Below are 44683 nucleotides of genomic sequence, written 5' to 3' on the forward strand. Positions count from 1 at the left end.
GTTCCCAAACCCTCAAAAACTTTTGCAACCTTAAGCCGGCTTGGCGTCGTCCTCCTCCATGTCGCTCTGGTCGGTCTCGAACAGATCCTGCAACTCTTTCGCCGCCTCCTGCGCGGTCTGGATCAGCCGGCCCTCGTCATTCCCGTAAGCGTAGGTCTCGTGCAGAATCTGGTCGTCATGCCGCCGGAACAGCTCAATCGCGCGTTTCGCCTGCGCCTCCGGCACATCCAGCGCCTCCAGCACAATCTCGGTCAGCCGCAGCGAGGAAAAGAACGTCTCACGCACGAAATGGTCCACCCCGGCGCCCATCAGCGCATGCACATGGTTGCGGTTGCGCGCCCTGGCGACGACACGCAGCTGCGGGAATTTCCGCCGCACCATCTCCGCCACCCGCACGCTGGCTTCCATATCGTCCAGAGCGATCACCAGCACTTTCGCGCTCTCCGCCCCGGCGGCGCGCATCACCTCCTCACGCGTCGGGTCGCCGTAGAACACCCGCACCCCGAAGCGCCGCACGAAATCCACCTGGGTCGAGCTGCGATCCAAAGCGGTGTAGCGGATCTTCTGCATCGCCAGCACGCGCCCGATAATCTGCCCGACGCGCCCGAACCCGCAAATGATCACCGGCGAGGCCTGCATGTCTTCCAGCTTGTCGTAAGGCCGCGCCTTCTTGGCTTCCAGCTTCGGCTGCACGAAGCGCTCGGAGAGGGTGAACAGAATCGGCGCCGCCAGCATCGAGAGCGCGATGACGAGATTGGCCTCCGCCGCCAGCTCCTTCGCCAGCGTCCCCTGCGCCACCGCGGCGGCGAACAGCACGAAGCCGAACTCACTGCCCTCCGGCAGCACGGTGGCAAAGCGCAGCGCCGCCCCCTTGATGCCGCGCCGCAGATAGGACACCCCGTAACCGATGCCGGTTTTCACCGCGACCAGGCCGATCACCAGCCCGGCAATCTCCAGCGGCTTATGCAGCAGCAGCCCGAGATCGGCCGACATGCCGACGGACATGAAGAAGAACCCCAGCAGCAGCCCCTCGAACGGTTCCACATCCGCCTGCAACTCATGCCGGTAATCTGAATCAGAGACCACGACCCCGGCCAGAAACGCGCCGAGCGAGGCCGAAAGCCCGGCCCATTCCGCCAGTGCCGCGGTGCCCACCACCAGCAGCAAGGCGGTGGCGGTGAACACTTCCGGCACCTTGGCGGACGCGACCATCCTGAACAGATAGGGCACCAGCAGATAGCCGCCGGCGAGAATCCCCGCCACCGCCGCCGCCCCGCGCGCCACCGCGATCCAGGAGAAATGCGCCGAGCCGCCGCCGGCCAGGATCGGCAGCAAGGCCAGCACCGGAATCGCCGCCATATCCTGGAACAGCAGCACGGCGAAGGCGTCGCGGCCGGGAATGGTGGGCAGCAGATTGCGCTCGGAGAGCAAAGGCAGGGCGATGGCGGTGGAGGAGAGGGCGAGGCCGATGCCGAGCACCAGCGCATCCAGCGCCGGCACGCCAAAGGCCATCGCCGCCCCGGCCAGCACGGCGGAGGTCGGCAGCATCTGCGCCGCGCCCAGCCCGAACACCGCCTTGCGCAGCACCCAGAGCCGATGCGGGCGCAGCTCCAGCCCGATCAGGAAGAGCAGCATGGTCACGCCGAGTTCGGAGACATTGCTGATCTGATCGACATTATAGACCAGCCCAAGCACCGAGGGGCCGATGATGACGCCGGCGGCCAGATAGCCGAGAATGCTGCCCAGCCCCGCATAGCGCGAGAGCGGCACGGCGAGGACGATGGCGGCGAGCAGGATCAGCAGGGTCGTGAACATCGTCTGTTCTTTAGAGGAAAAGCTCGGCCTGCGTGTTAAAAATCAAACATTATAAGCATTTAGCTTTCACGCTCAGGAAGGCTTTGGCTTGTGGCGTCCGGGCGGGCACGATAACGTCATATTCAATTGGCGTTATCGCAGTAGGGCCGAGCGGCAAATGAGTACGACAGAACCAGATCAACCGCGTGACCGCAGGACCTATCCGGACGCGAAGACGCTCAAGCGTATCGGCGCGGGCTTCGGTTTTTCTCTTCTATCCTCAATTGCCTTCACTTCAACGCTGCTCGGTGTCGTCTCTGAGAAAGACTGGGATCATTATATGTTTCCCTATGGTCTAGTGGCCACGGTGATCATATTCTGGCCGCTGGTCAAATATCCGCGTGGCTGGTTGGCCAATGCCACGCTGCAAAATTTGCGGCGCTTCAATATCGCAGCGCGCGGCCTCGCATGGTTTTATATCGCCAACTTTCTCGTCGATGTCCTGCTCAGCCTCCTCTATACCGTTCCCTACAATGCGACTTTCGTCGCTGTTGCCGGGGTTTTGGCGGTTTTCCTGTACTTTCCCATCAGCCTTCTCTGGTCTCTGCATCATTATAAATGGTTCGACCCCAACTCCCGACCCAGCGAATGGCAGTCCGGAACCTGAACGCGCACCGAAGCCGTGGAAAATAAAAGCCGCTTTTTGGCGCGCTCTTCGTAAGTCCAAAAAACGGCGAACCCCCAAAAACTTTTGAAACTTAAGCTATCGCCCCATCGCCGCCAGCATGAAGCGCTGCTTCAGCCGGGGCAGGCGTTCCACCGCCGCCAGGCCGAGGTCGCGCGCCAGCCGCACCGGCGGGAAATTGGTCGAGAACAGCCGGTCCAGCGCATCCATGCCCAGCAGCATCGCCATGTTCACCGGCCGCTGCTTCGCCTGATAGGCGCGCAGCACCGATGAAGCCCCCGGATCCTGGGCCGCCGAAGCCAGCGCCAGCAGTGCCGCCGCATCCCGCAGGCCGAGATTGAGCCCCTGGCCGGCGATCGGGTGTACGCCATGCGCCGCATCCCCCACCAAAGCCAGCCTTGTATCGTAATAGCGCGAGGCGTACATCGCATAGAGCGGATAGAGCCAGCGCCGCCCGGCCGGGCGCAGCGCCCCCAGCCGGTTGCCCAGCCTCGCACGCACCTGCGCCAGCAGCGCCGCATCCTCCATGCCATAGAGCAGCTTGGCGTTGGCGTCGCTCTCGGTGAAGACGATGGCGGAGACGTTCGGGTGCTCATCCGTGCCGGTCATCGGCAGCACCGCCAGCGGCCCCGCCGGCAGGAAATGCTCCAGCGCCACATTGTCATGCGGCTTTTCATGCGCCACCGCGAACACCACGGCGGTCTGATGATAAGGCAGCCGGGTCACGCTGATCCCGGCCTGCTGGCGCAGCGGCGATTGCCGCCCCTCCGCCGCCACCACCAGCCGCGCGGTGAAATGCTCATCGCCGACGCTGATCTCCACCCCCTCCTCATGCCGGGTCACCCGCGCCTGCGCCGGGGCGCGGACGATCACCTCGGACTCCGCCAGCGCCGCATTCAGCGCCACCCGCACCGAGCGCGCCTCGACGATCCAGCCGAACGGTTCGTCCCCCACGGCGCGATGGTCGAAATGCAGCTTCAAAGGGGAGGGGGCGCGGCCGGGCTTGCCGTCCGTCACGTCGATATCCTTGATCGGGCAGGGCGCGAAGGGCAGGCGGTCCCACAGCCCGGCCTCCTGCAGCAAGGGCCGGCAGCCCTGGGCGATGGCATAGGCCCGGCCATCGAAATCCGGGTGCTCCATCGGTTTCAGATCGGCCGTATCGACCAGTAACACCTTGCGGCCCCGTGCCGCCAAGGCCAGGGCCAGCGTGCCGCCCACCGGGCCGGCGCCAATGACCGCGATCTCGCATGTTTGCGTCATGACCCGATCTTGCCAGAAAATCCGGCGCCGGGAAACCGGCCGCGCCGGTGGAAATATTGCGGCCTCAACATAACGCGCCGTTCATCCATTTCGTGCAGTGAAGAAAATTTGAACAAATTATTGCCGCTAAATTAGGCAGTCTCATTTCACTCAATTGCCTCTCCGCCGCCTCGCACAGCGTCCGCCGCCATGAATTGCCCGGCCCCCTGGCCCCATATCCGCGCCGCCTGGTCTGGCACGCTCCTTGCTCAGCAGTGATTTGCCTATCGCACTGAGCTGTCATGATCACGCGCTACCGGCCTGTTGGGCTCCAGGCCACAAGGTAGCGCCATGAGGAACGAGGACTTGATGACGAAAAGATCTCTTTTGGGCGTGCCCGCGGGCCTTGGCCTGGCAGCGTTTGGCTGCGCCCCCGCCCTGGCGCAGACGGCCGCTCCGACCCCGACCCTGAATTCGGGCGACACCGCCTGGATGCTGACCTCTTCGGCCATCGTGCTGATGATGACCATCCCGGGCCTGGCGCTGTATTATGCCGGCCTGCTGCGCAAGAAGAACATGCTCGCGATGCTGATGCAGATGTTCTTCACCACCGCTCTGGTCACCGTTCTGTGGTGCATCGTCGGCTACAGCCTGGCCTTCACCGCCGGCTCCGGCCCGCTCGCCGGCGTGTTTGGCGGCTTCTCCCGCGTGATGCTGCAGGGCACCGGGCTCAACGGCCTCTCCGGCACCATTCCTGAGACCGTGTTCGCGTTCTTCCAGTGCACCTTCGCCATCATCACCCCGGCGCTGATGCTGGGTGGCCCGGCTGACCGTCTGAAATTCTCTTCCTCCATGGTCTTCGTCGGCGTCTGGCTGCTGCTGGTCTACTGCCCGATCGCCCACATGGTCTGGGGCCCCGGCGGCTTCCTCGGCAATCTCGGCGTGCTCGACTTCGCCGGCGGTACCGTCGTGCATATCGACAGCGCCGTCCCCGGCCTGATCGCCGCCATCATGGTCGGCAAGCGCTCCGGCTATGGCCGCGACAACATGGCCCCTGCCAATCTGGGCTATGCGATGGTCGGCGCCGCGCTGCTGTGGGTGGGCTGGTTCGGCTTCAATGCCGGCTCCGCGCTCACCGCTGGCGGTCAGGCTGGCATGGCCGCGATCAACACCCAGCTCGCCACCGCCGCCGCGGTGCTCTCCTGGGTCATCGTGGAATGGATGGTCAAGGGCAAGCCGAGCCTGCTGGGCGCCATCTCCGGCGCGGTCGCCGGCCTCGTCGCCATCACCCCGGCCTGCGGCTTCGTGCCGGTCGGCGGCGCGCTGGTCATCGGCCTGGCGGCTGGCGTGGTCTGCTTCTGGGGCGTCACCGGCTTCAAGAACATGTTCGGCTATGACGACGCGCTGGATGTCTGGGGCGTGCATGGCCTCGGCGGCATCCTCGGCGCGCTGCTCACCGGCGTGTTCGCGGTGGCGGCTGTCGGCGGCACCGGCCATTCCGGCCTGATCGACGGCAACCCGAAGCAGATCCTGATCCAGGCCGAGGGCATCATCGTCACCATCGTCTACGATGCCGTCATCTCTTACATCATCCTGAAGCTGATCGACCTGACCATGGGTCTGCGCGTCTCCAAGGAGGACGAGATCGAGGGGCTGGATATCACCCAGCATGGCGAGGTCATCCAGCACGGCTAAACCGCCTTGGATTACCGCGTAAAAGCAGCCCTCCCGGCGCGAGCCGGGAGGGTTTTTCTTTGCCCGCGATGATCTGGATCAAGGGAGAGGCGGATTTTATTTGCTCTCACAGTGCTTTTTGGGTGGGCAGGGCATGAGCGAGGCAACACAGCTTGATTATTACGAACGCGCCGGGGGCGCTGACGGGGTGCGCGCCCTGGTCGAACATTTCTATGCGGTGATGGAGAGCAACCCCGCTTACAAGAAACTGCGCGACATGCACGCGCCGGATCTGGGGCCGGTCTGCGAGGATTTCATCGGCTTTCTCACCCTCTGGCTCGGCGGCCCGCGCGACTGGCTGGCCCAGCGCGGCGGCTTCTGCGTGATGAGCCGGCATGCGCCGATGGGCATCACCCCGGAGACCGCGCGGCAATGGCTGGCGGCGATGGATGAGGCGCTGGCGGCGCGGTTGACCGACACCGCCCTGCGCGCGAAAATGGCCGAGGCGTTCGCCCGTCTGGCCGATGGCATGCTCCGCATGGCGCAGGCCCGGCGCGCGTGACCGCCATGCCGCGTTGATCAGCCCTCTGCCGGGGGCGAAAGCAGGCGGTTTGGGAACAGGCGCGTTATTCTTCCCGTCCCTCGCCGGGTTGCTGCCGGGGACGTGAAGTATTATGCACGCGCCCATCATCGAGGATTGGCAGAGTATGGCGAGCATTGCGGGTAATTCGGGCAACGAGGCGGCGCTGGCCCGCCAGGCGGCGCTGCTGGCGCAGGAGCCGGGCGAGGACCGGGCGATGGCCAACGCCATCCGCGCTCTGGCGATCGACGCCGTGGAAGCCGCCAAATCCGGCCATCCCGGCATGCCGATGGGCATGGCCGACGCCGCCACCGCGCTCTACCGCAAATTCCTGAAATTCGACGCCGCCGCGCCGGACTGGTTCGACCGCGACCGGTTCGTGCTCTCCGCCGGCCACGGCTCCATGCTGCTCTACGCGCTGCTGCACCTCACCGGCCATGAGGGCATGGGCATCGAGCAGCTCAAATCCTTCCGCCAGCTGCATTCCCCCGCCGCTGGCCATCCGGAATATGGCGAGCATCCCGGCATCGAGATGACCACCGGCCCGCTCGGCCAGGGCTTCGCCACTTCGGTCGGCATGGCGCTGGCGGAGCGCATGCTCGCCGCCAAATTCGGCAAATCTCTGGTCGATCACCGCACCTGGGTGATCGCTGGCGATGGCTGCCTGCAGGAAGGCGTCTCGCACGAGGCCGCGGCGCTCGCCGGGCATCTGAAGCTGAACAAGCTGACCGTGCTGTGGGACGATAATTCCATCTCCATCGACGGCGCCACCAGCATGTCCACCTCCGAGGACACGCTGAAGCGCTTTGCCGCCTATGGCTGGGCGACCAAGCGCATCGACGGCCATAATGTCGAGGAGCTGACGGCGGCCCTGGCCTTCGCGCAGAAATCCTCGAAGCCGACCATCATCGCCTGCAAGACCATCATCGGCTTCGGCGCCCCGACCAAGGCCGGCACCGCCGGCGTGCATGGTTCCGCCCTGGGCGGCGCCGAGGCGGAAGGGGCGAAGAAGGCGCTGGGCTGGAACCATCTGCCCTTCGTGGTGCCCGAGGAGATCTACACACCCTGGCGCGAGGCCGGTGCGCGCGGCGGCGCTGCCCGCCGCGCCTGGCTGAAGCGCCTGGCCAAGCATCCGATGCGCGCCGAGTTCGAGCGGGTGATGGCCGGCAAGCTGCCCGAGGGCTGGGCCGAAGCCATGTCCGCCTACAAGGCCAGCCTGGCCGAGAGCAAGCCTAAGCTCGCCACCCGCCAATCCAGCCAGAAGGCGCTGGAAGTGCTGGTGAACGCGCTGCCGGAGCTGGTCGGCGGCTCCGCCGATCTCACCGGCTCCAACCTGACCCTGATCAAGGGTATGGGCGATGTGCTGCCCGGCGAATATGGCGGCCGCTATATCTATTATGGCATCCGCGAATTCGGCATGGCGGCGGCGATGAACGGCATCGCGCTGCATGGCGGGCTGATCCCTTATGGCGGCACCTTCTTCGTCTTCTCCGACTATATGCGCCCGGCCATCCGCCTCGCGGCATTGATGCACACCCGCGCCATCCATGTGCTCACGCATGATTCCATCGGGCTGGGCGAGGACGGCCCGACTCACCAGCCGATCGAGCATCTGGCTTCCTTGCGCGCCATGCCGAACGTGCTGGTGCTGCGCCCGGCCGATGCGATGGAAACCGCCGAGGCCTGGGAAATCGCCATCAAGAACGCCAAGGGGCCGAGCCTGCTGGTGCTCTCCCGCCAGGCCGTGCCCGCCTTGCGCGACGCCGCCAACGGCAACAAGACGGCCCGCGGCGCCTATGTGATCGCCGAGGCCAATGGCAAGCGCGCCGCCACCATCATCGCCACCGGCACCGAAGTCTCGCTGGCCATCGCGGCGAAGAAGACGCTGGCGGCGCAGGGCATCGAGGTCGCGGTGGTCTCCGCTCCCTGCTTCGAGCTGTTTGCCCAGCAAAGCGCCGAGTACCAGAAAGAGGTGCTGGGCGATGCCCCGCGCATCGGCGTGGAAGCGGCAAGCGGCTTCGGCTGGGAGCGCTGGCTCGGCGCTGACGGAATTTTCATCGGCATGACCGGCTTCGGCGCTAGCGCCCCGGCGGAAATCCTGTACGAGCATTTCGGCATAACGGAAGCGGCAATCGTGGCCGCCGTTAAGAAAGAAGGAAACTGAACGTGGCTGTAAAAATCGCGATTAACGGCTTCGGCCGCATTGGCCGTCTGGTTCTGCGCGCGCTCATCGAGAGCGGGCGTACCGATGTGGAGCCGGTGCTGATCAACGATCTCGGCTCCGTTGCCGACAACGCCCACATGTTCCGTTACGATTCCGTGCATGGCCGCTTCCCCGGCACCGTCGAGGTGCAGGGCGACAGCCTGGTCATCACCCATAACGGCCGCACCTATGCGCCGATCAAGGTGACCGCCGAGCGCGACCCGTCCAAGGTGCCGCTGCAGGGCGTCGATGTGGCGATGGAGTGCACCGGCCTGTTCACCAAGCGCGAAGCCGCCGCCCAGCTGCTGGCCGCAGGGGCCCGCAAGGTGGTCGTCTCCGCCCCGGCGGATGGGGTGGATGCCACCATCGTCTTCGGCGTGAACCACAAGTCGCTCACCAAGGAGATGCAGGTGATCTCCAACGCCTCCTGCACCACCAACTGCCTGGCGCCGGTCGCCAAGGTGCTGCACGAGACTTTCGGCATCGAGCGCGGCTATATGGTCACCATCCACTCCTACACCGGCGACCAGAAGACCGTGGACACGCTGCACAAGGATCTGCACCGCGCCCGCGCCGCTGCCCTCTCCATGATCCCGACCTCCACCGGTGCCGCCAAGGCCGTCGGGCTGGTGCTGCCGGAGCTGAAGGGCAAGCTGGACGGCACCGCCATCCGCGTTCCGACCCCGAACGTGTCGCTGATCTCGCTGGATGTCGTGCTCAAGAAGCAAGGCTCGGTGGAAGAGATCAACGCCGCGATGAAGAAGGCCTCCGAGGGCGAGCTGAAGGGCATTCTCGGCTATTCCACCGACAAGCTGGTGAGTGCCGACTTCAACCATGTCCCGGCCTCCTCCACCTTCGATGCGCCGCAGACCACCGTCGTCGATGGCGGCCTGACCCGCGTGCTCTCCTGGTACGATAATGAGTGGGGCTTCTCCAACCGCATGTCCGACACCGCCGCCTATTTCGGCGCGCTGTGAGCAACACGTTGGATAACGCCAAAGTTGCGGGGCAGCGTGTGCTGCTCCGCGCCGACCTGAACGTGCCGATGCAGAACGGCAAGGTCTCCGACGCGACGCGGCTTGAGCGTCTCGTGCCCACCATCAAGGAACTCACCGAGAAGGGCGCGAAGGTCATCGTGCTCAGCCATTTCGACCGGCCGAAAGGCAAGGTGGTGCCGGAAATGTCGCTGAAGCCGATCGCCGAGGCGCTGGGCCGGGTGCTGGATAAGCCCGTCGCCTTCGCCGAGGATTGCATCGGCCCGGTGGCCGAGGCGGCGGTGGCCAAGCTCAAGAATGGCGATGTGCTGGTGCTGGAAAACACCCGCTTCCATGCAGGCGAGGAGAAGAACGACGCGGCCTTCTCCGAAGCCCTGGCGAAGCTGGGCGATATCTATGTGAACGACGCCTTCTCCGCCGCCCACCGCGCCCATGCCTCCACCGAGGGCGTGGCCCGGCATCTGCCCGCTTTCGCGGGGCGATTGATGCAGGCGGAGCTGCACGCGCTGGAAGCCGCACTGGGCAACCCGCAGCGCCCGGTTGCCGCCATCGTTGCCGGCTCCAAGGTCTCCACCAAGCTCGACCTTTTGAATAATCTGGTCGCCAAGGTGGATATTCTGGTGATTGGCGGCGCCATGGCCAACACTTTCCTGGCGGCGCAGGGCCATGATGTCGGCAAATCGCTGCAGGAGAAGGATCTGCACGGCACCGCGCTGGAAATCATGAAGGCCGCCGCCGCCAAGGGCTGCGAGATCTTCCTGCCGAAGGATGTGGTGGTGGCGCAGAATTTCGCCGCCAACGCGCCGACCCAGGTGGTGAGCATCGACGCGATTCCGGCCGATATGATGGCGCTGGATGTCGGCCCCGCCACGGTGGAGGCTTTCATTGAACGCCTGCCGCACATCAGGACCATCATCTGGAACGGCCCGCTCGGCGCCTTCGAGACCAAGCCGTTCGACCACGGCACCAACACTTTGGCCGCCGCCATCGCGCAGGCGACCAAGGAGGGCAAGGTGATCTCGGTCGGCGGTGGGGGGGATACCGTCTCCGCGCTGAAGCTGGCGGGGGTGCATCATGACCTCACCTATCTGTCCTCGGCGGGCGGTGCCTTCCTGGAATGGATGGAGGGGAAGATCCTGCCGGGTGTGGAAGCGTTGAGCAAAGGGTTTTCGAACCTAGGCTGAGGATTTTAAAAAACCCTTGTGAATTTGCAAAAGTTTTTGAGGGTGTGGGAACTTTTTCCAAAAAGTTCCCACAAACGTTTGGGGTGGTGGCGACGCTGTTGCCACCACCCCAAACGTTTTTTTACGGTCAAGCATTTGTGCATGATTGACCGGCGCGGCGCGCTTATGGACAGCGCGGCGCGATCTTCCTACCCATGCTGCGTCCGCCGTGTTGGACAAACCCTCTGTCACCCTAGGCGCCTCGCATGAGCCTGTCGGCCCTCTCCCCGTCGCTTCAGGCCCCGCGCGCGCGGGGCTTTCTGCTGCTGCTGGCCTCCGTGTCGCTGTGGGGCTTCGCGCCCATCGGCAATCGCTATTTCATCGGGCCGACCCATCTCGGTTTCCCCGCCGCCTCCTATATGGCGCTGCGCTATGCCATCGCGGCGTTCTGCTTCACCCCGGGTGTTATCGTAGCGCTGCGATCCTGGAGCAAGCGGGACTGGCTGCGCGGGGCGCTGTGCGGCTTCGCCGGGGTCTCGGTTTATAATCTGCTGGCCGGTCAGGCGGCGCGCAGCGTCTCCGCCGGTCTGGCCGGGCTGCTGAACTCCACCGAAACGCTGATGATCCTGCTGCTCGGCTGCCTGATCGCCAGGCGCGCCCCTGGCCTGCGGACGATCTTCGCGGCGCTGCTGGGGGCGGCCGGCATCGCCCTGCTGGCGGCCTCTTCCGGCCCGGCCGAGGGCTCGCTCAGCGGTATTCTGCTGCTGCTGGGCTCCGCCAGCGGCTGGGCGATCTACTGCGTGCTGGTGCCGCCGCTAATCCGCAAGCATGGCGCGCTGCAAACCTCGGCGGTGACGATGTTTCTCGGCACCATGCCGCTGCTGCTGCTCGGCGGCGCCGGGCTGCCGGCGATGGTCCATGCGCTCACCGGCTGGGACTGGACCTTTGCCCTGGGGCTGGCGATTGGCGGCTCGGTGGTGGCGCTGATCGCCTGGAACAAGGGCGTGGCCGAGCTGGGGGCGCAGACGGCGAGCTGGTTTCTCTATCTGCTGCCGGTGTTCAGCGCCCTGGGCGGGCGGCTGCTGCTGGCCGAACCGCTGACCCTGGCGGAGCTGGCCGGCGGGGTGATGATTTTAAGCTCGGTCTATATCGCGCAGAGGCGCCGCTAGATGCAGGATGGCTGGTCGCGCTGGCTGGCCACGGGACGCGATGGCGGCGATGCGCAGGCTCGCGCCCGGATCGACGCGCAGACCCAGGCCTTCGCCGACAGGCTGCTGGCGGCGCTGACGCTGCGGCCGGGCATGAAGCTGCTGGATATCGGCAGCGGCGAAGGGTTGGTCGGCTTCACCGCTCTGGCCCGTGAGCCGGGGCTGGAGGTCTGTTTCACGGATGTCTCGGCCGCTTTGCTGCGCCTCTGCGAGACCCGCGCGGCGGCGCAGGGCTCCACAGGCTGCCAGTTTCTGCAGACGCCGGCGGCTAGCCTGGCGGGCGTGGCGGATGCCAGCCAGGATGCCGTCACCGCCCGCTCCGCCCTGGCCTATGAGGCGGACAAGCCGGCCGCCTTCGCCTCGATCTTCCGGGTGCTGAAGCCCGGCGGCTGGTTTTCCATCGCCGAGCCGCTGTTTCGCGAGGAGGCGCTGGCCGCCGCCGCCATGCGCGCCCGGCTGGAGGCGGCGCCCGAACCGTCCCTGGCGCTGCTACATCGCTGGAAGGCGGCGCAATTTCCGGATCATGCCGAGGCCATCGCCGCTAACCCGCTGACCAATTACGATGAGCGCGATCTGCTGCGGATTGCCCGGCTGGCTGGCTTCTCGCCGCTGCATCTGGAATTGCATATCGATATCGAGCCAGCCCCGCCGCGGGATTGGGCGGCCTTTCTGCAAAGCTCGCCGCATCCGCTCGCGCCTTGCCTGGCGGAAATCCTCAAGCGCGATTACAGCGCCGAGGAGGCCGCAACGCTGGAAGCGGCCCTGCGCCCGGTGATCGAAGCCGGCGGCGGCGCGCAGCCACGGCGGATGATCTATCTCTCCGGCCAGAAGCCGTTCCTGGCGGCGAGATGAGGAAGGCGTCACCTGGGTTGGATTTCCAGGCGCGCTGCCCAGCTAGCGTAGTCCACCCCACAGGCGGCATCGCCGCCCAGACAGGAGGACTTTATGAGCAATCTGAAACATCTGAAAATCGCGGTGCTGGCCACTGACGGTTTCGAGCAATCCGAGCTGACCGAGCCGGTGCGCGCCTTGCACGAGGCCGGCGCCAGGCCGGTGGTGATCGCCCCGCATGAGGGGCAGATCCAGGGCATGAAACATGACAAGCCCGGCGACAAGGTGAAGGTCGAGCAGGTTCTGGACCATGCCAATGCCAAGGATTTCGACGCGCTGGTGCTGCCGGGCGGCGTGGCCAACCCGGATTCCCTGCGCATTAACAAGGAGGCTGTGGCCTTCATCAGGCAGTTCGTGCAGGCCGGCAAACCGGTGGCGGCGATCTGCCATGGGCCGTGGACGCTGATCGAGGCCGGGGCGGTGAAGGGGCGCAAGCTGACCTCCTGGCCTTCCTTGCGCACAGATCTGAAGAATGCCGGGGCGGAGTGGGTGGATCAGGAGGTGGTGGTGGACGGTATGCTCGTCACCTCGCGTAACCCTGACGATCTCCCCGCCTTCAACAAGGCCTTGCTGAAGCTGCTGGAAACCCACCAGGGTGCCAGGGCGGCGTAAGCAGGCGCGACAATGACGGGGGCCGGTGTCCCCGTCATTTCCTAGAGCAATATGTGTTTAGATTGACGCGCCAGCGTCAAGATAAACACATGAAATTGCTCGCTAAAACAAAACTTAGAGCATCAAGCTAAAGGCTTGATGCTCTACTCCTGCTCCTCATCCTCTTGCTCCGGCGGGGCGGGGAGGGCGTAGCTGTCATTCAGCCAGCGGCCGAGATCGATCTCGGCGCAGCGGCGGGAGCAGAAGGGCTTGTGCTCCGGCGTGGCGGGTTTGCCGCAGATCGGGCATTTCATCGGGGCAGGACCTCATGCAAAGGCGGGCGGATGCGCGGGCGCGACAGTTCGGCGAAGCCCAGATGCGACAGGCCGAGCAGATGGGGCCGCAGCGGGTCGGCCCGCAGCGCCAATCGTAGCGGTTCGATCAGCCGCTCGCGCTGGGCTGGCTTCAGCCCGGCGAAATCGATCAAAATGCCGCCGCAGAGATTGCGCAGCACGATCTGCCGGGCGATTTCGGGAATGATCGCCTCATTCAGCGCCAAAGGCGGCATCTGGCTGGCGGTGCTGGCGTCGATATCCAGCAGGGTCGCGGCGGGGGCGGGGGTGATGTGCAGCTTCGCGCCGTGGGGCAATGCCGCCACCGGTTCATGGAGCGCTGCGATTTCGTCTTCCAAAACCGCATCAAATGCCTTTGAATCATGGCGCATACGGCCTTCCAGTAAAGGTCGTAGCGTTGCAATCAGGGCGTAATCGTCGAGCACGACCGCCTCATCCGGGCAGCGCGCGGCGAGGTCCAGGAGCGGGCCGGGGCCGCGTTCGACGAGGCCGATTATCTCGCCGGGCGGGCGGGACAGGGCTTTCAGCCTGGGGCCTTTGCCGCCTTGCGCCGCACGGGTGACGGCGACGCTGACATGGTCACCGATATTCAGGTGTTTGGCCCCGGCGCTGTCGGGCATGAAGCCGCTCAGCTCGCCGCCAAGCGCCAGGAAACAGCCGGCCAGCGCCTTCTCCTTGGCATCGACCCGGGCTGTATAGACATCGCCGACACCATCCGGGGCGTCGCGGTTCCAGAGGTAGAACTCCACCAGCTCATCCCCGCGCAGCCGGGCGATGCGCACCAGCGCGCCGCGCACCGAGGCCGCGATCACCGCCAGCCCAGCCCGCGCAGCAGCTTGGCGGTTTCGTGCAAAGGCAGCCCGACCACGCCGGAATAGGAGCCGGAGAGGAAATCGATGAAGCTGGCCGCCAGCCCCTGGATGGCATAGCCGCCGGCCTTGCCGCGCCATTCCTCGCTGGCGAGATAATCCTTCATCTGCGGCGCATCGAGCCGGGCGAAGCCGACCACCGACTCGACCACCCGGCAGGCGATTCGCCCATCCGGCGCCCGCACGGCCACCGCGCTATGCACTTTGTGCCGGCGCCCGGAGAGCAGGGCCAGATAGGCAGCGGCGTCTTCACGCGACTCGGTTTTATGCAGAATGCGCCGGCCGGCGGCGACGACGGTGTCGGCGGCGATGACGAAGCCGTCCGGCTCGGGACGCAGCTTCTCTAACGCCATGCGCCGCGCAAAAGCGCGGGGCGTTTCGCCCGGTTGGGGCGTCTCGTCGATCTCCGGGGCGGCGATGCGGGCTGGTTCGATGCCGATCTGCCGCAGCAGCGCCAGGCGGCGCGGGCTGGCCGAAGCCAGAATTACTTGAAGCGGAATGTGATCCGGCCCTTGGTCAGGTCATACGGCGTCATTTCGACATTCACGCGATCGCCGGCCAGCACGCGGATGCGGTTCTTGCGCATCTTGCCGCTGGTGTGGGCCAGAATCTCGTGGTCATTATCCAGCTTCACGCGGAACATGGCATTCGGCAGCAATTCAGTGACCATGCCGCTGAATTCGATCATATCTTCTTTAGACAAACACACCTCGATGATGAAAAACAGGAAATCCTGCGCCCAAATGGGCCCCAACGCTTGCCGCGTCAAGGTTTTTAGGCGCCAGGCCGTTTGGTGGGGGCCGCATGAGGGCGCCGCGCCGCAAGGTTAATATACTGATTTTACAGGAAAAAACCGGATATGGTGGGCACAACAGGGATTGAACCTGTGACCCCCACCATGTCAAGGTGGTGCTCTACCGCTGAGCTATGTGCCCATATCCGTGGAGGGGCTATTAGCGATGTTGGGAACAGGAGGCAAGAGGTTGGATTACAGGCTGGGAACGCCAATGCGGCGTTTGCCCCATCTGGCGGGGCGTTTCTGGCGGCGGCGCGCGGCTTTCTGGGGCGGCGCCTTGTTGGTGGGGGCGGTGAGCGTGCTGTTCGCCCGGGCCGCCGACGGTGCCGAACATTTGTTTTTTCACTACGACTCGCGAGTCTGGCTGGCGCCGTTGCTGGTGACACCTTTGGGCTATGCGTTTTGCGCCTGGGCGGCGGCGCGGGTGTTCCCGGGCTCGCAGGGCAGCGGCATTCCGCAGGCGATCGCGGCGCGGGAAATTCCGCGCGGCATGGCCAGGCGCAGGCTGCTTTCGGTGCGGATGTGTTTTGCCAAGATCGGGCTGACGGTGGTGGCGCTGATGTGCGGCGCCTCGGTGGGGCGCGAGGGGCCGACGGTGCAGGTGGGGGCGGCGATCATGCTGCAAGTGGCGCGGCTGCGCGGCTTGCAGAATGAGCGCGGGCTGATCCTGGCCGGCTCGGCCGCCGGTATTGCCGCCGCCTTCAATGCGCCGCTGGCCGGGGTGGTGTTCGCGATCGAGGAGATGAGCCGCTCCTTCGAGGTGAAGACCAACGGCATCGTGCTGACCACGGTGATCATTGGCGGCCTGGTCTCGCTCGGGCTGACCGGGAATTATACCTATTTCGGCACCTCCAACGCGGCCATCCAGGGGCTGGGCGGTTGGGGCATGGTGGTGCTGTGCGGCAGCGCAGGGGGGCTGCTGGGCGGGCTGTTCAGCCGGCTGATGATGGATATCGGGCTGTGGGCGAAAAGCTGGATTGCGGTGAATGCGCGGGTGCGCGGGCTGGCTTATCCGGCGGTGTGCGGGCTGCTGGTGGCGATTCTGGGGATTTTGTCGCATGGGAGCAGTTTCGGCACCGGCTATGCCACCGCCAAGGCGGCGGTGGAGGGGGTTACGCCGCATTGGTATTTCTGGCCGGCGAAATTCCTGGCGACGCTGATCACCGCTGTTTCTGGCATTCCGGGCGGGATTTTCGCGCCCTCGCTCTCGGTGGGGGCGGGGCTGGGGGCGTGGATTGCCGGCGAAGGCGGGCGGGCGGCGAGTGTCGGCGCGCTGCTGGGCATGGCGGGGTATTTCTCCGGCGTGGTGCAGGCGCCGATGACGGCCTTCGTGATCATTCTGGAAATGACCGGCAATACCGGTTCGGTGATCGCGGTGATGCTGGCCTCGATGCTGGGGCTGGGGACGTCGAAGCTGGTCTGTCCGCGCCCGCTTTATCATGAGCTGGCGCATGGCTTCATGCCGCCGCGCCGCACGGCGATGCCGGTGGCGCTGCGCGAGCCGGGGCATAAGGCTGAAGAAAAAGAGTTATAAAAGTTTTTTTGGTGCCGCTTTTTTACAAAAAAGCGGCGAGGAGGCCTGGGGTTTTGACGACGGCGTTGCATACGCCCGGCCGTTTTTGCCGCTTTTTGAAAAAAGCGGCACCAAAAACTTTTGCTACCCTGGTTGAAACCCTGGATGCCCCGTCCGCCAGAGGGTGAAGGCCATGATGTCCGCCGTCTCGGCATCGCGTTGCGCGCGGGTGGCGCCGAAGCCATGGCCGCCATCATCCTCCACCCGCAGCAGGATCGGGTTTTTCGAGGCGGTGGCCGCCTGCAGCCTTGCGGCCATCTTCGTCGCCTCCCAGGGCGAGACGCGCGGGTCATGCAGCCCGGTGGTGAGCAGCACCGCGGGGTAATCCACCCCGTCATGCACATGCTGGTAGGCATCCATGGCGAACAGGTCGTGAAAGCCGCGTTCGGTTTTCACGCTGCCGAATTCAGGGATGTTGGGCGGGCCGTTGGGGGAGAATTCGGCGCGCAACGGGTCCGAAACGCCGACCATGGAAATCGCCACCGCCGCCAGCTCCGGCCGCTCGGTCAGCAGCCGCCCGACCGTGATGCCCCCGGCCGAGCCGCCGACCACCCCCAGCGTGCGATGGCCGCAATAGCCCTGGTCGATGAGATGCAGCGCGCAATCCTCCGCATCCTGCCAGCTGTGATATTTCTCCGCCTTCATCCCGGCCAGATGCCAATCCTCGCCCAGCTCGCCGCCGCCGCGCACATGCGCCACCGCGAACACCGCGCCCTGATCCAGAAACGGCAGCCAGCGCCCCATGAAGGCCGGATCCAGCGCGATGCCGTAAGCGCCGTAGGCTTCCATCAGCAGCGTCGCCGAGCCGTCGCGCGTCAGCCCCTTGCGGTAGAGCAGCGAGAGCGGCACGCGCACGCCATCGCGCGCCGGGGCGAGCAGGGTTTCGGTGGTATAGGCGGAGACGTCGATGTCCGGCTGCGGGGCGAGGCCGGTTTCAGTGATCTGGCCATCGGCGCCGGCATGGCAGAACACGCACGGGCGCACCCAGCCTTCCAGCGGGAACCATAGGCCTTCCTGGGTGGGGATGGAAAAAGCCAGATCGGGGTCGAGCGCGCCGGGAAAGGGCAAGGCCAGGGCTGTGAGTTTGCCGTCATCGCCGAGATGGCGCAGCCCCGCCAGGCCAGCGTCGCGGTCGATCAGATAAAGCCCGTTTTTCGCCGCCATGATGGCGCGGATGACCGGCCGGCCGGTGGGCACCATTTCCTGCGCGTCGGCGAAATGCGGGGCGGCGGCGGTGAGTTTCACCACCCGGTAATGCGAGGCATGCTTGTGGGTGAGCAGGAAAATCTCGTCGCCGCGCACGGCGAAATCCGTCACCTGGTCGGCTTGTGTGCAGATCGGCTGCCAGTCCGGCCTGCCGGCCAGCAGAGCCGGCAGGCGGGTGAGATAGAGCGCGATCTCATTGCGCACGCCTTCGTTGATCTGCGCGATGATCAGATCCGAGCCCGGCGTGGCGATGAGGGTGGGGCTGTCGATTGGATTAAGCGCGATGTTGGCGGACAGGCCCGGCCCGAGCAGCCTACGGTCCTCGCCACCATTCAGGAGATGCAGCCAGGCGCTTGAATTTTCCTCATAGCGCGGATCGTCGATGGGGACGTCCTGGTTGCGGGTATAGAAGAAGCCGGCGCCATCGGGCAGCCAGCTGGGATTCGCATCATCCGTGCGGGTGAGGGCGAGCGGGGCGATCTGGCCGGTTTCGACCTCCAGCAGCCGCAGCACGGAATGTTCCGAGCCGCCTTGCGAGATGCCGAAGACCAGATGCGTGCCGGCCGGCGAGGCCTGCCACCAATCCAGCGCGGCGTGGCTGGATTGGGTGGAGAAGCGCATCGGGTCCAGCAGCAGCCGGTCGGCGCCGTTCTGCCCGTCGCGGACATAGAGGCGGGTGGTTTGCGCCTCTGGCGGGCGGCGTTCGGTGAAGATCAGCCTGCCGCCGGTCTGCAGCCCGGCAACGAGGGTGAGGGCGTTGGAATTTTCGGCAATGGCGGCGGCGAGGCTGTCGCGGCCGGGGATGTGGGAGAGCACCGCTTCGGCATAGGCGGCCTGGGAGGCGGTGCAGGCGCGCCATTGCGCATCCTCTGCCTCCATCCAGCGATACGGGTCCGAGACGTGCTGGCCCCAGAGCGTTTCGCTGAAGGGGCGGGAAGGGAAGGGGAGCGGCTGGTTGGCAACCGTGATGGGGCGCGGGGTGACGTAAGGGCGGGCGGCCCGGGCGGTGCCGGCCAATGCCAGGGCGGTGCCGGCGGCGAGCAGCGCGCGGCGCGAAAGGCGAGGCATAGGCGGCTCCAGAATGGTCTGTTGGCGCATCATCGCGCGCCGGCGGGTGGCGTCAAGCGTCACCCTTAAACCTCATCATGTCGTTTCAGTGACGATAACCCGGTGCGGGCGGCCAGTTTTGCAGGGTCTGCCAGGCATCGCGCGTCAGCAGCAGATTCGTGCCGGCGGGGCATGGCGCGTTCGCGGCGGTGGCGGCGCCGGCCCAGACCAGCACCACACCGTCCGGCCGGATGGCGAGGCTGGAGAAGCTGCCGCCGCCCTGGCGCAAGGCGGCCTCGGAGATCGTGCAGGCCTGGCCGGGGGCGGCCAGGGCGCCGGTGAGGATATAGGCCGTGAGCTGGTTGGGCAAAGCCGGCTGGTGGCCGCTGGCCCTGGCGGCGCCGCCGGCGGGCATGGCCAGCAGCTGGCCGGGGGCCGGCGGCTGATGGGTGAGGCGCGCGCAAAGCATCAACGCCACGAACAGCGCGGCGGCGATGAGATAGGAGATCAGCGGTGTGCCGGAATGGACCATGCGCGGGTCCGGGCGCGGGGCTAACAGCAGCTTTGATTTCAAAGGCTTGGAGGCAGTTGGGCGAGTGGTGCTGGACTTATTCGCCTGGTCTTTGGGCGTTTTGCGCATTTTTTGTCACCTTTTCTGCCTTCCATTTAGGCGATTCTGTGCCGTTTGCGGAGGGGGAAAGATGACGAGGCGGGGTTAATTCAGTGTGAAGGCGGTTTCAGGGGGCTGTGAAAAGGGATGCGCAAGGAGGACCCTCCTCACGCATCCTCCACCAGCTCCACCCCCGCAACAAGTTTCACTGCCTGGGCCAGGCGCGGGGAGACGTTGAAGCCGCCGGGCAGGCGCAGCTCCGGGCGCGTCGGCGTGCCGGTTTTGGGCAGCAGGATGATTTGGCCCTTGCCGCGCCCCTCGCGCTCCAGCAGGGCTTTCAGCGAGGGCACGGCGTCCTCGCGGTCCAGCCAGATTTTCAGCCCCGCCCCGGCATCGCGGGCGGCATTGTCAAGCAGCTGGATGTCGTTGGCGGTGAGGCGCAGCGATTCGCCGTCCAGCTTGGCCTCGGCGGAGACCAGCAAAGCGGTGCCTTCCTGCAGCATTTCGCGGGAGCGGTTGAGCACTTCGGAGAAGAGCGTGACCTCGAAACTGCCCTGCATGTCCGACAGGGTGAGCCACATCATCCGGCTGCCGGTGCGGGTGATGCGCTCTTTCTTGGCGCCCACGGTGCCGGCGAGTTTCACCCGCGCGGTACCGTTTTCCGCCTTGCGCTGGATGGCGCCGGAGGGGGTGACGTCCAGCGCCTTCAGCGCGCGCGCATACATGTCCAGCGGGTGGGCGGAGATGTGAAAGCCGATGGCTTCGGCCTCGAAAGCCAGGCGCTCGCTCTCCGGCCAGTCCGGCCCTTGGGGTAGGCGGATTTTCTCCGGCTCGCCGCCACCGAACAGGCCGATCTGCCCGCTTTCGCGCTCGGCCGCACCGGTCTGGGCGGTGCGCATGATCATTTCCGCGGCGCCGAAGATGCGCTGGCGGTTCTGATCCAGACACTCGAAGGCGCCGGCCTTGGCGAGGATTTCGATTTGCGCCCGGGTGAGGGTTTTGGGATCGATGCGGGCGGCGAAATCGTCGATGGATTTGAACGGCGTGTCGCCACGGGCTTTGACGAGTTCCTCCATCGCCCCCATGCCGATGCGCTTGATGGCGCCGAGCGCGAAGCGGATGGCGTAGCTGCCATCCTCCTGCAATTCCACCTGGAAATCCGGGCCGGATTTGTTCACATCCGGCGGGAGGACCTTGATGCCGTTTTTCATCGCATCGGCGCGCAGCAGCGCCACCTTCTCGGTGTTGGCGATGGAGAGGGACATACAGGCGGCGATGAAGGCAACCGGATGGTTGGCGCGCAGATAGGCGGTCTGGTAGGAGACCAAAGCGTAGGCGGCGGCGTGGGATTTGTTGAAGCCGTAATCCGCGAATTTCGCCATCAGGTCGAAAATCTCGTTGGCCTTCTCGGGGGTGAAGCCTTTCTCCGTGGCGCCTTTCAGGAAGATTTCGCGCTGCGTGTCCATTTCGGCGCGGATCTTCTTGCCCATGGCGCGGCGCAGCAGGTCCGCGCCCGCCAGCGTGTAGCCCGCCATCGCCTGGGCGATCTGCATCACCTGTTCCTGATAGACGATGATGCCGTTGGTCTCGGCCAGGATGTGATGGATGGAGGGATCGGGCGCTTCCCAGGGCGCGCCGCGTTTGCGGTCGCAATAATCAGGGATGTTGGCCATCGGGCCGGGACGGTTGAGGGCCTGGATGGCGACGAGATCCTCGAACCGGTCCGGGCGCATCTGCGCCAGCGCGCCGCGGAAGGCCGCGGTCTCGAACGTGAACACGCCCGCGGTGTCGGCGCGGCTGATCATGTCGTAGGTTTTCTTGTCATCCAGCGGGATTTTGGAGATGTCCAGCTCCACACCCTGCTGGCGCATGAATTTCAGGCAGCGATCGATGATGGTGAGGGTGGTGAGGCCCAGGAAGTCGAACTTCACCAGCCCGACCTGCTCGACATATTTCATCGAATATTGGGTGACGAGAAGATCCGAGCGCGGATCTTTATAAAGCGGCACCAGCTTGACCAGCTCGCGGTCGCCGATGACCACGCCGGCGGCGTGGGTGGAGGCGTGGCGATAGAGCCCTTCGATCTGCTGGGCGATTTCCATCAGCCTTGCCAGCGCCTCGTCGGAATCACGCATGTCCTGAAGTTTCGGCTCGCCTTCGATGGCTTCCTTCAGCGTGACGGGCTTGGCCGGGTTGTTGGGGATCAGCTCCGCCACCTTGTTGACCTGGCCGTAAGGTAGGCCGAGCACGCGGCCGACATCGCGCACCGCCGCGCGGGCCTGCAGCTTACCGAAGGTGATGATCTGCGCCACCTGGTCCGCGCCATATTCGCGGACGACGTATTTGATCACCTCGTCGCGGCGTTCCTGGCAGAAATCGATATCGAAATCCGGCATCGAGACGCGCTCTGGGTTGAGGAAGCGCTCGAACAGCAGCGCGTAACGCAGCGGGTTGAGGTCGGTAATGCGCAGCGCCCAGGCGACCAGAGAGCCCGCCCCCGAGCCGCGGCCGGGGCCGACCGGGATCTGGTGATCCTTCGCCCATTGGATGAAGTCCGCGACGATGAGGAAGTAGCCGGGAAAGCCCATCTGCACGATGATGGTCAGCTCGAATTCCAGCCGGTCCCAATATTCCTTCTGGGCCTCGCCTTCGATATTCTCGAAATCCAGGCGCGCGCGCAGCCCTTCCTCGGACATGGCGCGCAGCGTTTCTTCCTCGGTGGCGCCTTCGCGGACTTTCGGGCAGCGCGGCAGCAGCGGTTTGCGCGTGCTCGTCATCACCGTGCAGCTCTGGGCGATGGCGAGCGTGTTGTCGCAGGCATCTGGCAGATCCGCGAAGAGTTCGCGCATCATCGCGGCGGGTTTGAACCAGTGCTCGGGGGTCACACGGCGGCGGTCCTTCTCCGCCAATACGCGGCCTTCGGCGATGCAGAGCAGCGCGTCATGCGCCTCATACATTTCGCGCTTGGCGAAGAAACATTCATTGGTGGCGACGAGAGGCAGCGCGAATTCCTCCGCCAGGAGCAGGAAGCCGGGTTCGGTGGCTTGCTCCACCGGCTCGCCATGGCGCTGGATCTCGATGGCGAGGCGCTCCGGGAAGGCCGCGTGCAGCGCGGCGAGATAGGCGCGGGCCTCGTCGATCTGGCCTTCCGCCAGCAGCCGGCCGATCGGCCCCAGCGCGCCGCCGGTGAGCAGGAACAGCCCCTCGCTGAAGTCGCAAAGCTGCTCACGGGTGATTTGCGGCTTGATCGCATCGCCGGTGAGGAAGGAGAGGGAGGAGAGTTTCTGCAGATTGGCGTAGCCGGCCTCGGTCTGCGCCAGCGCCACCACCGGGTCCGGCGGCAGGTTGAAGCCAAGGCGGGTGAGGGCGAGCTGGCAGCCGATGATCGGCTGCACGCCGGATTTGGTGCAGTACTGGGTGAATTCCAGCGTACCGAACATGTTGGAGCTGTCGGTGATCGCCACCGCCGGCATGTTGTCGGCGGCGGCAAGGCTGGCCAGCTTGTCGGGCTTGATCGCGCCTTCCGAGAGCGAGTAGGCGGAATGGACGCGAAGATGCACGAAATCAGCGTGGGGCATGGCGCGAATTTACACGCCCCGGCCGGGGGCGGCTACTGTGTTATTTTTCGCAGACCGCCTGGAAGGGCTGGCCGCCGGCCTGGCAGCGTGCGGCGCCTTGGGCGTGGAGGGTGATGATCTTGTCCGTGCCGGCATATTTGCAGACCAGATAGGGGTCCGCGTTGCGGACATCCCAGCGGTCATAGGCGCCGGATGGAATGGGGATGAGATCGGCCATTTCACCGGGCGGGCCATCGAACAGCGAGGCGTTGTTAAGGCGATGCGAGTCGCCATGCGGCGTTAATGATGCCGGGCACCGCCAGGGGGCAGCAAACGCGGCTTGGCCGAGCATGAGGCTGAGTGCTGAAATGGCGGCCACTCTAGTCCACGACATAATATTGATCTCCATCATCCACCTTGATGCCGGTGCCTTTTTTGAAACGGATCAAGCGCTCATGGACCGGTTGCGTCGTACTATGACCTTTCCATTGATCCAGGACGAGGATGCCATGAGCGTTCTGTCCCAAATAGATAGCCCCATGGCTGCTACCATCGAGATGATTTCCATAGCGTCCATTCACATCGAATGTCGCGATAATGGTGCCGATGGGGAGGTTAGCCCCCTTTACGCGTTCGCCTTTCCGCCAAAAAGGAGTCGGTGGAATCGTCGTCACGGCGTGAACGAATGCGATGCATTGTCCGTCTCCGACAGATTTGCCCATAAGAGACTTGGCTTTCATCAAATTTGCAACGTAACTCATGCGATTTGTCTCTCATTTGATTTTATTTTAGTCTCAAATCGATATCAACGGCTGCTTCGCCAGCCGGTTTATAAGGCCATTATAAGTGAGGGGTTTGAGGTATTCATGGCGTCCTCGGACGAGATGAAGTCGATGAAATATTGGAGGGACCGGGCGATTATCAATTGAGCAGCGCGATCAGGCCAGTTCAAGCGGCGGATCATATTCTACCCCGGTGAAATACAGCCCTTCCGCCGGGGCGGTCTGGCCGGCTTTGGGGCGGGATTGGGCGGCCAGGATTTCCGCCATGCGCGATTCGGGCCAATGGCCCTCGCCGACCATTTTCAAAGAGCCGATCATGTTGCGCACCTGATGATGCAGGAAGCTCCGTGCGCTGGTTTCCATGATCACCTTCTCGCCCTCGCGATGCACCGAGACGTAATCCAGCGTGCGCATTGGGCTTTTCGCCTGGCAGGCGGAGGCGCGGAAGGAGGAGAAATCATGATGGCCAAGCAGATGCTGCGCGGCGCGGTGCATGGCCTGCTCGTCCAGCCGGGTTTTCACATGCCAGACGCGGTTCACCTCCAGCGTCGGCGGTTGCGGGCGGTTGAGGATGACATAGCGATAGGAGCGGGATTTGGCGGAGAAGCGGGCATTCCAGCCCGCCGGCGCCACCCCGCAGCGCAGCACCGCGATGGGGTGCGGCTTCAAGTGAAAATTCATCGCCTCGCGGATGCGGTAGGGGGTGAAATCCGGCAGCTCGATCTGCACCATCATCGCCAGCGCATGCACCCCGGCATCGGTGCGGCCGGCGGAGATGGCTTCGGTGATTTCCGCCCCGCCGCGGATGCGCGACGCGGCTTCCTCGATCACCTGCTGGATGGCGAGGCCGTGTTTCTGCCGCTGCCAGCCCATGAAGGGGGTGCCGTCATACTCGATCTCCAGCGCCCACAGGGTCAATAGAAGCGCGCCCCTTCGGGGAGCTTGGTGCCGCGCAGGAAATCGGCGGTGGACATGGCGTTTTTGCCGGCGCGTTGCAGGCGGGTGATGCGCAGCGCGCCCTCGCCGCAGGCGATGGTGAGGTGGTCATCCAGCATCGTGCCGGGAATGCCTTCGCCCGCCACCACTTCGGCGGCGAGGATTTTCAGCACCATGTCGCCCATCAGCGCCAGCGCGCCGGGCCAGGGGAAGAAGGCGCGGATGCGCCGTTCCAGCTGCGCGGCGGGCAGGCGGAAATCCAGCCTGGCATCCTCGCGGGAGAGTTTGGGGGCGTAGTTGGCCAAAGCCTCGTCCTGGATCTCGGGCGTGCTGGGGCTGGCGAGTTCTTCCAGAATCAGGCGTGCGCCGATTTCGGCCAGGCGGTCATGCAAATCGGCGGCGGTGTCCTGCGGGCCGATGGGCGTCGCGCCCTTGCGCAGCATCGGGCCGGTATCCAAGCCTGCTTCCATCTGCATGATGGTGATGCCGGTCTCGTCATCCCCGGCTTCGATGGCGGCCTGGATGGGGGCGGCGCCGCGCCAGCGCGGCAGCAGCGAGCCGTGGATGTTGAGGCAGCCGCGCTTCGGCGCGTCCAGGAAGTCCTGCGGCAGGATCAGCCCATAGGCGGCGACGATGGCGGCATCGAGATCAAGGGCGCGGAAAGCGGCCAGCTCTTCCTCGTTGCGGCGCAGTTTCGGCGGGGTGCGCACCGGCAGGCCGAGCTCAAGTGCTGCGGCATGGACGGGGCAGGGGGTTTCGCGCTGGCCGCGCCCGGCGGGTTTGGGCGGCTGGGCATAGACCGCCGCCACCTCATGCCCGGCGGCGACCAGAGCGCGCAGCGCCGGCACGGCGAAATCCGGCGAGCCCATGAAAGCCAGCTTCATCGCGTTCAGCCTTTGGCTTTCTGCTGTTTGGCCAGCTTGCGCAGCAGCATGTTGCGCTTCAGCGCCGAGAGATAATCCACGAACAACACGCCGTTGAGATGGTCGATCTCATGCTGCAGGCAGGCGGAGAGCAGCCCCTCGGCCTCGATCTCCTGCTTTACCCCTTGCAGATCCTGGTAGCGCACCTTCACCCGCGCCGGGCGGGTAATTTCGGCGTAGAGGTCCGGGATGGAGAGGCAGCCTTCCTCTTGCGTGGCGAGCTCATCGGATTTGGCGATGATTTCCGGGTTGATCAGAGCGAGCGGGGCGGGCTCGTCCTTCGGCGCCACGTCGATCACGATCACCCGCAGCAAGGAATTGATCTGGTTGGCGGCGAGGCCGATGCCGGGCGCCTTGTACATGGTCGCGAACATCGAGGGCACCAACGCGCGCACCGCGTCCGCATCGCCAGGCTGCACCGCGCGGGCGACCTTGCGCAGCACGGATTCGGGATAGATCATGATCGGCAGCAGCGGCGCGTCGGTTTGTGTCTCTGACATGCCACGCATGTAATCCCCCGCGCGGCGGGCTGCAACGCGCCCTCTTGCATCGCTGTGAAACCGTGCCAACATGAAGCCCCGGATGCCTCGAACGAGGGTCCTTAACCGCTTCGCTCATTTGGGGGAGCCTTGACCATGACGACACGCGTTTTCACCTCGCCTTTATTTCTCGGCTTCGACCATCTGGAACAGATGATTGAGCGGGCGGCGAAAAATTCCTCGGACGGGTATCCGCCTTACAATATCGAGCAGCTCAGCCCGGTTTCGCTGCGAATCACCCTCGCGGTGGCCGGATTTACCATGGATGACCTGCAAATTACCCTGGAAGATAACCAGTTGGTAATACGCGGGCGCCAGACTGACGATGGCCAGGGGCGGGTGTTCCTGCATCGAGGCATCGCGGCGCGGCAGTTCCAGCGGGCCTTCGTGATCGCGGAAGGGATCGAGGTGAAGGGCGCTTGGCTGGATAATGGCCTGCTGCATGTGGATCTGATCCGCCCAGTGCCGCAGCCGGTGGTGAAGACCATCCCGATCGCGCGCGGTCAGGGCAAGGTGACCGCCCCGACCCGCATGGTGGATGGGGACTGAGCCGGCAGGACGAATGCGCGCCTGAGATAGGTCAGCGCGGTATTTAGGTCAGCACGGTTGATGTGACGGAAATTTGACGGCGCCGGGCTGATCCCGACGCGAGACTATGACGTATACAGGAACCCTGGGCCGAAAGAATCCGCCGGGGAGCCCGAAAGGATGACAGATGAACATCAAAAACCATGACGGCACGACCAATTTCGTCCCAGGCACGGTCCTGGACATTCATCACATCTCGCCCGCCCAGCTGGCCCAGCTGGGGATGGAGGAGATTGCCTTCGTGAAGCCGGTGGTGACGGAACAGGGGCCCGCCTTTGCCATTCACGCTGCCGATGGCACGCCGATTGCCATTGCCGATAATCCGCAGCTGGCGGCGGCGGCGATCATCCAGAACGACATGCTGCCGACTCTGGTGCATTGATCCGCGGGCATTGATCCAGGGGCATTGATCCAGGGACATTGATCCAGGCGCGGCGCCGCGCGGTTGAATATCGAGAGGGCGGATCGGGCGCGGGGCGCCGATCCGCCCTTTTGCGTTTCTTCCCCTTGCTTTGAGGGGCGCGCTAGCCTCGAAGCGGGGGCGATGGTATGGGCGCGGCCATGTCCATCGTGCTCGCATTGCCCAAGGGGCGTATCCTGAAAGAGGCCGGCCCCATGCTGGCCCATGCCGGCCTGGTGCCGGAGCCGGAATATACGGATGAGAATTCCCGCAAGCTGCGGTTTTCCACCAGCCATCCGGATGTGGATGTGATCCGGGTGCGCTCCTTCGATGTCGCCACCTTCGTCGCCTTCGGGGCGGCGGAGATCGGCATTTGCGGCGGCGATGTGCTGATGGAATTCGATTACCCGGAGGTTTACGCGCCTTTGGATCTGGGCATCGGCAAATGCCGCATCTCGGTGGCCGAGCCGAAGGACGATGCCGGGCAGACCGATCTCTCCCGCGTCTCGGCCCTGCGCGTGGCCAGCAAATATCCCAACACCGCCAAGCGGCATTTCGCCCGGCGGGGGATTCAGGCGGAGATCGTCGAGCTGTCCGGCTCGATGGAGCTGGCGCCGGGGCTGGGGCTGTCGCGGCTGATCGTCGATCTGGTGCAGACCGGCAGCACGCTGAAGGCCAACGGGTTGGTGGAGACGGATGTGATCGCGCAGGTGTCCTCGAAGCTGATCGTCAACCGGGTGGCGCTGAAGACGCGGCCGGATGAGATCGGCACCTGGATCGAGGCGTTTCGGAAGGCGTTGGCGGCATGAAGATATTCTCAACCGGGCAGGATGATTTCGAGCGCCGATTCACCGCGCTGCTGGAGCGGCCGCAAGGGGAGGAGAATCTCTCCGGCGTGGTGCGGGCGATCATCGAGCGGGTGCGCGAAGAGGGCGATGCGGCGCTGCTGGATTATACTGCGCGTTTCGACAAGCAGGTGCTGGAGGCGGCCGGCCTGCGGGTGAGCCAGGCCGAGCTGGATGCGGCCGAGGCGCAGACGCCGAAGGAACTGCGCGAAGCGTTGAAGATCGCGGCGCGGCGGATCGAGGCCTTCCATCAGGCGCAGATGCCGCGCGATATCGAGTTCACGGACGATCTCGGCATTACCGCCGGGATGCGCTGGGGGGCGCTGGATGCGGTGGGGCTATATGTGCCCGGCGGCAAGGCGGCCTATCCCTCCTCCGTGCTGATGAATGCTATGCCGGCCAAGGTGGCGGGGGTGAAGCGCATCGCCATGGTGGTGCCGGCGCCTGGCGGGGTGTTGAACCCGCATGTGCTGGCGGCGGCGAATGCGGCGGGGATCACCGAGATTTATCGCGTCGGCGGGGCGCAGGCGGTGGCGGCTCTGGCTTATGGCACCGCCAGCATCGCCCGGGTGGACCGGATTGTCGGCCCCGGCAATGCTTATGTGGCGGAAGCGAAGCGGCAGGTGTTCGGGGCGGTGGGGATCGATTCCATCGCCGGCCCGTCCGAGGTGCTGATCCTGGCCGATGCCAGCGCCGACCCGGTGCAGCTGGCCTATGACCTGCTGGCCCAGGCCGAGCATGATGAGGATGCGCAATCCATCCTGGTCACTGACGATGCGGGGCTGGCGGCAGCGGTGGAGCGCGAGGTCGCGGCCGCGCTGGAGAGCCTGCCGCGCCGGGACATCGCCAGCGCCAGCTGGGCGCGGCATGGCGCGATCATTCTGGTGCGCGACTGGGACGAGGCGGTGGAGATTTCCAACCGCATCGCGCCGGAGCATCTGCAACTGATGCTGGCGGACCCGCGGCCGGTTTTCGCCAAGGTGCGCCATGCCGGGGCGGTGTTCCTGGGCCGCAATACGCCGGAGGCGATGGGCGATTACATCATCGGGCCGAACCATGTGCTGCCGACCTCCGGCACAGCGCGTTTTGCCTCCGGGCTGTCGGTTTATGATTTCCTCAAGCGCACCACCTACGCGGCGGTGCCGGAGGCCGGACTGAAGGCGTTGGGGCCGCATGCGGTAACACTGGCGAAGGCCGAAGGGCTGACGGCACATGCGCAGAGCATCGCGGTGAGGCTGAAGCAGGAATGAGCGCGAACGGCAATGAGATTGCCGTTCTGTTGCTCTGCCATGCCGCCCCCGAGGGGCTGGGCGGCATGGCGCGGTTTTTCGCAGATAGCGGGTTCGACCTGTTCGCGCATGTGGATGCGAAGGTGGATGAGGCGCCGTTTCGCGCCCAGGCGCCTTGGGTGCAGTTCATCTCACCGCGGCTGGAGGTATTCTGGCGCGGCTTTTCCATGGTGGAGGCGACGGTCGCGCTGATCGAGGCGGCCCGCGCGCGGCGGCCTTATGCCCGCTATATGCTGCTCTCCGACGATACGGTGCCGCTGCAATCCCTCAGCCTCATTCGTAATGCCCTTCTGGGCGATGAGGAATTCGCCGCCTTCGGCCCGGTCGAGGCGCATCGCGGGCGTTATGAGGGGTATTTTCTGTTCGACAGCCCGGCGACGCAGCTGCGCTGGATCCCCGGCGTGCAGCGCGTGGTGACGCCAGGTTTGATCGCCCGGGTGAAACGGGCCGAAGCGCTGATGGCGCGGGGCAAGGCGCCTTTGCCGGTGTTCTGGTACGGTTCGCAATGGATGGCGCTGACCGCGCCCAGCATCGAGCGCATCCTGGCGCGCTGGCACAGTGATGAGTGGCTGCGTGAATCCTTCGCCTTCGCCGATGCGCCCGATGAATCCTATTTCCAGACCATCCTCGGCGAGCAGCTGGGCAGGATTGATCGCGGGCTGGTCTATGTGGATTGGAGCACGCCGGAGCCGCCGCGTGTGTTCACCGAGATCAGCGCGCTGGAGGCGGTGGAGCCGGGCGGGTTCATGTTTTTGCGCAAGGCAAGGTTGGCACCTGAGGCGCTGCGGCAGTGGGTCGACCGGCTGCGAGGCTGAGGCGGCGCAGGATTTCCTCCACCAGCGCGTCGATATCCGCCTCGTTGGTACGGTGATTGACGATGGCGCAGCGTATGGCTGTGCGGCCGGCGATGCTGGTGGTGGAGGGGGCGAACAGGCCGTCCTCCTGTAGATCCGCGACCAGATCCGTGAGCTGCTGGTCGCTATAGCCCTCGATGGCGAAGCAGACGATGTTGAGCGCCGGGGGGCTGAGCAGGGTGAGGCGCGGTGCTGCCAGCACGTGGGCAGCCAGGCGCTGGGCCAGGGCGCAGCTGGTTTCCACCACGCCGGCCAGCCCCTCGGTGCCGTAGGCGCTGAGGCTCATCCAGACTTTCAGCGCCGAGAAGCCGCGCGAGAGATCCGGCCCGAGATCGCACGGCCAGGGAAAGCCGCCGGCGAGGCCGCGCGGGGCAGCGGCGAGGTAGCTGGTGGCCTGGGCGAAGCTGGCGTTGTGGATGGTGGCGTCGCGCACCAGCAGGCAGCCGCAGGAATAGGTCACCTGCGCCCATTTATGGAAATCGAAGGCGATGGAATCCGCTGACCCCAGCCCCGCCACCAGATGCCGCTTGGCCGGGGAGAGCGCGGCCAGGGCGCCGAAGGCGCCGTCGACATGGAACCAGAGCCCATGCTCGTCGGCGATGCGCCGGGCCTCGATCAGATCGTCAAAGGCGCCGGTATCGACGCTGCCGGCAGTGCCAGCGATGAGAAAGGGGGTGAGGCCGGCGGCCTTGTCCGCCGCGATGGCGGCGCGCAGGGCTTCCATGTCCATGCGCATCTGCGCGTCCAGCGGGATTTTGCGCAGGGCAGAGCGGCCCAGCCCGGCCATGTCCATCGCCCCGGTGATGCAGCGATGCACACCTGCCGAGGCATAGGCGACGAGGTTGGTCCCACTGATGCCGGCCTCATGCCCGGCCTCGCCCAGCGCCTTCTGGCGGGCGCAGAGCAGGGCGCAGAAATTCGCCATCGAGGAGCCGGTGAGCAGCACGCCGGAGGTGCCGGCGGGCATGCCCAGCATGTCCGCCGCCCAGGCGATGACCTGGCGCTCCACCGCGATGCCGACATGGTCGCGCCCGCCGCAATTGGCGTTCATCGCCCCGGCCAACAGCTCCGCCAGCATCGAGACCGGATTGCCGCCGCCATGCACCCAGCCCATGAAGCGCGGATGCAGATTGCCGGTGACGTAAGGCTGGATATCGGCCTGGAAACGCTCATAGAGGGCTTCGGGGGCGGTGCCGGTGGTGGGCAAGGGGGCGGTGAAACCCTGGCGCACCTCCTCCGGCATCTTCTGCCAGACCGGCTGGGTGCGGATGCTGGAGAGATGGTCCAGCATGTCGTCGAGCATCTGGTGCCCGAGGGCGCGGAGGGAGGACCAGTCGGTGGGGTCGAGCGTGCTCATGGGGCCTGTTAAACGGGGCGCGGAGATTTTTCCAGAGCTCTTATTTGCAAAAGTTTTTGGGGGTGTGGGGAGTTTTTTCAAAAAGTCCCCACGAAGGTTTGGGGGTGGCTGCGGCGTTGCCAGCGCCCCAAACGTTTTCGCCGCTTTTTTGTAAAAAAGCGGCACTAAAAAACTTTTGCAATTTTTCAGTTAGTTGGCTGCGCCGCGTGCCCGCAGCGCCGTCGCCAGCGTACCTTCATCCAGCACCTCCAGCGCGCCGCCAATGGGAACACCCTGGGCCAGCCGGGAAAGCGGGATGCCAAACCGTTTCAGCCGCTCGGTAAGGTAATGCGCGGTGGCCGCCCCCTCCACGGTCGCGGGCAAAGCCAGGATGATCTCCTCGACCGGCGCCGCCTCCAGCCGGGCAAGCAGCGGGGCGATGGCGAGGTCTTCCGGCCCGCGCCCGGCCAGCGCCGAGAGGGTGCCGCCGAGAATATGGTAGCGGCCGCGATAGACATGGGCGCGCTCCAGCGCCCAGAGATCCGCCACCCCCTCAACCACGCAGATCCGCGCCTCGCGCAAAGGCTCGGCGCAGATGGCGCAGGGGTCGGACGAATCAAGATTGCCGCAGACCGTGCAGCTGCGCACCGCAGCGGCGGCGGCCTGCATGGCATCCGCCAGCCTGGCCAGGCCGCCTTCCTTGTCGCGCAGCAATTTCAGCACGATGCGCCGCGCGCTGCGCGGACCCAGCCCCGGCAGGCGTGAAAACAGGCCGATCAGCTGTTCGAGTTCGGGGCCGCCCATCTATTCTGTAACCGGTTTAGAACGGCAGCTTCATGCCCGGCGGCAGCGGCAGACCGCCCATGGCGCTCTTGGTCTCGGCTTCCATGATCGCGTCGATCTTGGATTTCGCATCGGCATGGGCGGCGGAGATCAGATCTTCCAGCATCTCGGCCTCGGCCGGGTCGATCAGCTTCGGGTCGATCTTCACCCGCTTCAGCGCGCCCTTGCCGGAGAGGGTGACCTTCACCAGGCCGGCGCCGGCGACACCTTCCATCTCGGTGGCTTCCAGCTTGGCCTGCATGTCGGCCATTTTCTGCTGCATCTGGGAGGCCTGCTTCATCAGGCCGGCAAGGTTCTTCATTTACTCGTCTCCTTCATAGAGTTCGTCGGGCGGCACCAGGGCGGCCCAGTCGGCGGGCAGCTCCGGCTCCTGCTCCGGCGCGTCTTGCGTGTCTAGCTTGGTTCCGGGGAAATGCGCCAGAATCGCCTGCACCAGCGGATGCGCCAGCGCCTCGTCCCGGGCCTGGGCGGTGGCCACCCCTTCCTGCTCGTCGATGGTCGGATCGCCGCGTTCATTGGAGAGGGCGATGGTCCAGCGGCGGCCGGTTTCCTCCTCCAGCATGCGCGAGATTTTGGCGACGAGGTCGCGCGGGATACGCGGATCATCGGCCAGGCGCATCTCGATCACCGGCGGGGCGAAGCGGACCAGATGCACGGATTGGCGCAGATGCGCGTAGAGCATCACATCGCGCTTGGCCTGGGCGAGGCCGACGACATCCAGGAAGGTCAGCGCGCGGGGCGCGGCAGAAGCCTGCATCACCACGTTGCCGTTGGCCACGGCCCGGGCACCGCCACCACCGCCACCGGCCGGTGCGCCGCCCAGCGCGGCGCCGGGATTTTCGGTGAGTTTCTTCACCAGCTCGCCCGGCGGCGGCAGATCGGCCACGTGGCAGAGGCGGATCAGGATCATTTCCGCACCGGCGCGCCGGTCCGGCGCGGCCTCGACCTCCTGCAGCCCCTTGAGCAGCATCTGCCAGAGCCGGCCGAGGAACGGGATGGAGAGCATCTCCGCCAAAGCGGCGCCGCGGGTGCGCTCCATCTCCGGCAGGGCGCCGCTCTTGGCCAGGGACGGCACGGATTTCATCCTGGTGAGCAGATGGGCGAGGCCGAGCAGGTCCGAGAGCAGCACGCCGGGATCGGCGCCGCGCTCATAGCTTTCATCGGAGATGCGCAGGGCGGCCTGGATGTCGCCTTGCACCACCGCATCCATCAGATCGAACACAAAGCCGCGATCGGCGAGGCCCAGCATGTCGGCCACCATCGGGCCGGAGATTTCGCTGGCATCCTCCGCACCGCGGGCGATGGCCTGGTCGAGCAGGGAGAGACCATCGCGCACCGAGCCATCGGCGGCGCGGGCGACGAGGGTGATCGCGGCCTCGGAGATCGAGACGTTTTCGATGCCGGCGATGCGGGTGAAATGCGCGGCGAGCACCTCCACCGGCACGCGCTTGAGGTCGTAACGCTGGCAGCGTGAGAGCACGGTGATCGGCACCTTGCGGATTTCCGTGGTGGCCAGCACGAATTTGATATGCGGCGGCGGCTCCTCCAGGGTTTTCAGCAGCGCGTTGAACGCCGCCTTGGAGAGCATGTGCACCTCATCGATGATGAAGACTTTCACGCGCGCCGAAAGCGGCTTGAAGCGCGTCGCCTCGATGATCTCGCGGACATCGTCCACGCCGGTATTGGAGGCGGCGTCCATCTCCACCACGTCCGGGTGGCGGTCCGCCAAGATGGCTTTGCAATTCTCGCAGACGCCGCACGGGTCCGGGGTGGGCCCGCCGGTGCCGTCCGCGCCGGTGCAGTTGAGGGCGCGGGCGAGGATGCGCGCGGTGGTGGTTTTGCCGACACCGCGCACGCCGGTGAGCATGAAGGCATGGGCGATGCGGTTCATCGCGAAGGCGTTGCGCAAGGTGCGCACCAGCGCGTCCTGGCCGATCAGATCCGCGAAGGTCGTGGGGCGGTATTTGCGGGCCAGCACCCGGTAGGCGGCGGCCTGGGGGGCTTCCTGCGCCGGTTCCTCGCCGAACAGGTTGGGGCCCGGCGGCGGGGCGTCTGGCGCATCGTCGTCGAACATACCCATGTGTGGCGCGGACCTTGTAGCCAAAAGGAAGGTGGGAGACCGGACAACGACCCATGCGAAATCCGTTGTGGCTGCTGCCTTCCGGCCCTGACCAGGTTGGCGGGCCGCGATGTCCGCCGCCGATCTCCCGTGCCGATTATCGCCTGTGCGGCGTCTGGATGCAAGCTTGGCAGGGCAAAGGGGGCATGCCACATGAGCAGGCATGGATTTTACCATGAAAGATCAGCCGAATCATTATAGCGGCGGGGCGCTGGACCGGGCCGCGCAGCTGCGCGAGGACGCGGCCTGGCAGGAACGCGCCGGGGCCGATGCGGCGAGCCGGGTGGTGCTGCTGCATGATGGCCAGGTGCTGGTGGAGGACAACGAGGCCCCGCGTGCGCGGCTGCTCGCACCGTTCCGCACGCCGGATCTGTTCCTAGGTCTGGCCGAGGGGATCGCCTATTTCGCCTGCGACGTGACCGGCGAAGCACTGCCGGACGGGGTGGTGCAAGAGGATTTCGTGCCGCTGCGCGGGGTGAATGCGTTGCTGCCAGAGTTGGATGCCACCTTGCTGGCGACGGCGCGTGGCATGTTCAACTGGCGCCGTGCGCATAAATTCTGTCCGCTCTGTGGCGGCGCGATGCAGGCGGCGCGCGCCGGCTGGGTGCTCGCTTGCGCGGCTTGTGGCACGGCGCATTTTCCGCGCACGGATTCCGCTGTGATCATGCTGGCGACGCGCGGCGACCAGGCGCTGCTTGGCCAGTCGCACCGGTTTCCGCTGGAGAAGAATATGTATTCCACCCTCGCCGGCTTCGTGGAGCCGGGCGAGAGCCTGGAAGATGCGGTGCGCCGGGAAGTGTTCGAGGAAACCGGTGTGCGCGTCGGCGCGGTGTTTTATCACTCCAGCCAGCCCTGGCCGTTTCCGGCCTCCTTGATGCTGGGATTTCAGGCGGAGGCGATCAGTGAACAGATCGTTCTGCAGGAGGATGAGATGCGCGATGCGCGCTGGTTCAGCCGGGCGGAGATCCGCGACCATGCGGCTTTGGGCTTTGGCCTGCCCGGGCATGATTCCATCGCGCGGCGGCTGATCGAGGATTGGCTGGCCCAGGGGGCGTAGCGGCGAAGGGCGCATAAAAAAACAGGCGCGGGTGAGCGCGCCTGTTTTGCATTGCGTCGGCCGATGCGGCTTACTCGAAGGTCTCGGAGATCGAGGGCACGATGTCCATGGTCTCTTCAGCGAACACATCATTCATTTCCGGCGCGGGCGGCGGCGTTACCTTGGCGCGCGGCTTGCGCGGGGCGGCCGGCTTCTTGGCGGCTGCGGTGGTCTTCTTCGCGGCCGGCTTCTTGGCGGCTGCGGTGGTCTTCTTCGCGGCCGTCTTCTTGGCGGCTGCGGTGGTCTTCTTCACGGCCGGCTTCTTGGCGGCTGCGGTGGTCTTCTTCGCGGCCGGTTTCTTGGTGGCGGCGGTGGTCTTCTTCGCGGTCGTCTTCTTGGCGGCGGCGGTGGTCTTCTTCGCGGTCGTCTTCTTGGCGGCTGCGGTGGTCTTCTTCGCGGTCGTCTTCTTGGCGGCGGCGGTGGTCTTCTTCACGGCCGGCTTCTTGGTGGCGGCGGTGGTCTTCTTCGCGGCCGGTCTTCTTCACGGCGGCGGTCTTCTTCGCGGTGGCGCGCACGGCCATCGGCTGCGCGCGCTCAGTGGTGGTCTTGTCTTCGATGGTCACTGGTCATGCTCCTTAGCGTTCAAGGTTATCATTGAGTTCCGGGTGGTCGTGGTCCGGCACAGAAACGTCTTGTTCTACGGCTGGGTAGGCCGTCCTTCTTTGGTTCCGCGTGCGGTTTCCTTGACCGCGAAATTCAGACATGGTGCGCGATGCGAATCGCGCAATGCACGCAAGATTCGCTATTCAGCTTCCGCGCTGCGCCTGTCAACAAAAAGCAGCACTAAACTTCTGTCCTGACGCATTTTTTTACAGCAATGTGCAAGACATCCACAGTGTGGAGGCCCAGCGCCGCAATTTTGCCACGCCGTGTTCCTGGTTTCGCCATCGATCGTCGGCGCTGCGTGCTTCGAAAAGATTTAGAAAATATCAATCAAAACCGGATCAGTCCGGCGCCGTTCCGGAGCGTGTGGCATGTTGGCGGGCGGGCAATGGCGTCTTGGCGAGGGGTGTGGCGCGTCGGCGCGGCTTTGAGGGGACGATCGCATTTGTCGTTGCCGCGCGGAATCGCTATGCTCGGTCCCGACGGATAAGCGCGTATGGCCCGGCCTGGATCAGGGCAGCGCCCGGCGGAGCGGGCGACGGGTGAGGCGTGACGAAGCATAAGACGTGACGAAGCGTAAGACGTGACGGAACAAGAGAGCGAGACGAAGCGCGTAATCTTTCCAAGGGGCGAGCAGGTGACATGGTGGATGCACAAGGCACGGATGCAACCGGCAGGCTGACCAAGGTGGTTCTCGAGGGCGAGGCCCTGCACCGCATCTCGGCCCTGCAGCAGGCGGATCGCGAACAGGCGGTGCGTGACCTGGCGCAGGAAAATGAATTCCACCTGCCCGGGCATCCGGATTTGCAGAGCATTCTGCATCTCTCCATCCAGGAAGGCCGGCTGGTGTTCGATGTACGCGATGCGCAGGATGCGCCGGTGCAGGCGGTACTGCTGGCGCTGGGGCCGTTCAAGATGCTGATCCGCGATTACCAGATGTTGCTGGATTCCTATGCGATGGCGGTGGCGGAGGGGCGCGAGGCGCGCATCCAGGCGATCGATATGGGCCGGCGCGGGCTGCATAATGAAGGGGCCGAGCTGATGATCGAACGGCTGGGCGGCAAGGTGGTGATTGATTTTCCCACCGCGCGGCGCTTATTCACCCTGGTCTGCGCTTTGCACCAAAAATTGTAGCACTTAGAACTTTAGGATTTTTTAACGCCATGAAAATTGACGGCACACCCTATCGCTCGATCTGGGTCGACGAGACCGATGGCTGGTCTGTCCGCATCATCGATCAGACCAAGCTGCCCTGGAATGTGGATCTGGTCCGGCTGACGACGCTTGAGGAAATGGCGCATGCGATCAAGGCGATGCTGGTGCGCGGCGCGCCGCTGATCGGCGCCTCGGCCGCCTACGGCGTGGCGCTGGCGATGCGCCATGATGCCGCCGATGCGGCGCTGGCGCAGGCGCTGGAGGTGCTGGGCGCGACCCGGCCGACCGCGATCAATCTGCGCTGGGCGCTGCGGCGCATGGGGGCGGCATTGCAGAGCGTGGAGCCGGCGAAGCGCGAAGCCGCCGCCTACGCGGAAGCGGCGAAGATCTGCGATGAGGATGTCGCGGTGAACGAGGCGATCGGCCGCAACGGTCTGGCGCTGATCGAGGAGAAGGCGAAATCCGGAAAACGGGTGAATATCCTGACGCATTGCAATGCCGGCTGGATCGCCACGGTGGATTGGGGCACGGCGCTGGCGCCGATCTATATGGCGCATGATGCCGGGATCGACGTGCATGTCTGGGTGGAGGAGACCCGCCCGCGCAACCAGGGCGCCTCGCTGACCGCCTGGGAGCTTGGCAAACATGGGGTCAAACACACCGTCATCGCCGATAATGCCGGCGGGCATTATATGCAGCATGGCGAGGTGGATCTGGTGATTGTCGGCACCGACCGCGTCACCCGCCAGGGCGATGTCTGCAACAAGATCGGCACCTATCTGAAGGCGCTGGCGGCGCATGATAATAACGTGCCGTTCTGGGTGGCGCTGCCGTCCTCCACGATCGATTGGACGATCCGCGACGGGGTTTCCGAAATCCCGATTGAGGAGCGGGCCGCTTCCGAAGTGACGACGATGACCGGGCGCGCGATGGATGGCTCGATCGCCACGGTGCGCATCGTGCCGACCTCCAGCCCCGCCGCCAACCCGGCCTTCGATGTGACGCCGGCGCGGCTGGTGACCGGGCTGATCACCGAGCGCGGGTTGTGCGAAGCGACGGAGAGCGCGCTGACCGGAATGTTCAGCGACCTCGCGTGAGGATGGGTTTAAAAAAAGGCGGCGGTTTCGCCGCCTTTTTCAGTCTGGCGCTGCTGGGCGCCTGCGCGCCGCAGAACCATGCGCCGCCTTTTGCCAACCAGCCTTATGAAGCCTTCTCGCGCAGTGCCGCGGTGGCCATCGCGCTGCGCGAATGGCGGCTCTGGGGCGAGCATGTGGATGATGGCGACGTGCCCTATGTGCAGCAGGCCGGCACCATGCCCGAGCGCGCCCAGGGGCTGTGGCAGCGCGTCGGCGAATATTGGTGGGAAGGGATGAACGCCGGCGAGCCGGATGCGCGCTGGACTGGCAAGCATGATGCCCAGGGGCGGGTTTTCCCGGTGCGGGTGAATGGCGATTATGCGTGGTCGGCCGCCTTTATCTCTTATGTGATGCGCATTGCCGGAGCGGGGCCGAAATTTCCCTACGCGCCGGATCACTCCTTTTATATAGATTATGCGGCGCGGCCTTATCGGCCGGGGAAGTTGCTGATCGCGGAGAACCCGGCGGATTATGCGCCGCGCCTGGGGGATCTGGTGTGTTTTCCGCGCGGGGCCGCGCGTGACCTTACTTATAATGATCTGCCCACGAAGGATCATTTCCCCGCCCATTGCAGCATCGTCACCGGCGTGGCGGCGGGGGAGGTGGATGTGATCGGGGGGAATGTGGATGACGCGGTGACGCTGGAGCATCTGCACATTGACGCGCAAGGCCGGCTGCAAGGCAACAAGGACAACTGGTTCGTCGTGCTGCGCGTGCTCTACGCCCAGAATTAAGTGAGCAAAAGTTTTTGGGGGTATGGGGGCTTTTTTCAAAAAGCCCCCATATCTTAACTAGTTTTTGCGTTTCTCCGGCTGCACGCTCACCGTCGCGGTCAGCCCGGCGACGAGATGGAGGCCGGCCGGCACCTTGTCGATGGCGATGCGTACCGGAATACGCGCCGCCAGCCGCACCCAGGTGAAGGTGGGGTTCACATCCGCCAGCAATGTGGGCGCGGCGACACGTTCATTATCGGTGATGCCGGAGGCGAAGCCTTGCACATGGCCCAGGATCGGCGGGCCGCCCTGCAGCAGCTCGACGCTGGCTTTGTCGCCGACCTGGATGTGATGCAGCTTGGTTTCCTCGAAATAGCCATCGACATAGAAGCTGTCCGTATCGACGATGGCGATCACCGGCTTGCCGGCGGCGACGTAATCGCCGGGCCTCATCGAGAAATTCGTCACCCGCCCATTCACCGTCGCGCGCACCGTGCTGCGGGTGAGGTTGAGCTGGGCGACATCGAGATTGGCCTGCGCCGCCGCGGTGGCGGCCTGCGCTTGCGCGTAGGCGGCTTCGGCCGCGCGGGACTGGGTGCTGGCGTCGTCGCGCGAGATCGCGGAGGCCGCGTTGTTGGAGAGGGCGGCGTAGCGCGCGGCGTTCTGCTGGGCGTTCTGCATCGTCGCCTTGGCTTTGTCCTGCGCCGCCTGGGCCTGGGCGAGGGCGGCTTTGGCCTGCGCCATCGCCAGGTTGAAACGCGACGGGTCGATCTGGAACAAAGGCTCGCCAGTATGCACGAAATCATTATCATGCACGAACACCTGCACCACCGGGCCGGTCACGTCAGGGGCGAGAGAGACGACATCCGCGCGCACGCGGCCATCGCGCGTCCAGGGATCGTCCATATAATAGATCCAGAGCTGCCAGCCGACGAGCCCGGCCAGCACCACAACCACCAGGGTGACGAGAAAACGGCTGACGAAATTTGCGGATTTCATGGGGCTCCGGGGGATGAAAGGAAATGCGAGGTCAACAGCCAGACCAGCCCGGTGAGCAGCACCAGGAGGCAGAGATCGAAGAGCGGGCGATGCCAGACGAAACGGTAGGCGCCGATGGCGGAAAGCCCGCGGCGCAGCGCCACGGAGAGCAGCAGCGCGATGCCGATCCAGATCAGCAGCGGGGGAAACAGCACGCCGTAAATGTTGATTTCACCGATCATTCTGCCACCAATGCCTGGCTGTGGGTCTGGAAAATGGGAGGTGCCGCCTCGGGAAACAGCACGCTGCGCAGGCCCGAGAGCACCATCAGCGCGGCCCGGTGGGCCAAGGCATCATGCATCAGCGCCGCCATCGCGCTGTCCAGCGCGTGCATCAGCGCGTCCGGCGCGGGCTGGCGGGCATTGCCCTGATAATGCGCCGCGATGCCATCGAAGATCAGTTCACAGCAGCGCCGTGCCTCGGGCGGCAGCCGCCATTGCTCGCGGTGCAGGGCGATGATGTTGAGGCCGACGCGCAAATCCACCAGCACGCCGGAGGCGGCACTATCGGCGCCGCTGGCCACGGCGGCGAGGCGCGGCATCATCAGCCCCAGACGGTCCATCATGATGCCGGTCAGGGCGGCGCGGTCATGCGGGAGGGCGGCCTGCGCGGCGGCGGCGACATCGCGCCAGTTGGCGCGCATCAGCCGCTCCGCACTCCAGGCGGCACCGACCGAGCGCACGATGCGGGTGAGGATCAGCGCCGACCCCAGCCCGACGATCAGGCTGAAGGAGCTGTCCGCGAACGGCACGAAGCTGGTGTGATAGCCATTGCCAAGGCCAAGCTGGGTCGCGCCGACCGCGCCGATGACCATGCCGGTGCCGAACGTGGCGGGGCGCGAGACCAGCACGCCCGTCATCAGCCCGGCGGGGAGCAGCACCAGGTAAAGCTCGTCGAACCCCACCACGCGGGGCAGGATGGCGAAGCTGTAGACGAAGATGCCGATGATGACGATGACGGCGTTGCGCAGCATCTGCGCGATCGCCGGGGCGGGATCGTCCTGCGCGGCGAAGAAGGAGCAGGCGACGGCGACCATGATCGCCGCCCCGGCGCCGTAGGCCCAGCCGGTGGCGATCCAGAGCGCGCAGACCAGCAGCACCGCGCCGGCGGCGGAGGTGGCGGAGAGGAAGGCCAGCTTATGGTCGCGGTTCTGCTTGGTGATGGCGATATATTCGGCATCCAGCGCCGGGCTGGCCGGGGGCGGCGGTGCGCCTTCGGTGACGAAACGGCGCAATTGCCGGGAATGGCTGGAGATGCGCACCAGCTCCTCCAGCCGCAGCGCCAGGCTGGCGCGCAGCAGCCCGCCCCAGTCCGGCGTGTCATGGTCCAGCGTCTGGATGTCGTGCAGCAGCGCATCGGCGCCATCCGCCTTGCCGCTCTGCACCCATTGATCGGTGGCGGCGAGCACGGTTTTCAGCTTCGGGGTCAGCGCGTCCAGCCGGCGCAGCTCGGCGACGCGCTGGCCGATGGAGCTGAGGATCGGCATCAGGCTGATCACATACATGCGCAGCCTCGTCACCTGCCGCACCGCCGATTGCATGTTGGAGACGTCATAGGCGAGCTGGGAGACCATCATCGCGGTGTCGGTCGCCTCGAAGGCCAGACGACGGCGGGCCTCGCGCGCGGCCTGGGATTCACCGTCGCCCGCCAGCGCGGCGCTGGCCCAGTCCACCCCCGGCTTGACCCAGGAGCTGATGCGCCGCGCCAGCACCGGGCCGATCGAGCGCGGCAGGATGATGGTGCCGATGATGGTGGTGCAGACAATGCCGAGGGTGATCTCCTCGCAGCGGGTCAGCGCCGTCTGGAAGACATGGCTGGGATCGGTGACCGAGGGGAAGCCGATGATGCCGGCGGTGTAGCCCGAGAGCATGAAGGTATAGGCGCGCGGGCTGCGGTCCATCAGCGCGATATAGAGGCACATCGCCACCCAGAGCGCCATGGCGATGCAGAGCAGCACCGGCGCGTTGACCAGGTTGGGCACCAGCACCACCGCCGCGGTGCCGCCGATCAGCGTGCCGAAGAAGCGATAGACGGCCTTGGAGCGCATCGCCCCGGCATAGGGGTTGGCGACGATGAAGGCGGTGGCCATCGACCAGTACGGGTTGTCCAGCCCCAGCCAGCAGGAGATGAAGAAGGCGAGCATGGCGCCCGTGAAGGTCTTCAGGGCAAAGAGGAGTTCGTCCGGCTTGGGCATTATCCCCTGCAAACAGGAAAAAACGTCAGGAAGGTAGATGTTCTTTGCAAGGCGGCTCTGCGGCGCCCCGGCTGGCTGATTGGGCTTATGGTTTCGGCGGGTTTCAAGAGCTTCTTATCGGATGCGCGGCCGGGGCGGAAGCGGTTTGCATGAGGCTGCGGCCCTGATAGCGTGAAAGGACGCAGACGAGGAGGCAGGCGGTGAATATCGTGGTGCTGACAGGGGCGGGGATCTCGGCGGACTCAGGCATTGCCACGTTTCGCGCGGCGGACGGGCTGTGGGAAAATCACAGCATCGAGGATGTGGCCTCGCCGGAAGGGTTCTTGCGGGATCCGGCGCTGGTGCATCGCTTTTATAATCTGCGCCGGGCCCAGCTGAACCAGGTGGCGCCGAATGAGGGGCATCTGGCGCTGGCGGCGCTGGAACAGGGCTGGCGCGGGCGGGGTGAGTTTCTGCTGGTGACGCAGAATGTGGATGATCTGCATGAGCGGGCCGGCAGCCGGAATGTGCTGCATATGCATGGCCAGTTGCGCCGGCTGCTTTGCGCGGAATGCGGTGCGGCGGGGCCGTGGCTGAATGAGTCCGGGGTGGAGACGATCTGCCCGGCCTGCGACGCGGCGGCGATGCGCCCGGATATCGTCTGGTTCGGGGAGATCCCGTATTTCATGGATGAGATTCTGGAGGCGCTGGCGCGGGCGGATGTATTCTGCGCGATCGGCACGTCGGGGGTGGTGTATCCGGCGGCCGGGTTCGCGGCTGAGGCGCGGCGAAACGGGCGCGGCTGCGTGCTGTATGAGATCAACCCGGCGCCGACCGGGGGGCGTTATTTCGACCATGTGATCGAAGCGCCGGCTAGCGCCGGCGTGCCTGAATTCCTGCGCCGGCTGGGGCTTTAGGTTCGCAAATGTTTATTGGGGGGTCAAAGTTCTCCCATGTTCTTAACTTGCCCGCCGGCTGGAGAGCCGCGCCGCGAGCGTGGCGGCGGCCCCGCTCAGCCCGGTTTCATCGGTAAAGAAAGCCAGTTTTTCGCCCGCGGCGAGGCGGCTGCGAAGGGTGGCGGCGAGCGGGGCGGCGGCGTCCGCGCTGGCGGGCAAGGTGAGGATTTCCAGCGCGCCGGGGGCGGTGAAAGGATGGCCCTGCGCCGCGATGAGGGCGACGATGCCGGCCTCGCGCAGCAGCGCCAGCCCGTCCTCTGGCTCGGCCTGGCCGAGGGAGAGCACGGCCAGACGCCCCGGCTCGGCCCAGACCAGCTGCGCCCCTTGCGTGACGGGGGAGGGTGGCGGCAAGGCGACCAGCGAATCGAGCGCGGCGCGGATTTCGTTCTGGATGGAGGTGAGGTCCATTCCTGCCAGGCGCGGCGCGGTGGCAGCTTGGGGGGCCATGGCCGCGCGGGTGGCGTGGCGGCGGAAGGCGAAGCCGGTTTCCGGGGCGGGCTGGGATTCGGGTTCGGGTGCGGCGGGCTCAGCCGGTGGCACGAGGCGCGGCGTGGCCTCCACCTTCATCGGCGGCGCGGCGCGCAGGAAGGCGTGCAGATCATCCTGCGGGCCGCTGGCCGGGGCCGTCTGCCGGCGGCGGCCGGCCAGGAGGTCGATACAGAGCGCCAGTATGCCGAGGCCCAGAACCCCCAGCCCGGCGCTGAGATACAGCGTGTCTTGATCCAAACGGCTCCGCCTCCAACGCGGCTCCCTGGAAATTTACGCGTCCGGCGGCGGTTTGAAAAGCGGGGCGGGGGCGCCTGTGTCGCCCACACCCAAACGTTGTTCGCCGCTTTTTTGAAAAAAAGCGGCCCAAAAAACTTTTGATTTTAAAGAATTAGCCTGGCCGGGCGTGGAAATCCGCCAGCTTGTAGCGGCTGCCCAGGCTGTAGCGGCTGCCAGGATGGGTAAGCAGTGAGCGCGTGGCGGGGCCGGCCGGGGTCCAGGTGCGGCGCAGCAGGCAGAGGCAGGCGTCCTGGGGGTCCAGGCGCAGCAGCGCTTGCAGCTTGGCATCGGCCAGGGTGGCGTGGATGACATGCTCCACCTCGCTCGGCGGGGAGATGGTCTGCAGATAGCGGTTCGGGGTCTGGCGGGTGAAATCCTGCGCCAGATAATCTGGGGCGAAGCCGGGCGAGACATAGCGCTGCTCCAGCTGCACCGGGATTTCATCCTCGAAATGCAGGATCTCGGAATAGAACAGCCTGGCGCGCGGGCGCAGGGCGAATTCGGCGGCGATGTCCGCTGGCGCGGGGCGGGCTTCCAGCGCCAGCACCTGCGCGCGATGG

Annotated in this window: 45 protein-coding genes, 1 tRNA gene and 1 other RNA gene; 21 read left to right on the forward strand and 26 right to left on the reverse strand. The window is 65.5% G+C overall.

Annotation, left to right across the window (positions count from 1 at the left end; genetic code table 11):
- Nucleotides 1-30: 30 nt before the first annotated feature.
- Nucleotides 31-1815 (reverse strand): monovalent cation:proton antiporter-2 (CPA2) family protein, encoded by a 1785-nt coding sequence (locus MXAZACID_RS01270; protein ID WP_008492192.1) that lies wholly within the window; start codon nucleotides 1813-1815, stop codon nucleotides 31-33.
- 157 nt (nucleotides 1816-1972) lie between these two features.
- On the opposite strand from MXAZACID_RS01270, the gene MXAZACID_RS18640 reads away from it, so the two are divergent.
- Nucleotides 1973-2461: a hypothetical protein gene (locus MXAZACID_RS18640; RefSeq protein WP_144052606.1), complete on the forward strand. Its 489-nt coding sequence runs from the start codon at nucleotides 1973-1975 to the stop codon at nucleotides 2459-2461.
- A 96-nt stretch (nucleotides 2462-2557) separates the two neighbouring features.
- Here MXAZACID_RS18640 and MXAZACID_RS01280 read toward each other — a convergent pair whose 3' ends face one another.
- On the reverse strand, nucleotides 2558-3739 hold the full coding sequence (locus MXAZACID_RS01280; protein WP_008492194.1) for a UbiH/UbiF/VisC/COQ6 family ubiquinone biosynthesis hydroxylase: 1182 nt from the start codon (nucleotides 3737-3739) through the stop codon (nucleotides 2558-2560).
- Nucleotides 3740-4087: 348 nt separating this feature from the next.
- On the opposite strand from MXAZACID_RS01280, the gene MXAZACID_RS01285 reads away from it, so the two are divergent.
- From MXAZACID_RS01285 to MXAZACID_RS01320, 8 genes are all read left to right on the forward strand, one after another.
- Nucleotides 4088-5413, forward strand: a complete 1326-nt coding sequence (locus MXAZACID_RS01285; protein WP_051060135.1) for an ammonium transporter — start codon at nucleotides 4088-4090, stop codon at nucleotides 5411-5413.
- 133 nt (nucleotides 5414-5546) lie between these two features.
- The gene (locus MXAZACID_RS01290) at nucleotides 5547-5954 is read left to right on the forward strand and encodes a group II truncated hemoglobin (RefSeq protein ID WP_008492197.1); all 408 of its coding nucleotides are present in this window, start codon (nucleotides 5547-5549) and stop codon (nucleotides 5952-5954) included.
- A gap of 145 nt (nucleotides 5955-6099) precedes the next feature.
- Nucleotides 6100-8136, forward strand: coding sequence for a transketolase (gene tkt, locus MXAZACID_RS01295; RefSeq protein WP_026440398.1), 2037 nt, complete (start codon nucleotides 6100-6102; stop codon nucleotides 8134-8136).
- A 2-nt stretch (nucleotides 8137-8138) separates the two neighbouring features.
- Nucleotides 8139-9152 carry a type I glyceraldehyde-3-phosphate dehydrogenase gene (gap, locus tag MXAZACID_RS01300; protein WP_008492199.1) on the forward strand — a complete coding sequence of 338 codons (1014 nt, stop codon included), beginning with the start codon at nucleotides 8139-8141 and terminating at the stop codon, nucleotides 9150-9152.
- On the forward strand, nucleotides 9149-10354 hold the full coding sequence (gene pgk / locus MXAZACID_RS01305) for a phosphoglycerate kinase (RefSeq protein WP_039884648.1): 1206 nt from the start codon (nucleotides 9149-9151) through the stop codon (nucleotides 10352-10354). The genes gap and pgk overlap by 4 nt, the downstream gene beginning before the upstream one ends.
- Nucleotides 10355-10599: 245 nt before the next feature.
- Nucleotides 10600-11502 (forward strand): DMT family transporter, encoded by a 903-nt coding sequence (locus MXAZACID_RS01310; RefSeq protein ID WP_008492201.1) that lies wholly within the window; start codon nucleotides 10600-10602, stop codon nucleotides 11500-11502.
- Nucleotides 11503-12393: a class I SAM-dependent methyltransferase gene (locus MXAZACID_RS01315; RefSeq protein WP_008492202.1), complete on the forward strand. Its 891-nt coding sequence runs from the start codon at nucleotides 11503-11505 to the stop codon at nucleotides 12391-12393.
- A 93-nt stretch (nucleotides 12394-12486) separates the two neighbouring features.
- Entirely contained in the window at nucleotides 12487-13044 is a 558-nt protein-coding gene (locus tag MXAZACID_RS01320) for a type 1 glutamine amidotransferase domain-containing protein (RefSeq protein WP_008492204.1), read from the forward strand.
- 143 nt (nucleotides 13045-13187) lie between these two features.
- Here MXAZACID_RS01320 and yacG read toward each other — a convergent pair whose 3' ends face one another.
- From yacG to MXAZACID_RS01345, 5 genes are all read right to left on the reverse strand, one after another.
- Nucleotides 13188-13337, reverse strand: a complete 150-nt coding sequence (gene yacG / locus MXAZACID_RS01325) for a DNA gyrase inhibitor YacG (RefSeq protein ID WP_008492205.1) — start codon at nucleotides 13335-13337, stop codon at nucleotides 13188-13190.
- Nucleotides 13334-14188 (reverse strand): ribonuclease E/G, encoded by an 855-nt coding sequence (locus tag MXAZACID_RS01330; protein ID WP_008492206.1) that lies wholly within the window; start codon nucleotides 14186-14188, stop codon nucleotides 13334-13336. Before MXAZACID_RS01330 ends, yacG begins: the two co-directional genes overlap by 4 nt.
- Complete coding sequence (locus tag MXAZACID_RS01335; RefSeq protein ID WP_039884649.1) at nucleotides 14185-14745, reverse strand: nucleoside triphosphate pyrophosphatase; 561 nt, start codon at nucleotides 14743-14745, stop codon at nucleotides 14185-14187. The genes MXAZACID_RS01330 and MXAZACID_RS01335 overlap by 4 nt, the downstream gene beginning before the upstream one ends.
- Nucleotides 14730-14933 carry a translation initiation factor IF-1 gene (gene infA / locus MXAZACID_RS01340; protein ID WP_371137072.1) on the reverse strand — a complete coding sequence of 68 codons (204 nt, stop codon included), beginning with the start codon at nucleotides 14931-14933 and terminating at the stop codon, nucleotides 14730-14732. The genes MXAZACID_RS01335 and infA overlap by 16 nt, the downstream gene beginning before the upstream one ends.
- A gap of 172 nt (nucleotides 14934-15105) precedes the next feature.
- A tRNA-Val gene (locus MXAZACID_RS01345) sits at nucleotides 15106-15180 on the reverse strand.
- 72 nt (nucleotides 15181-15252) lie between these two features.
- On the opposite strand from MXAZACID_RS01345, the gene MXAZACID_RS01350 reads away from it, so the two are divergent.
- Entirely contained in the window at nucleotides 15253-16575 is a 1323-nt protein-coding gene (locus MXAZACID_RS01350; RefSeq protein ID WP_008492209.1) for a chloride channel protein, read from the forward strand.
- A gap of 123 nt (nucleotides 16576-16698) precedes the next feature.
- Here the strand turns inward: MXAZACID_RS01350 and MXAZACID_RS01355 are convergent, their stop codons facing one another.
- The 8 genes from MXAZACID_RS01355 to def form a co-directional block, all read right to left on the reverse strand.
- Entirely contained in the window at nucleotides 16699-18888 is a 2190-nt protein-coding gene (locus MXAZACID_RS01355) for a prolyl oligopeptidase family serine peptidase (protein ID WP_168118369.1), read from the reverse strand.
- Nucleotides 18889-18973: 85 nt separating this feature from the next.
- Nucleotides 18974-19441 (reverse strand): hypothetical protein, encoded by a 468-nt coding sequence (locus tag MXAZACID_RS01360; protein WP_205619716.1) that lies wholly within the window; start codon nucleotides 19439-19441, stop codon nucleotides 18974-18976.
- 203 nt (nucleotides 19442-19644) lie between these two features.
- Nucleotides 19645-23055, reverse strand: coding sequence for a DNA polymerase III subunit alpha (dnaE, locus tag MXAZACID_RS01365; protein ID WP_008492213.1), 3411 nt, complete (start codon nucleotides 23053-23055; stop codon nucleotides 19645-19647).
- Nucleotides 23056-23095: 40 nt separating this feature from the next.
- Complete coding sequence (locus tag MXAZACID_RS01370) at nucleotides 23096-23446, reverse strand: STY0301 family protein (RefSeq protein WP_205619717.1); 351 nt, start codon at nucleotides 23444-23446, stop codon at nucleotides 23096-23098.
- Entirely contained in the window at nucleotides 23415-23795 is a 381-nt protein-coding gene (locus MXAZACID_RS18110; protein WP_083878400.1) for a BPSL0067 family protein, read from the reverse strand. Before MXAZACID_RS18110 ends, MXAZACID_RS01370 begins: the two co-directional genes overlap by 32 nt.
- Before the next feature lie 177 nt (nucleotides 23796-23972).
- Entirely contained in the window at nucleotides 23973-24734 is a 762-nt protein-coding gene (gene truA, locus MXAZACID_RS01380) for a tRNA pseudouridine(38-40) synthase TruA (RefSeq protein ID WP_008492215.1), read from the reverse strand.
- A complete protein-coding gene (gene fmt, locus MXAZACID_RS01385; RefSeq protein WP_008492216.1) occupies nucleotides 24731-25636 on the reverse strand; it encodes a methionyl-tRNA formyltransferase in 906 nt (301 codons plus the stop codon). The genes truA and fmt overlap by 4 nt, the downstream gene beginning before the upstream one ends.
- A 5-nt stretch (nucleotides 25637-25641) precedes the next feature.
- Nucleotides 25642-26175 carry a peptide deformylase gene (gene def / locus MXAZACID_RS01390; RefSeq protein WP_008492217.1) on the reverse strand — a complete coding sequence of 178 codons (534 nt, stop codon included), beginning with the start codon at nucleotides 26173-26175 and terminating at the stop codon, nucleotides 25642-25644.
- A gap of 135 nt (nucleotides 26176-26310) precedes the next feature.
- On the opposite strand from def, the gene MXAZACID_RS01395 reads away from it, so the two are divergent.
- The 5 genes from MXAZACID_RS01395 to MXAZACID_RS01415 all read left to right on the forward strand — a co-directional run bounded on the left by MXAZACID_RS01395 (nucleotide 26311) and on the right by MXAZACID_RS01415 (nucleotide 30151).
- Complete coding sequence (locus tag MXAZACID_RS01395; protein WP_008492218.1) at nucleotides 26311-26763, forward strand: Hsp20 family protein; 453 nt, start codon at nucleotides 26311-26313, stop codon at nucleotides 26761-26763.
- Nucleotides 26764-26929: 166 nt separating this feature from the next.
- Nucleotides 26930-27184 carry a DUF1150 family protein gene (locus MXAZACID_RS01400; RefSeq protein WP_008492219.1) on the forward strand — a complete coding sequence of 85 codons (255 nt, stop codon included), beginning with the start codon at nucleotides 26930-26932 and terminating at the stop codon, nucleotides 27182-27184.
- Between the two features lie 179 nt (nucleotides 27185-27363).
- On the forward strand, nucleotides 27364-28011 hold the full coding sequence (gene hisG, locus MXAZACID_RS01405) for an ATP phosphoribosyltransferase (protein ID WP_240376484.1): 648 nt from the start codon (nucleotides 27364-27366) through the stop codon (nucleotides 28009-28011).
- Nucleotides 28008-29297, forward strand: a complete 1290-nt coding sequence (hisD, locus tag MXAZACID_RS01410) for a histidinol dehydrogenase (RefSeq protein ID WP_008492222.1) — start codon at nucleotides 28008-28010, stop codon at nucleotides 29295-29297. Before hisG ends, hisD begins: the two co-directional genes overlap by 4 nt.
- Complete coding sequence (locus MXAZACID_RS01415) at nucleotides 29294-30151, forward strand: beta-1,6-N-acetylglucosaminyltransferase (RefSeq protein WP_008492223.1); 858 nt, start codon at nucleotides 29294-29296, stop codon at nucleotides 30149-30151. Before hisD ends, MXAZACID_RS01415 begins: the two co-directional genes overlap by 4 nt.
- Here MXAZACID_RS01415 and MXAZACID_RS01420 read toward each other — a convergent pair.
- The 5 genes from MXAZACID_RS01420 to ffs all read right to left on the reverse strand — a co-directional run bounded on the left by MXAZACID_RS01420 (nucleotide 30081) and on the right by ffs (nucleotide 34578).
- Nucleotides 30081-31547 carry a pyridoxal-dependent decarboxylase gene (locus MXAZACID_RS01420; protein WP_008492224.1) on the reverse strand — a complete coding sequence of 489 codons (1467 nt, stop codon included), beginning with the start codon at nucleotides 31545-31547 and terminating at the stop codon, nucleotides 30081-30083. The two genes, MXAZACID_RS01415 and MXAZACID_RS01420, sit on opposite strands and share 71 nt — an antisense overlap.
- Before the next feature lie 189 nt (nucleotides 31548-31736).
- Nucleotides 31737-32330 carry a recombination mediator RecR gene (recR, locus tag MXAZACID_RS01425; RefSeq protein WP_008492225.1) on the reverse strand — a complete coding sequence of 198 codons (594 nt, stop codon included), beginning with the start codon at nucleotides 32328-32330 and terminating at the stop codon, nucleotides 31737-31739.
- Between the two features lie 16 nt (nucleotides 32331-32346).
- Complete coding sequence (locus MXAZACID_RS01430; protein ID WP_008492227.1) at nucleotides 32347-32670, reverse strand: YbaB/EbfC family nucleoid-associated protein; 324 nt, start codon at nucleotides 32668-32670, stop codon at nucleotides 32347-32349.
- On the reverse strand, nucleotides 32671-34443 hold the full coding sequence (locus MXAZACID_RS01435) for a DNA polymerase III subunit gamma/tau (protein ID WP_008492228.1): 1773 nt from the start codon (nucleotides 34441-34443) through the stop codon (nucleotides 32671-32673).
- Nucleotides 34444-34479: 36 nt separating this feature from the next.
- Nucleotides 34480-34578: signal recognition particle sRNA small type (gene ffs / locus MXAZACID_RS18115), an RNA gene on the reverse strand.
- An 85-nt stretch (nucleotides 34579-34663) separates the two neighbouring features.
- Here ffs and nudC point away from each other — a divergent pair.
- Nucleotides 34664-35545 carry an NAD(+) diphosphatase gene (gene nudC, locus MXAZACID_RS01440; protein ID WP_039884857.1) on the forward strand — a complete coding sequence of 294 codons (882 nt, stop codon included), beginning with the start codon at nucleotides 34664-34666 and terminating at the stop codon, nucleotides 35543-35545.
- 70 nt (nucleotides 35546-35615) lie between these two features.
- Here the strand turns inward: nudC and MXAZACID_RS01445 are convergent, their stop codons facing one another.
- Nucleotides 35616-36017: a hypothetical protein gene (locus MXAZACID_RS01445; protein ID WP_008492230.1), complete on the reverse strand. Its 402-nt coding sequence runs from the start codon at nucleotides 36015-36017 to the stop codon at nucleotides 35616-35618.
- Here MXAZACID_RS01445 and MXAZACID_RS18645 point away from each other — a divergent pair.
- The 4 genes from MXAZACID_RS18645 (at nucleotide 35992) to MXAZACID_RS01460 (ending at nucleotide 39212) form a co-directional block, all read left to right on the forward strand.
- Nucleotides 35992-36384 carry a hypothetical protein gene (locus MXAZACID_RS18645; RefSeq protein ID WP_205619718.1) on the forward strand — a complete coding sequence of 131 codons (393 nt, stop codon included), beginning with the start codon at nucleotides 35992-35994 and terminating at the stop codon, nucleotides 36382-36384. The two genes, MXAZACID_RS01445 and MXAZACID_RS18645, sit on opposite strands and share 26 nt — an antisense overlap.
- A gap of 445 nt (nucleotides 36385-36829) precedes the next feature.
- Entirely contained in the window at nucleotides 36830-37321 is a 492-nt protein-coding gene (locus tag MXAZACID_RS01450; protein ID WP_008492231.1) for a UPF0262 family protein, read from the forward strand.
- A gap of 29 nt (nucleotides 37322-37350) precedes the next feature.
- Nucleotides 37351-38439, forward strand: a complete 1089-nt coding sequence (gene mtnA, locus MXAZACID_RS01455) for an S-methyl-5-thioribose-1-phosphate isomerase (protein ID WP_008492233.1) — start codon at nucleotides 37351-37353, stop codon at nucleotides 38437-38439.
- Between the two features lie 2 nt (nucleotides 38440-38441).
- Complete coding sequence (locus MXAZACID_RS01460) at nucleotides 38442-39212, forward strand: DUF2272 domain-containing protein (protein ID WP_008492234.1); 771 nt, start codon at nucleotides 38442-38444, stop codon at nucleotides 39210-39212.
- Between the two features lie 57 nt (nucleotides 39213-39269).
- Here the strand turns inward: MXAZACID_RS01460 and MXAZACID_RS01465 are convergent, their stop codons facing one another.
- The 3 genes from MXAZACID_RS01465 to MXAZACID_RS01475 are packed head-to-tail and all read right to left on the reverse strand — an operon-like array spanning nucleotide 39270 to nucleotide 42423.
- Nucleotides 39270-40190 carry an HlyD family secretion protein gene (locus MXAZACID_RS01465; protein ID WP_008492235.1) on the reverse strand — a complete coding sequence of 307 codons (921 nt, stop codon included), beginning with the start codon at nucleotides 40188-40190 and terminating at the stop codon, nucleotides 39270-39272.
- Complete coding sequence (locus MXAZACID_RS01470; protein WP_008492236.1) at nucleotides 40187-40411, reverse strand: DUF1656 domain-containing protein; 225 nt, start codon at nucleotides 40409-40411, stop codon at nucleotides 40187-40189. Before MXAZACID_RS01470 ends, MXAZACID_RS01465 begins: the two co-directional genes overlap by 4 nt.
- Nucleotides 40408-42423, reverse strand: coding sequence for an FUSC family protein (locus MXAZACID_RS01475; RefSeq protein WP_008492237.1), 2016 nt, complete (start codon nucleotides 42421-42423; stop codon nucleotides 40408-40410). Before MXAZACID_RS01475 ends, MXAZACID_RS01470 begins: the two co-directional genes overlap by 4 nt.
- A 200-nt stretch (nucleotides 42424-42623) precedes the next feature.
- Between MXAZACID_RS01475 and MXAZACID_RS01480 the strand changes: the two genes are divergently transcribed.
- Nucleotides 42624-43319 (forward strand): NAD-dependent deacylase, encoded by a 696-nt coding sequence (locus MXAZACID_RS01480; protein ID WP_008492238.1) that lies wholly within the window; start codon nucleotides 42624-42626, stop codon nucleotides 43317-43319.
- A 42-nt stretch (nucleotides 43320-43361) separates the two neighbouring features.
- Here MXAZACID_RS01480 and MXAZACID_RS01485 read toward each other — a convergent pair whose 3' ends face one another.
- Both MXAZACID_RS01485 and MXAZACID_RS01490 read right to left on the reverse strand, forming a co-directional pair.
- The gene (locus MXAZACID_RS01485; RefSeq protein ID WP_008492239.1) at nucleotides 43362-44084 is read right to left on the reverse strand and encodes a hypothetical protein; all 723 of its coding nucleotides are present in this window, start codon (nucleotides 44082-44084) and stop codon (nucleotides 43362-43364) included.
- Nucleotides 44085-44235: 151 nt separating this feature from the next.
- Nucleotides 44236-44683, reverse strand: a 448-nt coding sequence (locus MXAZACID_RS01490; RefSeq protein WP_008492241.1) for a UTRA domain-containing protein, incomplete at its 5' end; no start/stop codon positions are given.

Source organism: Acidocella sp. MX-AZ02, assembly GCF_000306035.1.
In the GTDB taxonomy this organism is placed as follows: Bacteria; Pseudomonadota; Alphaproteobacteria; order Acetobacterales; family Acetobacteraceae; genus Acidocella; species Acidocella facilis.

Bases quoted from the DNA above. Each gene is read 5' to 3' on its own strand.
- MXAZACID_RS01460 (WP_008492234.1), top strand. From the start codon at position 38,442: ATGGGTTTAAAAAAAGGCGGCGGTTTCGCCGCCTTTTTCAGTCTGGCG.
- recR (WP_008492225.1), bottom strand. From the start codon at position 32,330: ATGGGCGGCCCCGAACTCGAACAGCTGATCGGCCTGTTTTCACGCCTG.
- MXAZACID_RS01290 (WP_008492197.1), top strand. From the start codon at position 5,547: ATGAGCGAGGCAACACAGCTTGATTATTACGAACGCGCCGGGGGCGCT.
- MXAZACID_RS18640 (WP_144052606.1), top strand. From the start codon at position 1,973: ATGAGTACGACAGAACCAGATCAACCGCGTGACCGCAGGACCTATCCG.
- MXAZACID_RS01310 (WP_008492201.1), top strand. From the start codon at position 10,600: ATGAGCCTGTCGGCCCTCTCCCCGTCGCTTCAGGCCCCGCGCGCGCGG.
- MXAZACID_RS01370 (WP_205619717.1), bottom strand. From the start codon at position 23,446: ATGATGGAGATCAATATTATGTCGTGGACTAGAGTGGCCGCCATTTCA.
- yacG (WP_008492205.1), bottom strand. From the start codon at position 13,337: ATGAAATGCCCGATCTGCGGCAAACCCGCCACGCCGGAGCACAAGCCC.
- MXAZACID_RS18110 (WP_083878400.1), bottom strand. From the start codon at position 23,795: ATGAGTTACGTTGCAAATTTGATGAAAGCCAAGTCTCTTATGGGCAAA.
- MXAZACID_RS01450 (WP_008492231.1), top strand. From the start codon at position 36,830: ATGGTGGATGCACAAGGCACGGATGCAACCGGCAGGCTGACCAAGGTG.
- MXAZACID_RS01400 (WP_008492219.1), top strand. From the start codon at position 26,930: ATGAACATCAAAAACCATGACGGCACGACCAATTTCGTCCCAGGCACG.
- hisD (WP_008492222.1), top strand. From the start codon at position 28,008: ATGAAGATATTCTCAACCGGGCAGGATGATTTCGAGCGCCGATTCACC.
- MXAZACID_RS01280 (WP_008492194.1), bottom strand. From the start codon at position 3,739: ATGACGCAAACATGCGAGATCGCGGTCATTGGCGCCGGCCCGGTGGGC.
- MXAZACID_RS01475 (WP_008492237.1), bottom strand. From the start codon at position 42,423: ATGCCCAAGCCGGACGAACTCCTCTTTGCCCTGAAGACCTTCACGGGC.
- MXAZACID_RS01350 (WP_008492209.1), top strand. From the start codon at position 15,253: ATGCGGCGTTTGCCCCATCTGGCGGGGCGTTTCTGGCGGCGGCGCGCG.
- MXAZACID_RS01270 (WP_008492192.1), bottom strand. From the start codon at position 1,815: ATGTTCACGACCCTGCTGATCCTGCTCGCCGCCATCGTCCTCGCCGTG.
- MXAZACID_RS01395 (WP_008492218.1), top strand. From the start codon at position 26,311: ATGACGACACGCGTTTTCACCTCGCCTTTATTTCTCGGCTTCGACCAT.
- MXAZACID_RS01420 (WP_008492224.1), bottom strand. From the start codon at position 31,547: ATGAGCACGCTCGACCCCACCGACTGGTCCTCCCTCCGCGCCCTCGGG.
- MXAZACID_RS01470 (WP_008492236.1), bottom strand. From the start codon at position 40,411: ATGATCGGTGAAATCAACATTTACGGCGTGCTGTTTCCCCCGCTGCTG.
- fmt (WP_008492216.1), bottom strand. From the start codon at position 25,636: ATGAAGCTGGCTTTCATGGGCTCGCCGGATTTCGCCGTGCCGGCGCTG.
- MXAZACID_RS01465 (WP_008492235.1), bottom strand. From the start codon at position 40,190: ATGAAATCCGCAAATTTCGTCAGCCGTTTTCTCGTCACCCTGGTGGTT.
- MXAZACID_RS01415 (WP_008492223.1), top strand. From the start codon at position 29,294: ATGAGCGCGAACGGCAATGAGATTGCCGTTCTGTTGCTCTGCCATGCC.
- MXAZACID_RS01320 (WP_008492204.1), top strand. From the start codon at position 12,487: ATGAGCAATCTGAAACATCTGAAAATCGCGGTGCTGGCCACTGACGGT.
- infA (WP_371137072.1), bottom strand. From the start codon at position 14,933: ATGATCGAATTCAGCGGCATGGTCACTGAATTGCTGCCGAATGCCATG.
- MXAZACID_RS01435 (WP_008492228.1), bottom strand. From the start codon at position 34,443: ATGTTCGACGACGATGCGCCAGACGCCCCGCCGCCGGGCCCCAACCTG.
- hisG (WP_240376484.1), top strand. From the start codon at position 27,364: ATGTCCATCGTGCTCGCATTGCCCAAGGGGCGTATCCTGAAAGAGGCC.
- nudC (WP_039884857.1), top strand. From the start codon at position 34,664: ATGAAAGATCAGCCGAATCATTATAGCGGCGGGGCGCTGGACCGGGCC.
- MXAZACID_RS01285 (WP_051060135.1), top strand. From the start codon at position 4,088: ATGACGAAAAGATCTCTTTTGGGCGTGCCCGCGGGCCTTGGCCTGGCA.
- MXAZACID_RS01315 (WP_008492202.1), top strand. From the start codon at position 11,503: ATGCAGGATGGCTGGTCGCGCTGGCTGGCCACGGGACGCGATGGCGGC.
- MXAZACID_RS01355 (WP_168118369.1), bottom strand. From the start codon at position 18,888: ATGCCTCGCCTTTCGCGCCGCGCGCTGCTCGCCGCCGGCACCGCCCTG.
- def (WP_008492217.1), bottom strand. From the start codon at position 26,175: ATGTCAGAGACACAAACCGACGCGCCGCTGCTGCCGATCATGATCTAT.
- mtnA (WP_008492233.1), top strand. From the start codon at position 37,351: ATGAAAATTGACGGCACACCCTATCGCTCGATCTGGGTCGACGAGACC.
- dnaE (WP_008492213.1), bottom strand. From the start codon at position 23,055: ATGCCCCACGCTGATTTCGTGCATCTTCGCGTCCATTCCGCCTACTCG.
- tkt (WP_026440398.1), top strand. From the start codon at position 6,100: ATGGCGAGCATTGCGGGTAATTCGGGCAACGAGGCGGCGCTGGCCCGC.
- MXAZACID_RS01430 (WP_008492227.1), bottom strand. From the start codon at position 32,670: ATGAAGAACCTTGCCGGCCTGATGAAGCAGGCCTCCCAGATGCAGCAG.